52 protein-coding genes (1 of these 52 only partly in view) are annotated in these 56,658 nt (G+C 66.5%); 24 read left to right on the forward strand and 28 right to left on the reverse strand.

Annotated elements, in window-relative coordinates; all coding sequences use genetic code 11:
* Positions 1–110 precede the first annotated feature (110 nt).
* The 9 genes from P24_RS20075 to P24_RS12055 all read right to left on the reverse strand — a co-directional run bounded on the left by P24_RS20075 (position 111) and on the right by P24_RS12055 (position 10,564).
* Positions 111–476: a toxin-antitoxin system YwqK family antitoxin gene (locus P24_RS20075; protein ID WP_156816285.1), complete on the reverse strand. Its 366-nt coding sequence runs from the start codon at positions 474–476 to the stop codon at positions 111–113.
* Positions 473–2,407 carry a type VI secretion system Vgr family protein gene (locus tag P24_RS12020; protein ID WP_008945000.1) on the reverse strand — a complete coding sequence of 645 codons (1,935 nt, stop codon included), beginning with the start codon at positions 2,405–2,407 and terminating at the stop codon, positions 473–475. The genes P24_RS20075 and P24_RS12020 overlap by 4 nt, the downstream gene beginning before the upstream one ends.
* Positions 2,408–3,490 (reverse strand): type VI secretion system baseplate subunit TssG, encoded by a 1,083-nt coding sequence (tssG, locus tag P24_RS12025; protein ID WP_008945001.1) that lies wholly within the window; start codon positions 3,488–3,490, stop codon positions 2,408–2,410.
* A complete protein-coding gene (gene tssF, locus P24_RS12030; protein ID WP_008945002.1) occupies positions 3,454–5,250 on the reverse strand; it encodes a type VI secretion system baseplate subunit TssF in 1,797 nt (598 codons plus the stop codon). The genes tssG and tssF overlap by 37 nt, the downstream gene beginning before the upstream one ends.
* Before the next feature lies 1 nt (position 5,251).
* Positions 5,252–5,695, reverse strand: a complete 444-nt coding sequence (gene tssE, locus P24_RS12035; RefSeq protein ID WP_008945003.1) for a type VI secretion system baseplate subunit TssE — start codon at positions 5,693–5,695, stop codon at positions 5,252–5,254.
* A 20-nt stretch (positions 5,696–5,715) separates the two neighbouring features.
* Entirely contained in the window at positions 5,716–6,213 is a 498-nt protein-coding gene (locus P24_RS12040) for an Hcp family type VI secretion system effector (RefSeq protein WP_008945004.1), read from the reverse strand.
* Positions 6,214–6,269: 56 nt separating this feature from the next.
* Entirely contained in the window at positions 6,270–8,072 is a 1,803-nt protein-coding gene (gene tssC / locus P24_RS12045; RefSeq protein WP_008945005.1) for a type VI secretion system contractile sheath large subunit, read from the reverse strand.
* 77 nt (positions 8,073–8,149) lie between these two features.
* Positions 8,150–8,749: a type VI secretion system contractile sheath small subunit gene (gene tssB, locus P24_RS12050; protein ID WP_008945006.1), complete on the reverse strand. Its 600-nt coding sequence runs from the start codon at positions 8,747–8,749 to the stop codon at positions 8,150–8,152.
* A gap of 435 nt (positions 8,750–9,184) precedes the next feature.
* On the reverse strand, positions 9,185–10,564 hold the full coding sequence (locus P24_RS12055) for a glutamine synthetase family protein (protein ID WP_008945007.1): 1,380 nt from the start codon (positions 10,562–10,564) through the stop codon (positions 9,185–9,187).
* Positions 10,565–10,889: 325 nt separating this feature from the next.
* Between P24_RS12055 and P24_RS12060 the strand changes: the two genes are divergently transcribed.
* Positions 10,890–12,176 (forward strand): NAD(P)/FAD-dependent oxidoreductase, encoded by a 1,287-nt coding sequence (locus P24_RS12060; RefSeq protein ID WP_008945008.1) that lies wholly within the window; start codon positions 10,890–10,892, stop codon positions 12,174–12,176.
* A gap of 130 nt (positions 12,177–12,306) precedes the next feature.
* Here the strand turns inward: P24_RS12060 and pepN are convergent, their stop codons facing one another.
* Genes pepN through P24_RS12080 form a run of 4 tightly spaced genes read right to left on the reverse strand, consistent with a single transcriptional unit; the run spans position 12,307 to position 19,492 of the window.
* Complete coding sequence (pepN, locus tag P24_RS12065) at positions 12,307–14,970, reverse strand: aminopeptidase N (protein ID WP_008945009.1); 2,664 nt, start codon at positions 14,968–14,970, stop codon at positions 12,307–12,309.
* 47 nt (positions 14,971–15,017) lie between these two features.
* The gene (locus P24_RS12070; protein WP_008945010.1) at positions 15,018–15,989 is read right to left on the reverse strand and encodes a CgeB family protein; all 972 of its coding nucleotides are present in this window, start codon (positions 15,987–15,989) and stop codon (positions 15,018–15,020) included.
* Entirely contained in the window at positions 15,986–18,406 is a 2,421-nt protein-coding gene (locus tag P24_RS12075; protein ID WP_008945011.1) for a glycosyltransferase family protein, read from the reverse strand. Before P24_RS12075 ends, P24_RS12070 begins: the two co-directional genes overlap by 4 nt.
* Positions 18,407–18,418: 12 nt before the next feature.
* Complete coding sequence (locus P24_RS12080; protein WP_008945012.1) at positions 18,419–19,492, reverse strand: glycosyltransferase family 2 protein; 1,074 nt, start codon at positions 19,490–19,492, stop codon at positions 18,419–18,421.
* A gap of 136 nt (positions 19,493–19,628) precedes the next feature.
* Here P24_RS12080 and galE point away from each other — a divergent pair, with 136 nt between their 5' ends.
* From galE to P24_RS12105, 5 genes are all read left to right on the forward strand, one after another.
* Positions 19,629–20,627 (forward strand): UDP-glucose 4-epimerase GalE, encoded by a 999-nt coding sequence (gene galE, locus P24_RS12085; RefSeq protein ID WP_040707568.1) that lies wholly within the window; start codon positions 19,629–19,631, stop codon positions 20,625–20,627.
* A 25-nt stretch (positions 20,628–20,652) separates the two neighbouring features.
* Complete coding sequence (locus tag P24_RS12090; protein ID WP_008945014.1) at positions 20,653–22,338, forward strand: alkaline phosphatase family protein; 1,686 nt, start codon at positions 20,653–20,655, stop codon at positions 22,336–22,338.
* Positions 22,339–22,382: 44 nt separating this feature from the next.
* Entirely contained in the window at positions 22,383–23,534 is a 1,152-nt protein-coding gene (locus P24_RS12095) for a GNAT family N-acetyltransferase/peptidase C39 family protein (RefSeq protein WP_237740196.1), read from the forward strand.
* The gene (locus P24_RS12100) at positions 23,531–24,991 is read left to right on the forward strand and encodes a RimK family protein (protein WP_008945016.1); all 1,461 of its coding nucleotides are present in this window, start codon (positions 23,531–23,533) and stop codon (positions 24,989–24,991) included. Before P24_RS12095 ends, P24_RS12100 begins: the two co-directional genes overlap by 4 nt.
* A 117-nt stretch (positions 24,992–25,108) precedes the next feature.
* Positions 25,109–26,110: a KpsF/GutQ family sugar-phosphate isomerase gene (locus P24_RS12105; protein WP_008945017.1), complete on the forward strand. Its 1,002-nt coding sequence runs from the start codon at positions 25,109–25,111 to the stop codon at positions 26,108–26,110.
* Between the two features lie 240 nt (positions 26,111–26,350).
* Here P24_RS12105 and P24_RS12110 read toward each other — a convergent pair whose 3' ends face one another.
* Entirely contained in the window at positions 26,351–26,737 is a 387-nt protein-coding gene (locus P24_RS12110; RefSeq protein ID WP_008945018.1) for an RNA-binding S4 domain-containing protein, read from the reverse strand.
* On the reverse strand, positions 26,734–29,493 hold the full coding sequence (locus tag P24_RS12115) for a helicase-related protein (protein ID WP_008945019.1): 2,760 nt from the start codon (positions 29,491–29,493) through the stop codon (positions 26,734–26,736). Before P24_RS12115 ends, P24_RS12110 begins: the two co-directional genes overlap by 4 nt.
* A gap of 129 nt (positions 29,494–29,622) precedes the next feature.
* Here P24_RS12115 and P24_RS12120 point away from each other — a divergent pair, with 129 nt between their 5' ends.
* From P24_RS12120 to P24_RS12130, 3 genes are all read left to right on the forward strand, one after another.
* Positions 29,623–31,032 carry a DegQ family serine endoprotease gene (locus P24_RS12120; RefSeq protein WP_051013135.1) on the forward strand — a complete coding sequence of 470 codons (1,410 nt, stop codon included), beginning with the start codon at positions 29,623–29,625 and terminating at the stop codon, positions 31,030–31,032.
* Between the two features lie 205 nt (positions 31,033–31,237).
* On the forward strand, positions 31,238–32,536 hold the full coding sequence (locus P24_RS12125) for a replication-associated recombination protein A (RefSeq protein WP_008945021.1): 1,299 nt from the start codon (positions 31,238–31,240) through the stop codon (positions 32,534–32,536).
* Positions 32,537–32,542: 6 nt separating this feature from the next.
* Positions 32,543–33,412: a hypothetical protein gene (locus P24_RS12130; RefSeq protein WP_008945022.1), complete on the forward strand. Its 870-nt coding sequence runs from the start codon at positions 32,543–32,545 to the stop codon at positions 33,410–33,412.
* A 24-nt stretch (positions 33,413–33,436) separates the two neighbouring features.
* Here the strand turns inward: P24_RS12130 and P24_RS12135 are convergent, their stop codons facing one another.
* Together P24_RS12135 and P24_RS12140 are read right to left on the reverse strand one after the other, a co-directional pair.
* Positions 33,437–34,216, reverse strand: a complete 780-nt coding sequence (locus tag P24_RS12135; protein WP_008945023.1) for a sulfotransferase family protein — start codon at positions 34,214–34,216, stop codon at positions 33,437–33,439.
* Positions 34,213–35,028, reverse strand: a complete 816-nt coding sequence (locus tag P24_RS12140) for a sulfotransferase family protein (protein WP_008945024.1) — start codon at positions 35,026–35,028, stop codon at positions 34,213–34,215. Before P24_RS12140 ends, P24_RS12135 begins: the two co-directional genes overlap by 4 nt.
* 191 nt (positions 35,029–35,219) lie before the next feature.
* On the opposite strand from P24_RS12140, the gene P24_RS12145 reads away from it, so the two are divergent.
* The 6 genes from P24_RS12145 (at position 35,220) to P24_RS12170 (ending at position 39,902) form a co-directional block, all read left to right on the forward strand.
* Complete coding sequence (locus P24_RS12145) at positions 35,220–36,092, forward strand: ABC transporter permease (protein ID WP_008945025.1); 873 nt, start codon at positions 35,220–35,222, stop codon at positions 36,090–36,092.
* 8 nt (positions 36,093–36,100) lie between these two features.
* Positions 36,101–36,934, forward strand: a complete 834-nt coding sequence (locus P24_RS20080) for a family 2 glycosyl transferase (protein ID WP_008945026.1) — start codon at positions 36,101–36,103, stop codon at positions 36,932–36,934.
* Positions 36,931–38,232 (forward strand): glycosyltransferase family 4 protein, encoded by a 1,302-nt coding sequence (locus P24_RS19280; RefSeq protein WP_008945027.1) that lies wholly within the window; start codon positions 36,931–36,933, stop codon positions 38,230–38,232. Before P24_RS20080 ends, P24_RS19280 begins: the two co-directional genes overlap by 4 nt.
* Before the next feature lie 72 nt (positions 38,233–38,304).
* Positions 38,305–38,982, forward strand: a complete 678-nt coding sequence (locus P24_RS12160; RefSeq protein ID WP_008945028.1) for a dienelactone hydrolase family protein — start codon at positions 38,305–38,307, stop codon at positions 38,980–38,982.
* 87 nt (positions 38,983–39,069) lie between these two features.
* Entirely contained in the window at positions 39,070–39,423 is a 354-nt protein-coding gene (locus tag P24_RS12165; RefSeq protein ID WP_008945029.1) for a DUF1428 domain-containing protein, read from the forward strand.
* Between the two features lie 2 nt (positions 39,424–39,425).
* Positions 39,426–39,902 (forward strand): VOC family protein, encoded by a 477-nt coding sequence (locus tag P24_RS12170; protein ID WP_040707571.1) that lies wholly within the window; start codon positions 39,426–39,428, stop codon positions 39,900–39,902.
* 4 nt (positions 39,903–39,906) lie between these two features.
* Here the strand turns inward: P24_RS12170 and P24_RS12175 are convergent, their stop codons facing one another.
* The 4 genes from P24_RS12175 to petA form a co-directional block, all read right to left on the reverse strand.
* Entirely contained in the window at positions 39,907–40,791 is an 885-nt protein-coding gene (locus P24_RS12175; RefSeq protein WP_008945031.1) for an S-methyl-5'-thioadenosine phosphorylase, read from the reverse strand.
* A 127-nt stretch (positions 40,792–40,918) separates the two neighbouring features.
* Positions 40,919–41,686, reverse strand: coding sequence for a cytochrome c1 (locus tag P24_RS12180; RefSeq protein WP_008945032.1), 768 nt, complete (start codon positions 41,684–41,686; stop codon positions 40,919–40,921).
* Positions 41,686–42,936, reverse strand: coding sequence for a cytochrome b (locus P24_RS12185; protein ID WP_008945033.1), 1,251 nt, complete (start codon positions 42,934–42,936; stop codon positions 41,686–41,688). The genes P24_RS12180 and P24_RS12185 overlap by 1 nt, the downstream gene beginning before the upstream one ends.
* An 11-nt stretch (positions 42,937–42,947) precedes the next feature.
* Positions 42,948–43,514: a ubiquinol-cytochrome c reductase iron-sulfur subunit gene (gene petA / locus P24_RS12190; protein ID WP_008945034.1), complete on the reverse strand. Its 567-nt coding sequence runs from the start codon at positions 43,512–43,514 to the stop codon at positions 42,948–42,950.
* Positions 43,515–43,696: 182 nt separating this feature from the next.
* Here petA and P24_RS12195 point away from each other — a divergent pair, with 182 nt between their 5' ends.
* From P24_RS12195 to P24_RS12215, 5 genes are all read left to right on the forward strand, one after another.
* Complete coding sequence (locus P24_RS12195; RefSeq protein WP_040707573.1) at positions 43,697–44,179, forward strand: tRNA (cytidine(34)-2'-O)-methyltransferase; 483 nt, start codon at positions 43,697–43,699, stop codon at positions 44,177–44,179.
* Positions 44,180–44,187: 8 nt separating this feature from the next.
* Positions 44,188–45,039 (forward strand): oxygen-dependent coproporphyrinogen oxidase, encoded by an 852-nt coding sequence (gene hemF, locus P24_RS12200; RefSeq protein WP_008945036.1) that lies wholly within the window; start codon positions 44,188–44,190, stop codon positions 45,037–45,039.
* A gap of 87 nt (positions 45,040–45,126) precedes the next feature.
* Positions 45,127–46,338, forward strand: a complete 1,212-nt coding sequence (gene acdA / locus P24_RS12205; protein WP_008945037.1) for a 3-sulfinopropanoyl-CoA desulfinase — start codon at positions 45,127–45,129, stop codon at positions 46,336–46,338.
* 123 nt (positions 46,339–46,461) lie between these two features.
* Positions 46,462–47,883, forward strand: coding sequence for a class II fumarate hydratase (fumC, locus tag P24_RS12210; protein ID WP_008945038.1), 1,422 nt, complete (start codon positions 46,462–46,464; stop codon positions 47,881–47,883).
* A gap of 6 nt (positions 47,884–47,889) precedes the next feature.
* On the forward strand, positions 47,890–48,114 hold the full coding sequence (locus tag P24_RS12215; RefSeq protein WP_008945039.1) for a ribbon-helix-helix domain-containing protein: 225 nt from the start codon (positions 47,890–47,892) through the stop codon (positions 48,112–48,114).
* A gap of 20 nt (positions 48,115–48,134) precedes the next feature.
* On the opposite strand, the gene P24_RS19285 is transcribed toward P24_RS12215, so the two are convergent.
* The 4 genes from P24_RS19285 to P24_RS12235 all read right to left on the reverse strand — a co-directional run bounded on the left by P24_RS19285 (position 48,135) and on the right by P24_RS12235 (position 50,731).
* Positions 48,135–48,827, reverse strand: a complete 693-nt coding sequence (locus P24_RS19285; RefSeq protein ID WP_008945040.1) for a class I SAM-dependent methyltransferase — start codon at positions 48,825–48,827, stop codon at positions 48,135–48,137.
* Positions 48,767–49,009, reverse strand: a complete 243-nt coding sequence (gene purS / locus P24_RS12225; RefSeq protein ID WP_008945041.1) for a phosphoribosylformylglycinamidine synthase subunit PurS — start codon at positions 49,007–49,009, stop codon at positions 48,767–48,769. The genes P24_RS19285 and purS overlap by 61 nt, the downstream gene beginning before the upstream one ends.
* Positions 49,010–49,058: 49 nt before the next feature.
* A complete protein-coding gene (gene purC / locus P24_RS12230; RefSeq protein WP_008945042.1) occupies positions 49,059–49,823 on the reverse strand; it encodes a phosphoribosylaminoimidazolesuccinocarboxamide synthase in 765 nt (254 codons plus the stop codon).
* Between the two features lie 134 nt (positions 49,824–49,957).
* Positions 49,958–50,731 (reverse strand): NRDE family protein, encoded by a 774-nt coding sequence (locus tag P24_RS12235; RefSeq protein WP_008945043.1) that lies wholly within the window; start codon positions 50,729–50,731, stop codon positions 49,958–49,960.
* A 136-nt stretch (positions 50,732–50,867) separates the two neighbouring features.
* Between P24_RS12235 and P24_RS12240 the strand changes: the two genes are divergently transcribed.
* A complete protein-coding gene (locus tag P24_RS12240; protein WP_008945044.1) occupies positions 50,868–51,188 on the forward strand; it encodes a DUF1476 domain-containing protein in 321 nt (106 codons plus the stop codon).
* A gap of 178 nt (positions 51,189–51,366) precedes the next feature.
* Here the strand turns inward: P24_RS12240 and purB are convergent, their stop codons facing one another.
* Positions 51,367–52,668, reverse strand: a complete 1,302-nt coding sequence (gene purB, locus P24_RS12245) for an adenylosuccinate lyase (protein WP_008945045.1) — start codon at positions 52,666–52,668, stop codon at positions 51,367–51,369.
* Between the two features lie 112 nt (positions 52,669–52,780).
* On the opposite strand from purB, the gene mtnA reads away from it, so the two are divergent.
* The 3 genes from mtnA to P24_RS12260 are packed head-to-tail and all read left to right on the forward strand — an operon-like array spanning position 52,781 to position 55,880.
* A complete protein-coding gene (gene mtnA / locus P24_RS12250; RefSeq protein WP_008945046.1) occupies positions 52,781–53,890 on the forward strand; it encodes an S-methyl-5-thioribose-1-phosphate isomerase in 1,110 nt (369 codons plus the stop codon).
* Positions 53,887–54,540 (forward strand): class II aldolase/adducin family protein, encoded by a 654-nt coding sequence (locus tag P24_RS12255; protein WP_008945047.1) that lies wholly within the window; start codon positions 53,887–53,889, stop codon positions 54,538–54,540. Before mtnA ends, P24_RS12255 begins: the two co-directional genes overlap by 4 nt.
* A 17-nt stretch (positions 54,541–54,557) precedes the next feature.
* Complete coding sequence (locus P24_RS12260; RefSeq protein ID WP_008945048.1) at positions 54,558–55,880, forward strand: aspartate aminotransferase family protein; 1,323 nt, start codon at positions 54,558–54,560, stop codon at positions 55,878–55,880.
* Here P24_RS12260 and P24_RS12265 read toward each other — a convergent pair.
* Both P24_RS12265 and P24_RS12270 read right to left on the reverse strand, forming a co-directional pair.
* Positions 55,869–56,060 carry a YqaE/Pmp3 family membrane protein gene (locus P24_RS12265; protein ID WP_008945049.1) on the reverse strand — a complete coding sequence of 64 codons (192 nt, stop codon included), beginning with the start codon at positions 56,058–56,060 and terminating at the stop codon, positions 55,869–55,871. The genes P24_RS12260 and P24_RS12265 overlap by 12 nt on opposite strands.
* An 83-nt stretch (positions 56,061–56,143) precedes the next feature.
* Positions 56,144–56,658: the 3' portion of a glutathione S-transferase family protein gene (locus P24_RS12270; RefSeq protein ID WP_008945050.1), read on the reverse strand. It continues 445 nt past the right edge of the window; the window shows 515 of its 960 coding nt (coding positions 446–960); the start codon falls outside the window, past its right edge — the gene reads right to left on this strand; its stop codon occupies positions 56,144–56,146.

The raw sequence follows: 56,658 nt of genomic DNA on the forward strand, positions 1-56,658 counted from the left end.
CCGGCGGCCCGCCCGCCATAACGCGATTGGTCGGCAGCACCGACAGCGCCGCCGGGGCGACGCCGAAGCTGCACATCAGCATGGCCCCGGCACAGACCTGCATCGCCATATCAGCCTCCTCCTTTCACGGGTTTCAGCTTCATCGCCAGCCATTGCTTCAGCAGCTGGAACAGAGTTGGCGGCTTGGCGGGCGGCGGTACCGGTGCTGGGGCGGGCGGCGGCGGTTCTGGCGCCGGTGGCGGCGTCTCCGATACCTTGTCGCCGTCCCGATAGACCGCCTCTCCCAGCACCGCGCCATCCGCGCCATAGCTCACCATCGGCCCGTCCAGTACCCCGGCCTTGTAGGTTGCCGTCATCGCCAGCCGCCCCTCGGTATAGAAGCGCACTGGCCCATCCAGCTTTCCCTCCAGCGTCTGGCCCTCGACCTCCGGCCGGCCCTTGGCGTCCAGCAGCAAAAGGGGTTCGGGGCCGCTCAATTGATCTTCACCATCGCGCCGTTGATCGTGACCATGCCGCTGCTCTCCAGCGCGGCCTTGCCCTGCGCGGTGTTGGTGATCGACATGCCGCCATCATTGGTCAGGCTGGTCGTCGCCTTGTTGGAGATCGTCATGCCGGAGGTCTGCAGGCTCTGCGCCGCCTTCACCGTGACCCCGCCGGTACTGCTCTCGATGGTGACGGCACCGGTTGCCTTGATGGTGACGGAGCCCTGCACGGTCAGGCTGTAATTGCCCTTCACGGTCAGGCTCATATTGCCGTCCACCGTCTGGTCGAAATCCGCCTTGTTGGTGTGTGTCTCCTTGCCCGTGACGGTCACGTCGCGGGTCTTCTTCACGCTGTGAGTCTCCTTCCCTTCCGAGACCTCCACCGTGCGGTCGCCCTTGGACACGGTCAGCTTCTCGTCCTGCGTCACCGTGGCGGTGCGGTTGTGCAGTACCTCCTCCGTCATGTCCTTCTGGGCATGCAGGTAGATCAGTTCCTTGTCCTTCGCGTCATCGAACAGGATCTGGTTGAAGCCGCCGCCGCCCTTGGAGGAGTTGGTCTTCACCGTGCTCTTGGTCTGGTCGCCGGGCAGGGTGACGGGGACTGTCTGCTCGGCATTGTAGAGTGCCCCAACCACAAGCGGTCGGTCGGGGTCGCCATCGACGAAGGCGACCATCACCTCCATGCCGATGCGCGGCACGAACAGATGCCCCCAGCCCTTGCCGGCCCAGCCCTGCACGACGCGTATCCAGCAGGAGCTGTTCTCGTCAGACCTGCCCTGCCGGTCCCAGGGGAACTGGACCTTGATTCGCCCGTACTTGTCGGTCCAGATTTCCTCGCCCTGCTTGCCGACCACCTTGGCGGTCTGAAGGCCGGCGATGCGCGGGCGCGGCGTTGCCTGCACGGGCCGGATCACCGTATCGGACGGCAGCGCGGTAAAACGGTTGCGGTAGCCATCCTCCGTGAAGACATGGCTGACCGAGATGATGACATATTTCCCGTTCACCTTGGCATCGCCATAGCCTTGGATGCTGACGGTCGCCCCCGGCAACAGGGTCGGACTCGCGCTCTCCCCGGTCAGTTGCACGGCATCGGCGTCCAACGCCTGGATGCTGTGCTTGGCGATGGTCTCGCCCTCATCGCGCTTCTCGTAGCCACCGGGCCAGAGATAGCGGGTCACCTCGCTGCCCTTGCCCTTGGAGGTCACTGTCAGGTCGGTCGAGGGGGTGAGGAAGCTGTAGTCGCCGGTGGAGAAGGTACCGGTCGTCATCCGTGCCGAGCGGCTGAGGAACGACACCGCGTCCGGCTGCAACCCGCTGCCCTGCGCCATCCGGTAATTCAGTGCCGAGGGGCCGGCAATCGGCTGGAAGGCCGAGGAATCGTCGGCCAGCACCAGCGTCTCGCCCGACTCGGCATGAGTGAAAAAATAGAAGATGCCGGCACGTTCCAGCAGCCGGCTGACGAAGGCGAAGTCGCTCTCGTCGAACTGCGCCACATAGTCGAGGCTCGCATAGGTACCCGACAGCTTGTCCGATATCCGCGCCGCGCCATCCGCCTTCAGCACGGTCTTGGCGATGTCGGACAGGCTCTTCTGCTGGAAGATACGGCAGTCGCCGGCCAGCGTCAGAAGCCACAGTGCCGGGCGGATATCGAGCACATAGCTGGCGCCGCGCGGATCGGCATCCAGCTGCCCGGCCTCGGCGACGATGCCGGAGAACAACCTCTTCGCCTTGCCATCGGCGGTCAGCGTGATTGAGGCGACCTTGCCGAGCAGGCTGGCGACATCGGCATCCGCCTTGTCGGCGCGTACCGTCGCCAGATAGCGGAACGGCCGGGACAGGCCCTCCTCAGCCTCCAAAGCCAGCAGCGTGAAGGTAACGCCGGACAGCGTCGTCTTCACCGTGGCAGCAAAGGTGGGGCCGGCCATTTAGCGCACCGCCGGCAGGGCGAAGCGGGCCTCGCACGCATCCGAATCGGCGGCCCGGCCCAGCAGCCAGCTGGTCAACCCGAGCCGCGCGCCTTCCTTTGCTGACAGGCTGGCGCCACTGACGCCCTCGGCATGCAGCACCAGGCGCACCTCCACCGAATATCCATCGCCGAGATAGAGGCCGGCCAGCCGTCGCAGCGTCTCGTAGCCCTGCCCGCCGGGCAGCAGCCCGTCATAAGTGGCGCGGTCCAGCGGCCCGATCCACAGCCGGATTGTCCGCCCGCCATCCGACAGCCGCCCGCCCAGCACAGCGTTCTTGCCCAGTGCCTGGAACCGCCCCAACCGGAGACCGAGGGCGCTGCGCTGGTCCACGGCGACCGTCGCCATGCGCGGCACCGGCGCCTCGATGGCGACCGGCAGCGATAGGGCGCCCGTCAGCAGCTTGCGCAGCCCCTCCATTGGCCGCCGCACCCCGGCCAACAGCCCGGCAAAGGGCAGCAAGCGGCGGCGCAGATCTGCCGGCAGGCTGGCGGCAACCGCCGGCAGGGCGAAGCCCATCACCGCCTGCAGGTAGAGGGCCAGCGCCGAGTCCTCCGGCGGCACCGGATCGAAGGCCGGGCGCTGCGCCTTGCGGGCACGGTAATAGACGGCGATCAGCCGGTTCTCGAACAGCGAGAGGAAATCCGCCATCGCCGGATCGCGCTTCTGCACCGCGCGCAACAGCCTTTCGGTATCGGCCAGAGGCAGCGCGCCGACCGTGCCGGCAAGCCCGAAGAAGCTGACCGCCATATCGGCCTGCGCGACGCTGCTGCCATCCTGGCGCAGAAAACTCTCCATCGCCGAGGTGGTGAGACTTATCAGCGGCGGCGTGACCTGACGTACCGGCGCGCCCTCGAAGCCCAGCGTGGGGGCCGCGCGGAAGCGGATCGGCTCCAGCTTGGGATTACCGGATTCGCCGACCGGCTTCGGCGCGCGTACCAGCGCTTCCAGCAGCCGCACCGCCTGGCAGAACTCGAACCGCCAGGGCTGCGCGAACAGCCGGTCGATCACAGCAGCGGGCGGTCGCCGATCCGGGCCGGCCATGATTTCCACCTTTCCGCCTTGATGAGCAGCCGTGCCGACAGCCGCGTGAAGCTGTTGGCACTGGCGAAGACCGGCAGCACCCGGTCAAGCACCGTGGCCAGGATGTAGAGGCTGCCTTCCGGCCGCATCGTGTCGTCGAAGCCGAGTACGATGTCGCTGCCATGGATCAGGCTGGCGCCGTCCGCCCCGCGCATCATGGCGGGGCTCGCGGTCGCATTCGCCAGCGCATCGATCAGCACATTGCTGGAAACCAGCCCGTCCAGCTCGTAGAGCTGCAACAGCTGCCGCAGCACCGCCCCGTCCCCCGCCACCAGCGAGGCCTGGCCGAGCGCCAGCTGTGTGACCAGCTGCCACAGGGCCGACCCGTCCGTCGCCGGCTCCAGCGGCATGGTGGGGGCGGTCAGCAACGCCTGGGTGCCGGGCACCGCCGCTTCGTCCGGCTGCAGCGACTGGTTCGCCGGCAGGAAGGGGGCGAGCCGCCGGTTGGTGCACAGAAGCTGGGCATAGAGCACCCGGTCCGCCGGGAAGGCCGGGTTGAAGGCGGGATCGACGAAGCTCAGCACCATCTCGTCACCGGGTACGCCAGCCAGCCGCGCCGGGCGGCGACGGGCGACCCAGTACAGCCCGTCCTCCGCCTGCCCGTCGGGTCCGGCAAAGCCGAAATAGGGCTTTACCCAGGCCACCGGCCGGTCGGGGTCGGGCGTGGCCGAGACCTTGCTGATCGAATGCACCTCCACCGAGGCGCGGTCACCGAGATCGGCCAAGACCGGATAATCCAGCTTCTCGCCTGTGAGCCGGATCGGCTGGCTGACGCCGCGGAACAGGTTGACGACCGGCGTGCAGCCCAGCCGGAAGGTGCCGGGGTCGGCGTGAATCTCCGACGGCGGCGCCACGGTGACGGGAAACAGCAGGTCGATCATGCTGGCGTCGCCCGCCGCGTCCAGCCCGGTGAAGTCGAGAAAGCGGAACTTATCGGGGAACTGGAACAGCTCTAGCAGCAGCCGGTAGCCGTCAAGGCCGTAGGGCATGTCCGGCAGCACTGCCTCGTCAGGCCGGAAGCCGACCGGCTGTATGCTGCCGCGCTCCAGCCTCACCCTGCGCGCCACATCGCCATCGGGCAGCAGATAGACGCAGCGGATCTCCGAGGTCAGCATCTGGTACAGCCGGTCGGTCAGCAGCTCGATCCCGGCCAGATAGACGCGCAGCCGCTCCACACCCAGCGCAGCAAGGCCGGGGCCGGTGCTGCGCAAACGAAGGCGGAACAGGCTGCGCGCCCGCTCCGCCTGCACGATGTCGGCGTAGCTGTCGTCGAAGCCGGCATAGGTCGGCTCCAGCGGCCAGACCGTCGCCGGATAGCAGGTGCGGAAGCGCACCACCGGCGCGCCCTTCTCCCCGCTGGCGGCGAAGAACTGCCGGCCGCGCTCCACGGTCAGGCCGGTGGTCAGCTTGCCCGCCTCCTCCGGCGGGCGGAACTGTGCGATGGCCATGGACGGAATCGGCGTCGAGAATTGCGGATAGAGGATATCCAGCAGCGCCGTCGGGATGATCGGGAATTCCTGGTCGATGACATGCTGGATGCGCGCCGTCAGGAAGGCCACGGATTCGATCAGCCGCTCGACATCCGGGTCGGTGACGGTATCGCCCGCGACATCCAGCCGGCGCGCGATCTGCGGATATTGCCGGGCGAAATCCGCCCCCTCCCGGCGCAGGAAGGACAGCTCGCGCTGATAATAGGGCAGCAGCGTCTCGTAGCCGTCCATCTCAGCCCTCCCCCGCCAGCGTCACGTTGCGCCCGTTCAGCAGGAACACCACGGCGCGCTGATAGCCCATCAGCGTCACCGTCGCGGTCAGCCGCGCCTCCAGCGGGCGCAGCCGGTCGCGCGTTGGTTCAATGGCGATGGAGACGTCGGACAGGCGCGGCTCGTAGCTGGCGATCGCCGCCTCCAGGCAGCGCGCCATCAGCTGCCGGTCGGACAGCGAGACGGCGGTGAAATCCACCGTGCCCGGCACGCCATAGGAGGTGACAAGGCGCGGCCCGGCCAGATAGGAGTCGACCGAGCGGTCGGCGCGCGAGCCCAGCAGCCGGACCAGCGCGCCGCGGATCGAGTCCGCCAGCGCCGGCCCGTCCAGCACCAGCGGCGTATCGCGAGCGGACAGCCGCTCGAACAGCGGCGCGCGCTGGCCGTAGAGTTCGCGGGGCGGCATGGCGGATCACGCGACCCGGGCTACTTGCCCTGGCCGGTCGCCTTTTCCAGATCGTACTCGGTCTCGACCTTGCCCTTCTGGTCGCCTTCCTTGGTCTCGAACTGGTAGCTCCAGGTGATCTTGGTGAAGTTGAAGGTGACCGATTCGACGGGCAGCTCGTTGCCGCCGGCATTCAGCGACACGGAGGAGACCATCGCGTTCTCCAGCGTGTAGGTCATCGCCTCGATGGGTTTGTCGCCCGAGGTGCGGATCAGATAGATGTAGATCTTCCCCAGCTCCGTCGCCAGGCAGCAGGCGAGGTTCAGCTTCGGCGTCGCCTGGTCGAGATATTTCGAGACGGTGATGTCCTGCACCTGCGCGCGGCCGGTGGCACGGCCGCCGCCCGAGGAGTCGAAATGCAGCGGCATCGCCACGCCGGTCGAATAGCCCAGGATGTTGATCTCGTCAGTGTGCTTGTCGAGCGTGCATTCGCCCTTGATGGCGTATTTGTCGGCGATCTTGAGGACGATGTAGTCCATGGGGGCCTCCCTGGCCGTCTGGAGCCTGTCGCTTTAGCCCTTGCGGGCTGTCGGGATTACGCGGCGGCGGCCGGCGGCGGCAGCTCGGCCACCAGGCTGATCGTCACCTCCACTCCTTCGAGCTGGAAGAAGGGCTGCAGATAGACCGTCGCGGTGTAGTAGCCGGGCTTGCCGGGCACGGGCTGCACATCGGCCCGCGCGTTGCGCAGCGGATAGCGCGCCTTCACGCTCTGCTGCGCCTCGTCATCCAGCAGCACCAGCGTGCCCAGCCAGTCATTCACCATGTTCTGCAGGGTGGCGGAGGTCTCGAAGCTGCCCACCGTGTCGCGCAGCATCACCTTGATGTACTGCGCGATGCGCGCCGCGTTCAGCATGTAGGGCAGCGTCGCCGACAGCGCCTCGCTGGCGTTCGCGGCCTGGCCGGCGGCGCTGGAATTATCCCATTTCGGCGGGTTGTGAATGGTCCGCCCGCCGAACACCACCGCCTGGTTGGTGAGCTTGCGGTTGCAGATGGCGATGAAGCCGAGGTCGTTCAGCTCCGCCTCGCGGCGGTCCGGGATCATCACCTGGGTCGGAATCTTCATCGCCTGTTCGCCGGCCGCCGTAGTGAAGGTATAGACCGGCAGGTTCTCGATCAGCCCGCCGCCCTGCTCGCCCCGGATCGCGGCCAGCCAGTTGTAGGTGTAGAAGGCGTTGGTGATCAGCGCCCCCTCGTAATAGGCGGGGTTGCCCCACAGGAAATACTTGTCGCTGCGCTGGTCGGCGCCCGCCCCCAGCGTCTCCTCGAAACCCTCGAACCCGTCCGCTGGATTGTTCACCGCGTCATAGGGCGAGCGCAGCAGCACCTGCGGCAGCACCAGCGAGACGTAGCGCGAGTCGGTGAAGGAGCGCAGCGAGTTGTAGTCGAGATAATCCAGCCCGCCGAAAATCTTGCTGAGCGAGTTCGGCTTGTTCAGGTCGGTGAAGCTGGTCAGCCCGAACATGTGCGGCGAGGCCGCGCCCACGAACGGACAGTGCGACGCGGCGGCGATCTGCGCCATGCGCTCCAGCGCATCGACATCCGGCTTGGCGGCGGAGAAGGCGGCGAAATCGCCGATCATCACGCCATAGGGCTTGCCGCCCAGCGTGCCGTATTCCTGCGTATAGACTTTCTTGAACAGCGCCGTCTGATCCCAGTCGGTCGCCTTCTTGAAGTCGGCCTTCACCTCGTCATAGCTGCAGTCCAGCACGCGCAGGATGAGATCCTGGTTGGTGTGGGTGCTCATGACCAGATAGGCGAGGCCGCGCCAGTGCGCCTCCAGCGCCTGGTAGTCCGGGTCGTGCAGGATCTGGTTCACCTGGTCGGAGACCTGGCCGGTCAGCCGGTCGATACTGGCCGCCGCGAAGGCCATCGGCTCGTCCAGCGCGATGGCCGCCTTCTGCCCGGCGACGAATTTCTGCCCCTCGGCATAGATCTGCTGCTTCAGCGCGTATTTCGCCTCGGCCTCGGCCTTTTCCTCCGGCGTCGCCGCGTCAGGGATGGTCGGCGCGGTCGGCGCCTGCGTCATCCCCCAGGCCGCCGCCAGATAGGGGTGCATCTGATAGGTGGCGAGGTCCGCCTGATACTTCTTCAACGCGGTCTGGTAGGTCTCCTTGTCCGCGGCGCTGGCATCGTCGGCAATCGGCGCAGGCGGCGTCGGTTCGGCCGGGGCCGCACCGGGATCGGCGGCGGGCGGATAGACCAGCAGCGCCTGCCCGATCAAGGCGGCCAGCATATCGAGGCCGGTCAGCATCTGGTCGGGCGTCTGGGCCAGCGCCAGATTGCCGGTGGTGAAGGCCGGCTGGAGGTCGGTGGGAAGCGACTGGATCGGTGTCGTCATAGTATCACCTTCAGGCTGGTGGCGGCGTCACAGCGGGACGCTCCTGCACGCATTACGGGTATGAGGAGGACAGCCGTTTAAGACGGCGGCGGCAGCGCCTTCTGGTCGGCAGCAACCTCGGCCTCGTACTGGCTGCGCTGTTGCAGCACCTCGGTCAGCAGCGCGGTCAGGCTGGCGTTGATCTTCGCCGGGTCGGTCTCCGGCTTGTTGTCATCGCCGGCCGGCTGCAGGATCGCCATCACCGTCTGCTGGAAGGCGCTGTTGCCGTCGAGCCGCGCCTGCAACCCCATCAGCGCGCGCCGGTCGGCAAACAGCGGGGCAATGCCCTCGGCGCGCGCAGCGATGGCGCCGGGGCCGAAATCGTCCATTGTCTGGAAGGTCAGCGTATCGCCCGCATCGTCGCCGTTCTGGTCGGTCCAGACCGCCTTCACGCTGGGGCCGATGCGGCCCATGAACTGGGCGAAACTGTCATTGTCGAGCTGGATGAAGTCGCGCTCCGCATAGGGCACGGCGCGTTCCGTCTGCCCGGCGAGGTCGGCCATGATGCCGGCCACGAAGGGCAGCGAGACCGCCAGCGTGGCGCCCTTGGTATAGACCTCGTAGGTGATCTGCACGCGCGGCGGATTGTCTTTGGCGATCAGCTTCTGCGCGCTGGTCTTGGTATCGACGAGAAACATGCGGGCACCCTCCCTGGCATCATATTTCCGGGCGCGCGGAGAAGAGCATCCGCACAGCCATTCACAACCAAAGCGTGTGCGTTCATTAAGCGCATAAGTTTTTTATCATGCAATCTTAAATTGCATGCGTATGCGAAATTTCACGGGAGGGGAGTTTGCCTCTCATCCTTCGTCATGGTCGGACTTGATCCGACCATCTAGCGAACGGTGCCGTCTCTCTGGACCCTCGGGTCAAGCCCGAGGGTGACGAATGGAGAGGTAGAGAAGAAGGCGCGAAAAGCAGCGAAGCCGGCGCAACACACACTGCCCGTCATTCCCGGCCTTGTGCCGGGAATCCAGGGTGCAGCCTACTCGGGCAGGCATCCAGAAAGCGGAAGCCTGGACCCCCGCAATAAATGCGGGGGTGACGGCAGGAGTGGGGGAGAGGCTGTATCCTCACACGTTCAGCAGCAGGAATTCGCGTTCCCACGCGCTGATGACCTGCTGATAAGCGTCGTATTCCCATTCCTTCACGGCGCAGAGCACATCCACGAAGCGGTCGCCGAGCACGGCGCGCAGCTCCTTGGAGCGGTAGAGCCCGCCCAGCGCATCCTGCAGATGGCCGGGCAGCGCGCGGCTCATGCCATAGGCATCGCCCTCCACCGGGGCGGTCGCCTCCAGCCCTTCCTCGATGCCGAGATAGCCCGCCGCCAGCGTCGCCGCGATGGCGAGGTAGGGGTTGGCGTCGGCACCCGCCACGCGGTTCTCCACGCGCCGGGACTTCGGGCCGGTGACCGGCACGCGCAGGCCGGTGGTGCGGTTGTCGCGCCCCCAATGCACATTCTGCGGAGCGGAGAAATGCGGGCCGAAGCGGCGGTAGGAATTCACATAGGGCGCCATCAGCGGCATGGCGCGCGGCAGGTAGCGCTGCAGGCCGGCGATGAAGGCCAGGAAATCCTCGCTGTCCTCGCCATTCGGCTTCGAGAAGATGTTCTGCCCGCTCTTCCCGTCCACCACGCTGACATGCACATGCATGGAGCTGCCGGGCTGGCCCTGCATCGGCTTCGACATGAAGGTGGCGTAGATATTGTGGCGCAGCGCGGTCTGCCGCAGCGTGCGCTTGAACAGGAACACCTGGTCGGCCAGCGCGAGCGGCTCGCCATGGTTGAAGTTGATCTCCATCTGAGCAGCACCCGATTCGTGGCTCAGCGTATCGACGTCGATCTGCTGCTGCTCGCAGAAATCATAGACTTCCTCGAACACCGGATCGAACTCGTTCACCGCGTCGATGCCGAAGGACTGCCGCGCCGTCTCGGCCCGGCCGGAGCGGCCGACCGGCGGCTCCAGCGGATAGTCCGGGTCGGTGTTCGGCTTCACCAGGAAGAACTCGACCTCCGGCGCCACCACCGGCTGCCAGCCCTTATCCTCATAGAGCTTCAGCACCTGCTTCAGCACCTGGCGGCTGGCGATATCGACCGGGCGGCCATCGGCGTAATAGCAGTCATTGATGATCTGAGCCGTCGGCTCGTCATACCAGGGCACGACGCGCAGCGTGCTGACATCGGGCACCAGATAGATGTCGGAATCGGCCGGGTCGATATCGACCTGATCGGGGAAATCCCCGGTGACGGTCTGCACGAAGATCGATTCCGGCAGGCGCAGGCCGCGCTCCCCCCAGCTTTGCAGGAATTTCTCGGCCGGCAGGATCTTGCCGCGCGGGATGCCCGCCATGTCCGGCACCAGGCATTCGACCTCGTCGATATGCCGTTCGGCGATCCATTCCGCCACCTCGGCGGGAAATTCCTTGCCAATATCGAAGGGGTTGTCGTCGCTCATGATGCCCTGAAAAGCTGTTGCGCCTACCTCTATGGCTACAGGGCGGCAGAAGGCTTGGCAAGCGGAGGCGGTTGTGCCGACAGTTTGGCAAGACGCAAGAGCCCCGGTGCTTCCAGGACCGTCATTCCCGGGCTTGTCCCGGGAATCCAGGGTTCAGCTTACCCGATCGACGATCCAGCGAGCGGAAGCCTGGACCCCCGCAATAAATGCGGGGATGACGGGAGGAGCGACGGCGCGGCCAGCAGATTAGATCAAACACTACGACGACCCTGCTGCGACGCCATTCCCCCTTGCCGGGCGGCCAGCGCAAGGGTATCAGCGGCACATGACCCAGCCGGAAACGCCGCCCACCTGGTATGCCGACACCGTCGCGATGCCGTCCGCACGGCCAGCGCTGGCGGGCGATCTTGATACCGATGTCTGCGTCATCGGCGGCGGGCTGACCGGCGTGTCGGCGTCGCTGAACCTGGCGGAGCGCGGCTACAAGGTGGCGGTGATCGAGCAGCAGCGCATCGGCTGGGGGGCGTCGGGCCGCAATGGCGGGCAGATCTGCACCGCCTATTCATCGGGCATGGGCAAGATCGAATCGGCGCTGGGCAGGGACGATGCGCAGCGTGTCTGGGACATGGCGGAGGAAGCCAAGCGCATCATCATCGAGCGCACCCAGCGCCACGGCATTTCCTGCGACCTCAGCTGGGGCTATCTCTATGCCGCGCTCAGCCGCTACCAGATGGACGGGCTGCGCGCCGAACGCACAGATTGGCTGGAGCGCTATAGCTATGACCAGCCGGTGCGCCTGCTGGAGACGGCGGAGATGCGCGCCACCGTCGCCAGCACGCGCTATCTCGGCGGGCTGCTCGACCCTGGTGCGGGGCATCTGCAGGTCTATGCCTATCTGCTGGGCCTCGCCCGCGCGGCGGAGGAAGCCGGTGCGGTGCTCTATGAAGGAACCAGGGCGCTGTCCGTCACGATGGGTGACCACCCCAGCGTGACCACGGAAAGCGGCACCATCCGCTGCCAGCACCTTGTCATCGCCGCCAACGCCTATCTGGGGAAGCTGGTGCCGCGCCTGCGGCCCTATGTGATGCCGGTCGGCAGCTTCGTCTGCGTGACCGAGCCGATGGACCCGGCCCGGCTGGAGGGGCTGGTGAAGGGCGGTCTCGCGGTCGGCGAGTGCAATCACATCCTGAATTATTTCCGCGCCACATCCGACAACCGGCTGATGTTCGGCGGCGGGGCGAATTATTCCGCCATCGACCCGCCCTCTTTGCGCTTCTATCTGCGCCGCAAGCTGGTGCAGGTGTTCCCGCAGCTGGCCGATATCGAGGTCGCACAGGCCTGGAGCGGCCTGATCGGCATCACCACCAGCCGCATCCCGGATTTCGGGCGGCTGGACGGCAATGTCTATTATGCGCAGGGCTTCTCCGGCCAGGGCGTGGCGCTGTCCGGTCTCGCCGGGCGGCTGATCGCCGAAGCGGTCGCCGGACAGGCGGAGCGGCTGGATATCTTCGGCCGTATCCGCCACATGCCCTTCCCCGGCGGCCCCCTGCGCACGCCGGCGCTGGTGCTGGCGATGTTCTATTTCCGCCTGCTGGATATGATCGGGCGTTAATCTCCCAAACCGTCATTCCCGGGCTTGTCCCGGGAATCCAGGGTTCAGCCTACTCGACCGATGATCCAGCAAGCGGAAGCCTGGACCCCCGCAATAAATGCGGGGGTGACGGGCAGAACTATATCCCCTTTTACGCCACGCTCTTCGAGGCGACCTCGTACACATCCTTGGAGAGTTTCGGCGTTGCCAGCACGCGCTCGATCTCGGCCTTCAGCAGCGCCTGACGCGCCTCGTCGAAGCGCCGCCAGCGCGCGAACGGGCTGAACAGCCGCGCCGCAACCTGCGGGTTCATCGGGTCGAGCGCGATCACCTGATCGGCGATGAAGCGGTAGCCCGAGCCGTCGGCGGCGTGGAAGCGCACCGGATTGCCTGCCGCGAAGGCGCCCAGCAGGGAGCGCACCTTGTTCGGATTCTTCACGCTGAAGGACGGATCGCCCATCAGGGCCTTCACCCGCGCCAGCGTATCCGGGCGCTTCGCCATCGCCTGGATGGAGAACCACTTGTCCATGACCAGCGGGTCATGGCGCCAGCGCTGGTGGAAGGTCGCCAGCGCGCGGTCGCCCGCCGCATCAGTGCTGTCGGACAGGCAGACCAGCGCCGCCACACTGTCGGTCATCACCTCCGCACTGTCGAACTGGGCTTCGGCCAGCGCCAGCCCATCCGCATCCAGCCCTGCCAGATAGCCGAGACACAGATTGCGCAGTGCCCGCTTGCCGATGGCGGCGCCATCCAGCTGAACGCCCGGCACGGCCATCGAATCGTAGGTCGCGCGCAGCTCCGCCTTCAGCTTACCGGCCAGATGGCGGCGCAGATGCTCGCGCGCGGCATGGATGCCATCGACATCGATGGTCCGCATCGCCTCGCCGATATCGCCCTCGCTGGGCAGGGCCAGCGCCTGCGCGCGGAAGGCCGGTGCCGCCTCGCCATCGGTCAGCACGCGGCGGAAGGCGGCGACGAAGCTGTCCGGCACCGCCATCGCGCGGCCATCGGCACGGTCCGCAACCATGCCGAGCAGCAGCTTGCGGGCCAGCGCCTGCCCGGCTTCCCAGCGGTTGAACTCGTCGCTGTCATGCGCCATCAGGAAGGCAAGGTCCTCCTCGCCCTGGCCGGCATCCAGCTTCACCGGGGCGGAGAAGCCGCGGAACAGCGAGGGCACCGGCTCCTCATCGACATCGACAAAGGTGAAGACCTGCCGCGCCGCCGTCACACGCAGCACGCGCTCGGTGCCGTGTGTGGCGTTCTCGCCGTCCAGTTGCAGCGGCAGATCGGCCTTCGAACGCTTGCCGACCAGCCCCATCGCCATCGGCAGCAGCAGCGGCTGCTTGTCCGGCTGGCCGGGCGTCGGCGCGGTCGATTGCTCGATGGTCAGCGTGTAGGTACGGGCGTCGGCATCATAGTGGCCGCTGGCCTTCACCTGCGGCGTGCCGGCCTGCTCGTACCAGCGGCGGAACTGCGACAGGTCGGCGCCATTGGCATCCTCCATGGCAAGGCAGAAATCCTCACAGGTGACCGCATCGCCGTCATGCCGCTGGAAATACAGATCCATGCCCTTGCGGAAGCCTTCGGCCCCCAGCAGCGTGTGGTACATGCGCACCACCTCCGCCCCCTTCTCATAGACGGTGGCGGTGTAGAAATTGTTGATCTCGATATAGGAATCGGGCCGTACCGGATGCGCCATCGGCCCCGCATCCTCCGGGAACTGGGCGGCGCGCAGCGCGCGCACATCCTGAATGCGCTTCACCGAGCGCGCATTCATGTCGGCGGAGAATTCCTGGTCGCGGAACACCGTCAGCCCTTCCTTCAGACTGAGCTGGAACCAGTCGCGGCAGGTGACGCGGTTGCCCGTCCAGTTATGGAAGTACTCGTGGGCGATGATGCCCTCGATCAGCTGATAGTCGGTGTCGGTCGCGGTGTCGGGCTTCGCCAGCACATATTTGACGTTGAAGATGTTGAGGCCCTTATTCTCCATCGCGCCCATATTGAAGTCGCCGACCGCGACGATCATGAAGATGTCGAGGTCGTATTCCAGCCCGAACACCTCCTCGTCCCAGCGCATGGACCGCTTCAGCGAGTCCATGGCATGGGCGCATTTGTCCTCGTTGCCCTGCTCGACATAGATGCGAAGGTCCACCGTCCGCCCCGATGCGGTGACGAACTTGTCCGTCACCGGCACCAGATTGCCGGCGACCAGCGCGAACAGATAGGCCGGCTTGCGGAACGGGTCTTCCCATTTCGCCCAGTGGCGCCCGCCGGGAAGGTCGCCCGCTCCCACCGGATTGCCGTTCGACAGCAGCACCGGGCAGGACCCTTTGTCCGCCTCGATGGTGGTGGTGAACAGCGCCATATTGTCCGGCCGGTCCACGAAATAGGTGATGCGGCGGAAACCCTCCGGCTCGCACTGGGTGCAGTACATGGAACCGGAGCGGTAGAGCCCTTCCAGCGCCGTATTGGTTTCCGGGTGGATGCGGGTGCGGATCTCGACCGTGGCACGGTCGCCCACCTCCTCCACGGTCATGCGCTCCTCGCCGACCGTGTATTTGCAGGGCGGCACATCCTCGCCGTCGATCTTCAGATAGATCAGCTCCTGATTCTGCCCGTCCAGCACCAGCGGCGCGTATTTGTCACGCCCAGGCCGGCCGATCACCGACAGCGTCGAGGTCACGATGGTCTCGCCCTCGCGGATATCGACATGCAGGTCGATGCGGTCCACCCGGAAGTCCGGCGGCGTGTAATCCTCGCGGCGGATCACCTGCGGCGCCGAATGCACCGGGGTCTGGTCGAGGCGCTCCATCATGGTCTCCGAGATTCCGGAAAGGGCAAAGAATTCAGATAGGCGTTAATCTAGCCGAATACGAGATCGACGATACGCCGGGCACGGTGTTCATAGCCATGTTCAGCCTCGGCGCGGCGTTGGGCATTGGCGCCAAGCCGCAGGCTGAGGTCACGATCCTTCAGCAACCTGTCCCATTGCGCGGCGAAATCCTCGGCATCGTCAGCCAGCAGGATTTCCGCCTCCGGTTCGAAATAATCGAGGATTTCCAGCCCCTCCACCAGCATGATCTGCGCGGCACCGGCGAAGGCGGCCTCGAAGGTGCGCGGTCCCGGAGTCGAGGGCCGGATGGCGAAGCGCCGGTTGGCGAGGCTCTCGTCGCGCCCGACATTGGCGACCGCCAGCGACGCGGCATAGAGGTCGGGCAGCGCCGCCCCCGGCAGGCGCATGGCTGTCACGCCTGCGATGGCATCACGCTCCCAGCCGCTGCCGACGACGGTCATCGCAGCCCCCAGCACCTGGGCATGATGGGCGAGATCACCGAACAGCCGGGCGCGGTTGGCAAAGCGGTGGCCGCAGAAGAACAGGTCCGGCCCGGCCCGGCGCTCGACCGGCCGCCAGTGCGCGGCGCGACTGCCGGCCAGCGGCAGATGATACACGGCGAGGTTCGGCGGGTAGAAATCGAGGCTCGCCCGGTCATTAGTGAAGATGGCATCCGCCATGCCGTAGATGCGGGCATTCATGTCAAACTCGTAGGGATCGTCATGCAGCCAGAAGGCCAGCTTGCCGCCGGTCCGCCGCATCTCTTCCGCCAGCGGGCCGAAATCGCTGCTGTCCAGCATGATGGAGCCGAAGACCAGCGCCAGATCGGGCTTCAGCGCGCGCGCCTGGCGCAAGCCATCTTCATAGGAGGACACAGTGACCGTCGCCCCGGGAAAGGCCGTGCGGAAGCCGTCGCCGACATGGCTGCGCAAGGTCGCATTGCTGTTCAGCGCGTCCGGCGTGCCGCTGACAATCAGGATTTTCAGGGCGTCGTGCTTCATGCCATGCGCATCCGGTGCAGGATCGCCCGCAGCTTGTGCCGCGCCAGGCGCAGCGCAAGGCCAACCCCGTCGGTGCGGGCGACCACGATGAAGCGGCGGACCAGGAAGCCGATGCCCTGTCCGCTGGTCAGGAAGGAGAGGCCGCCGCGCCGTGTCCAGAACGGGCTGTCGAGGAACTGGCCGAACTCCTGCAGCGACAGCAGCCGGCGGGTATCGAGCGTCGCACCCGGCACCAGCGCCAACCCGGCATAGATGTCCTCCAGCCCGCTGACGAAGCCATACCCATCAATGCCCGGCGTTGCCGGCAGCTGCGCGCACATCCCGTCCAGCCGGCCCCGATCTGCCATCAGCGACAGCAGGATATCGGCAACCGCCTTGCCGTCACCGACCGGCACCAGGAAGCCGTTCTCGCCGTCGCGCACCCGCTCCGCCGGCGCGCCAATAGCGGTGACGATAGGCACAAGGCCGGCGGCCTGCGCCTCCGACAGGGTGATGCCATAGGTCTCCGGCCAGGTGGACAGGAACAGCATCACATCGCATTCGGCCAGCGCCGCCGGCACCGCGCCGCCATTGAACGGACCGTGCAGCACGACATTTTTGCCGGCATGGGTTTCCAGCGGCTTCTGATAGTCTGGATCGATCCGTCCGAAAATGTGGAACTGCACCGGCTGGCCAAGGCAGCGTGCGATGGCGTCCAGGATGGCGTCGCCCCCCTTATGCCGCGCGAAATTGCCGAGATGCGCCACCTTCAGCGGCCCGCCTTCGTTCCGCGCTGCCGGCTCGACCCGGTTGACCGGCGGCAACAGCAGCCGGGTGCGTGCCTCAGTCTCCGGGTAGAGGAGATGCAACAAGCGAGCGCTCGCCTCCGACCCGGCCAGCATGATATCGATGGCCGACAGGCTCTCGCGCCAGAACCGCCGCCGCCGCGCCTGGCTGTCGGGATCGACCCTCTGGGTCAGGGCCAGGCTGATATCCCGGACACCCTCCGGCAGGTTTTCGATGTCGCAATAGCGCCCGCCGGAATCCAGCAGGTTAAAGCGCTCGCACAGAGGGTAGTAATCGTGCAGCGAATAGAGCGTGCTAGCCCCCATCGCCTTCGCCACCAGCGGCAGTGAGGGGACGAAGCCCAGCAGATGATTGAAATGCACGGCGGCGAAGCCGTATTCCGCCAGCAGCTTCTGGAAGGCGATCTCCAACTCCGGGTGGGTCAGCAGATCGGGATGGCTGGGCCGCGCCAGCCGGATCGTCTGGCGCAGGCGCATATCGCCGTCATAGAGCAGGAAGCCGCGCCCGTCCGGCTTGCGCGTATCGGGCACCAATATCCAGGGCTCCACCGCGCCGATGTGCTGGCGGATTGCCTCCAGATAGGTCTCCGCCCCGCCGAAGCGACCATGCTGGACGACATTGTGGGTGACGAACAGCACCCGCGGCTTGCCCTCGCTCACCGGCAGGGGTTTCGCTGGCAGGTCCGCCGCCCGGTCGAGAATCGTCGCCACCCGGTTGGCATAGAGGTGGTTTTCCGCCACATGCGCCTGCGCCGCCCGCGCGATGGCCAGCCGCCTGTCGTCATCCGCCAGCGCCGCGTCGATCTGCGCCAGGCATTCCTCCATCGTGCGGAAGCCGAGATAATGCGCGCCCTCCTCGAACAGGCCGGACGCCGCCTTCGTGGTCTCCGCATCGACGATCTGGCAGGAGCCGGCCAGTGCCACCTCGAAGAAGCGCGGCCCCGGCGTGTCGCTGGCAGCCTCCGGATCGGCGTCGGAGGTGGAGAATTTGCGCGGCAGGGTCAGGGTCAGCTTCGCGGCGTTCGCCAGCCGGCAGAAATCGCGGATCGACACGCCCGGCGTGAAGCTGAACCCGTCACGCAGATCGCCCAGATGCGGGTCCAGCGCGTCATTCGTCACCAGCACGAACTTGCAGCGCAGATCCGGCCGGTGCTGCTTCAGCGCGCGCAGGAATTTCAGCCGGTTCGGCCAGGCCGTGCCGGCGAAGAAGATGTCGTAGCGCGGCGGCGTCCCGCATATCTCGAACCGGTGCCGCACCGGATCGGCGGCCAGCGGCAGATGGATGCCGCGCCCGTCATAGAATTCCGCGCTCGACCCGTCATTGGTAAAGATCAGGTCGAACTTACGGGCCAGCGGCAGATTCACGCCGCGCTCATAGGGGTCCTCGGTGAACCAGACCAGGCTGCGCGGGACCAGCTGCAGCAGCCGGTCAATAACCGGGTTGCGCGCCTCCTCCCCGTCGAAGGCGAACAGCAGGTCGAATGGCGTTGCCTGCGCCAGCGGCACAGCGTCGGCATATTCCGCCCACACCGCCTCAGCGACGCGCGGATCGGCGGCCAGCGCCTCGAACACGGCGCGGGCGATATAGCGGTTGGGATTGAAGGGCTTGGTGTCGATGAACAGGACGCGCATGGTTCTGGCGCTCTATCTCCTGCCGGTCAGACGCTTCGCCATTCGGATGGCCCAGCGCAGCGGCGCCGTTACCTGCCAGCTGGTCGAGCGATGGACAGCTTCGAGACGCTGGTTCAGGTCCTGCGCCAGGGTTTCCATGGTCTGCTGGCGCTGCTGACTCTGCTGCAGGGCGATCTCCGCCGCCTGCGCCTTGTTCCGAGCCTCGTCGATGATCAGCCGCAGCGCCGGGGCGGCACGGGCCTCGATCAGGCTGCCCGGCGCGGACGCATGGATTTCGTCACGCACCGCCGTCCCGAAATTCACCAGAAAGCCAAGGCCAACGCGCCCCTTTTCCAGATCCTCGCGCAGCAGCTGATTGCGGATCGCCGCGTCGTAACTGGCATGGCTCAGTGCGCCGCCAAGCACGCTGTTGGCGTACCCGCCCTCCGCCGCCGCCACGCGATGGTGCCAGAAGGCCAGCTTCTCCGGCAGGACCGCGATATCATGGTCGCGCAGGAAGCGCAGATTGAAGTCCCAGTCGCCCAGCACCGGCAGCTCCTCGCGGAAAGGTCCGGCGGCTTCCAGCGCCGCCCGCTGGAACAGGAACGAGATCGGCGGGAACAGGTTGCGCACCGCCATCTGCGCCAGCGGCACGGCCAGCAAGCTGGCGTTAAAATCCTCCCGGCGCTGTTCCTTGACGCTCTCGCTCTCAATGGCCTCGTGCACGAGCACGCTGTGGCAGATGGCACCGGCGACCGGCGGCTGGCTGGCCTCCAGCAGCGCCGTCATCTTTTCCAGAAAGGCCGGATCCCAGCTGTCGTCATCGTCATGGATCACGAGATAGCGGCTGGCGCTGGCGGCGATCCCCCTGTTGGAGGCCGCCTCCATCCCCAATGACTGCGGATTGTCCACCCGCACCAGCCGCCCGGCATAGCGCTCGGCATGCGGCGCCACCACCTGCTCCACCGCCGCCGGGTCACCACCATCATTCACGATGACATGCACCCAGTCGGCATAGGTCTGGCCCAGCACGCTCTCCACCGCGCGGCGCAGCAGCAGCGGGCGGTCCTTGGTCCGCGTGATGATGGCGACAGCGGTTTCAGGCATGGGCAAAGGTTTCTTCCGGCGCGGCGAAATCGTCTGGCACACTGTTCCGGCGGCCCCTTCCCGTCAAGTCGGCAGGGGTACCGGGCTCCGTGCTGTGCTAAAGGGAAACGCCGAAGAGAACAAGACGGGAGCCATCGTGGCGCACACCAAACAGCGTATCCTGATTGCCGGCGGCGCCGGCTATATCGGCAGCCAGATGGCGCTGATGCTGGCAGAGGCCGGACATGATGTCGTGGTCCTCGACAATCTCGTCAGTGGCCATGCGGATGCAGTCGCGGTCAGCGGCGCGCGGCTGGTCACCGGCGATATCGGCGATGCGGCACTGGTCGGCTGGCTGCTGGATGAGGTGCGGCCCGATGCCGTGCTGCACTTCGCGGCCCTCATCGAAGCCGGCCAGTCTGTGCAAGAGTCGGAGCGCTATCTGGAGAATAATCACCGGCGCACGCTGGTCTTCCTCGACGCGCTGACCGCGCGCAACGTGCCGCCGCCGCTGGTGTTCTCCTCCACCGCCGCCATCTATGGCGAACCGCAGACGGTGCCGATCCCGGAAGATCATCCGGCAAAACCGATCAATCCCTATGGCCAGTCGAAGCTGCTGGTCGAGCAGGCGCTAGCAACACGGGCGGAGAGCCACGGGCTGCGCTGGGCGGCGCTGCGCTATTTCAATGCTGCCGGTGCCGATCCCGAGGCGCGGCTGGGCGAGCGCCACGAGCCGGAGACCCATCTGATCCCGCTGGCGCTGCATACGATTTTAGGTAAGCGCGCGGAGATGCTGGTAAACGGCAAAGACTACGACACGCCGGACGGGACCTGCATCCGCGATTATGTGCATGTGACGGACCTGTGCCGGGCGCATCTGCTGGCGCTGGAACACCTGCGCGAGGGCGGCGAATCGGGCGCCTTCAATCTGGGCGGTGGCGAAGGCCGCTCCGTGCTTGAAGTGCTGCGGACAGTGGAGCGGGTCACCGATAAGGCGCTGCCGGTCCGTCACGGTCCGCGCCGGCCGGGCGACCCGGCCCGGCTGGTCGCCGATATCGGCAAGGCAAAGCGCGTGCTTGGCTGGGAACCGGCGCTGAGCGACCTAGATACCATCGTCGAGCATGCCTGGGCGTGGGAGAAGAAGCGGCCGGGCTGACGTAAGGTCACAAGAAGCCAGCGCCATGCCCGTTCTTCCCATCCTGTCCTATCTGCTGCTGGCCCTCGGCCTCTCCTGGCTGGTGGCACTGCCCTTCCGCCTGCCGACCGAATGGCCAACGCATCTGGTGGCGTTTTCGGTCGAGGCGTTGATCGTGCTGGCTGCCCTCGCCCTGGTGCCGGCACTGCAAAGCCGGCGTGTACGGCATCTTGTGGCCGCGCTGGTGGCGCTGACTGCCATGCTGGCGCTGGGCGACCTGATGATCCGGCTGGCGCTGAACCGCCCCCTGAACCTGACTCTCGACCTGCCGCTGGTCCGCGCGCTCTACGATCTGGCAACCGGTACCTTCGGCCTGTGGGGCGGACTTGCGCTGCTGGCCGGGCTGGGTCTGATCCCACTGGCGGCCTATGGGCTGACAATGCTGGCCACCCGCAGCGTGCAGCGGATGGCCCGGCATCCTGGCGTGCGCGCCGCGGCGCTGCTGCTGGCGCTGACCGGCGGCACCGCACAAATCCTGCAAGCCGAAAAGCCGGAGTATTTCGGCACCTACTGGCCGGCCTCGACCAGCGCCGGCGTGACTCTGGCGAGCCAGTGGACGCAATTCCGGACGTTGCGCACCGTCGAGCCGGCCTTCCGCGCCGCCGAGGCCGAGGACAACCTGCGCGATATTCCGCAGGGCCGGCTGCTGAGCGGGCTGAAAGGCGCGGATATCGTGCTGGCCTTCATCGAATCCTATGGCGAAAGCGCACTGACCGATCCGCTCTACACGCCACGCATCGGTGCAAGGCTGGAGCACTTTGCCGCCACGGCGGAGACCGCCGGCCTGCATACCGCATCCGGCTGGCTGGTCTCCAGCATCACCGGCGGACAATCCTGGCTGGCGCATGCCTCCGTGCTGTCCGGCCTCACCATCGACAGCCAGCAGCGCTACGACCTTTTGACCACCGGCAGCCGCCGCACGCTGGAGCGCTATTTCGCGAAGGCCGGCTATCGCACCGTCGCCTTTGAGCCCGCCATCACCCGGCCCTGGCCGGCCGGCGACTTCTTCGGTTTCGACGCGACGCTGTCCGCCGCCGACATGGGATACCGGGGGCCGGCCTTCGGCTGGAAGACCATGCCGGACCAGTTCACGCTGCACCGGTTCGAGCAGACAGAACGCCGCCTGCCGGCAGGGGAACGACCGCCGGTCTTCGCCAAATTCTCGCTGATCGACAGCCACGCCCCCTTCGCGCCGCTGGCGCCGCTGGTTGCGGGCTGGGAGCGGCTGGGCGACGGCGCGCTGTTCCACGACCTGCCACCGGAGGGCGGGGAGCCGGACTCGCTCTGGCAGGATACCGGCCGCCTGCGCCAGGCCTATGCGGCATCGCTGGACCGCGCGCTGCAGGTGCTGCAATCCTATGCCGCGCGCCATGTCGATGACCGCACACTGCTGATCCTGCTGGGCGACCACCAGCCGCCGGGCATCATCGCCGGCGACACGGAGTCGCAGGCCGTGCCAATCCATGTGCTGAGCGGCGATCCCGCCCTGCTGGCCCCCTTCCTCGACTGGGGGTTCCGGCCAGGCATGACACCCGCCCCCGACCAGCCGCGGCCGCCGATGGCCGCGTTCCGCGATTTCCTGGTGCAGGGCTTCAGCCCGCAGGACGACCGGCGGATCGCCCGCAGCGGCGCGGCGGCGGTCGAACTGGACGGCGCCCGGCAATCCCATTAGAAATAGCAATATTCCTGCAAACTATTGGCGTCGCCGACGACATCGTGTCCGCCGCAAGTGCCCTGCCTCCCCTGCCTGCCTCGCCCGCAATCCGTCCGGCGACGGCGGCGGATATCGACGGTTTGCTGGAGCTTGAAGCGCACAGTTTCGAGACCGACCGGCTGACCCGTCGGAACTTCCAGTATCTGCTGACCCGCGCCCATGCCGCCTGCCTGCTGGCGGAAGACAAACAGGGCAATCTGCTGGGCTATGTGCTGGCGCTGTTCCGGCGCGGCACCTCGCTGGCGCGGATCTATTCTCTGGCGGTGTCGGCAAAGGCACGCGGCCAGGGCATCGGTCAGGCGCTGCTGGCCGCTGCGGAACGCGCCGCCATCGAGGAACATGCCTGGCTGATGCGGCTTGAGGTGCGGCCCGACAACCAGTCGGCGATCCGGCTGTACGAAGCCGCGGGCTACCGCCCCTTCGGGCGCTATCTCGACTATTACGAGGATCACAGCGAGGCTGTGCGCTACCAGAAGCGGCTGCGTCCCGACGTGGTGCCGCCGGAAACCCGCGTGCCCTATTACAGCCAGACCACGGATTTCACCTGCGGGCCGGCGGCGCTGATGATGGCGATGAAGGCGCTGGACCCGGAAACCGAGCTGGGACAGCGGCTGGAAATCCAGCTCTGGCGCGAGGCGACCTCGATCTTCATGTCGTCTGGCCATGGCGGCTGCGGCCCCTATGGCATCGCGCTGGCGGCCTGGCGGCGGGGGTTCGCGGTCGATCTCTATGTCAGCGGCGAGGCGCCCTTCTTCCTGGACACGGTGCGCAGCGCGGAAAAGAAGCGCGTCATCCAGCTGGTCTCCGACGAGTTCACCGAACAGATGGCGGAAACCGACATTGCCGTGCATAACCATGCGCTGACGCTGGACGAGATGACGGTGGCGCTGGAACAGGGCGCGCTGCCCATCGTTCTGATCAGTCTTTACCGCATGTATCGCGAAAATGTGCCGCACTGGATCGTGGTTCATGCGCAGGACGAGCGCTTCGTCTATGCCCACGATCCGCTGGTCGATCCCGACTATCTGGATCTGATGTCCGACAAGGCCAACATGCCGATACCGAAAAGCGAGTTCGAGACAATGGCACGCTACGGCCGCAACAACCTGCGTGCCGCCATCGTGCTGAAGCCACGGGAGCGAACAGGGTCATGAGCGACTGGGTCATTGTCGTTGACCGCCGGGCCGACTTCACCGGCATGGAGGAGGACCGGGCGATCCTGCGCACGCGCGAATATATCGCGCCACCGCAGAACCTGAAGCTGCAGCACCCCAAGATCATCAATTTGTCGCGCAGCTATGCCTATCTCTCCCAGGGCTATTACTGCTCGCTGCTGGCCGAGGCGCGCAGCCACCGCGTGCTGCCCACGGTCGATACCATCCTGCAGCTGCGCCAGCGCAGCCTCTATTCCGGCGAGATCGCCGACCTGGAGGAGGAGCTGAACCGCCGGGTGAAGCGGCTGGTCAGCCCGCCCACCGAATCCTTCCGGCTGCGCATCGCCTTCGGCTATCCCTATGACAGCCGCTTCCAGGCCTTCGCCCGGCATGTGTTCGACCGCTTCCGCTGCCCGCTGCTGGAAGTCACGGTGCGGCATGGCGAATGGCTGAAGATCACCGGCATCAGCGCGCTCGGCATCGACGATCTCGATACGGAAGAACACGTCCTGTTCAACTGGGCGCTGGACCAGTACACCCGCGCCGGCTGGCGCCAGCCGAAGACGCGCGCGCCGGCGAAATACACCATGGCAGTGCTCCATAACCCGAAGGAGGAGCTGCCGCCCTCCGACCCGGCCTCGCTGAAGAAGCTGATCCGCGTCGCCGAGGGCATGGGCGTGGATGTGGAGCTGATCGAGAAAAAGGATTATCTGCGCCTCGCCGAGTACGACGCGCTGTTCATCCGCGAGACCACGACCATCGAGAACCATACCTACCGCTTCGCCAAGAAGGCGGAGCTGGAAGGCATGCCGGCCATCGACGACCCGACCTCCATCCTGCGCTGCACCAACAAGGTCTATCTGGCGGAGCTGCTGAAGGCCAACAAGGTGCCGACGCCGAAGACCGTGGTGGTCAACGCCATGAAGAGCCTGGAGGAACTGGAGGGCGAACTGCCCTACCCGATGGTGCTGAAGATCCCCGACGGGGCCTTCAGCCGGGGCGTGCACAAGGTCGGCGACCGGGCCGAGCTGAAGAAGATGACCCGTGAGTTGCTGGAGGAATCCGACCTCATCCTGGCGCAGGAATTCATGCCGACCGATTATGACTGGCGGGTCGGCGTGCTGGATGGCGAACCGCTGTTCGTCTGCCAGTATCTGATGGCCAAGAAGCATTGGCAGATCGTGAAGCATAATGCCGACGGGCCGGCCACCCATGGCGGCTTCAAGAGCTTCGCCGTGGAGCAGGCGCCGCCGGAAGTGGTGGAGGTCGCGGTGAAGGCCGCGCGCCTCATCGGCAACGGGCTCTATGGCGTGGACCTGAAGCAGAACGAGCGGGGCGTCTTCGTCATCGAGATCAACGACAACCCCAACCTCGACACCGGAGTCGAGGATGCGGCACTGAAGGACGAGCTGTGGAAGCGCCTGGTGCGCTGGTTCCTGAAACGGCTGGAGGCTTAATCTTGCTCCCTCTCCCCTTGCGGGAGAGGGTTAGGAAGACATCTCCACCGCCATTGATCGCGCGGACGGACGGGCGCATATAGTCGCGCAACATTATTCCCCTGACGCAACCGGGACATGGCCATGACCGACACCGCCTCCACCGACAGCCGCGCCGCGGACATCCAGCACGCAAGGCAGGTGCTGGAGACCGAAGCGCAGGCGCTGGAGACGCTGGCGCGCCAGCTCGACGGGCCGTTCGGCGCTTCCTTCTGCCAGGCCGCCGATATCCTGTCGGGCATCAAGGGCCGGGTGATCGTCAGCGGCATGGGCAAATCCGGCCATATCGCGCGCAAGCTGGCGGCCACGCTGGCCTCGACCGGCACCACCGCCTACTACATCCATCCCGGCGAGGCGAGCCATGGCGACCTCGGCATGATCGGCACCGAGGATGCGGTGATCGCCTTCTCGAAATCCGGCGACACCTCGGAGCTGGCGGATATCCTGCATTATGCCGCGCGTTTCCGCATTCCGCTGATCGGCGTGACCGAACGCGCCGGCAGCTCGCTGGCCGAGGCGGCGACCGTGCCGCTGGTGCTGCCAGCCTGCCCGGAGGCCTGCCCGATGGGCCTGGCCCCCACCACCTCCACCACGCTGATGCTGGCGCTGGGCGACGCGCTCGCCGTCACGCTGCTGCAGCGCAAGGGCTTCACCGCCGACGATTTCCGTGTCTTCCACCCCGGCGGCAAGCTGGGCAAGCAGCTGCTGAAGGTGAAGGCGCTGATGCGTGGGCTGGACCGGCTGCCGCTGACCGGCCCCGACGCGCCGATGTCCGATGTGCTGCTGGGCATCAGCGCACACGGCACCGGCTGCGCCGGCGTGGTCGATGCCAAAGGCCAGCTGACCGGCATCATCACCGATGGCGATCTGCGCCGCCACATGGCCCCCAGCCTGCTGGGCGAGACGGCGGGCGCGGTGATGACCCGCGACCCCAAGACCATCCGCCCCGACGCGCTCGCCGCCGAGGCGCTGGCGATCATGAACGAGCGCCGTATCACCGGCCTGTTCGTCGTCGGCGAGGATGGCAAGCCGCAGGGCTTCGTGCATATCCACGATCTGCTGCAGGCCGGCGTGGGGTGATTGGCGGAAAGTTCAGGTAGAAATTTCTTCCCTCTCCCCTTGCGGGAGAGGGTTGCGCAGCCTTAATCGCGAAGCGATTTAGGCGAAGCTGGGTGAGGGGTAACCGCACTGGCGGAGCCACCCCCTCACCCGGTTCGCTGGCGCTCACCACCCTCTCCCGCAAGGGGAGAGGGTTTGGGGCTTAGGTTGGCTTAGGGCAGCAATCTACCCTAAGCAGGGGAGAGGGTTTCCTTACCGCCCCTACTCGAACGGGTCGATGAGCCGGTCGGTGGCGCGGCGTTCGGCCTTGGTCGGGCGGCCGGCCCCGCGCTCGCGCGCGGCGGGGGATTGTTCCTCCGGCGGGGTTGGCGGCTTCGCTTCCGGCGGTGCAAGGTCGGCATAGAGCGTGCGCGCCTCGGTGGCCGGGCCGCGCCTTGTGCCCAGTGCCGCCACCTCGATCACCCGCACATGCGGGCCCAGCGGGAAGGTCAGCACATCGCCGACGCGCAGCATCTGGTTCGCCTTGGCGACCGGCTTGCCGCCCAGCTTCACCTTGCCGGTCTCGCACAGCTTCGCGGCCAGGGTGCGGCTCTTGCAGAAGCGCGCAAACCACAGCCATTTGTCGAGGCGGATGGTCTCGCCGGTCATTTCCGCAACAGATCCTTCAGCACCGCGAAGGGGCTGTCGAAGGCCTGCGGGCGCTTCGCGGCAGCGGACTGCCTGGGTGCGGGCTTCGGTTGACGACGCCGGTCCGGCCTGTCCTGCCGTTCATTTTTCTCCTCTGGAACGCTCTTCTTCTCTGCGCGGCCCCTGCCCTTCCGGGCGCGCTTTTCCTCCGGCTGGCCCTGTTCGGGGCTCGTCGCCTGCTGATTGACCGCTTGTTCCGCCGCCTTCGCGCGCGGCTTGCGCTTCGGCCTATTCTTGGCTCCGCCCTTGGGACGATGTTGCGCCTTGCGGAAGACGACCGTGATCGTACCATCCTCCGCCTTCTGCTCGACCGTGCGATAGCCGAGTGCCGCCAGCAGCGCCGGCAGTTCCTCCGCCGTGCAGCCGGCCAGCGACATGATCTCAGCCGAGGGTAGAAAGCTGCCCTCCCCCGCGCGTAGCAGACGGCGGGCGGTGGCGGCGATGCGTTCGGCCATGTCGAGGCGTAGCAGGCGCGGACCCACGGCGATATAGCCGATGGCCGGCACGAAGCCTTCCGGCGCTTCCAGCTCCTCCGCCGGAACGGAGACACGGCCGGGGGGCGGCGGATGCGGGATCGGCCGCGCCTGTTCATGCACCGACCAGAGCACGGCGCGCAGCGCCACCGCCTTCGGCTTCAACAATGCTGGAAAGAACATCGATTCGGTGCCGAAGCGCACGCCGAGCCGGGCCAGCGCCTTGCGGTCCGCCTCCTGCAGCAGCTTTAGTACCGGCGCCAGCGGTGCTGCAGGCAGGCTGCCCAGCCCCTCGCCCAGCTGGAAGACAATGCCGCGCGCCGTGCCGGACAGGCTGTCCTCCGCCAGCGCCTTGGCCAGCGGGCCCAGCGCGTCGCCGATGGTCGCGGCCAGCCAGGCGGACAGCCGCGCCTCCACCCGGTCACGCAGTGCGGGCGTCAGCAGATCGTCGCCCAGCGCCTCGACGCGCGGCTTCAGCATGGAATCGCCACGCCGCAGCCGGCCAACCGCCGCCTCGTCGCCCTCCTCCCGCTTCCAGCCGATGCGCCCGTCCGGCATCAGGCGGAAGCCGGTATCGGGCGTTTCCTCCAGCTTGCGGACCAGCGCCGGCATCTCGCCAGCCAGCGCCCGGCGCGCAGCGGTGCGCAGCGCCTTTGCCTCATCGCCCACAGCCTTGTCGTCAACGATGAAGCCCAGCCCTTCCAGACGGCCGATGGCATGGCCTTCCACCAGCACCTCGCCATCGGCGCGCACGGCGGCGACCAGATCGTCCTGATCCTTCAGCCGCTTCACCAGCACGGCGCTGCGCCGGTCCACGAAGCGCTGGGTCAGCCGGTCATGCAGCGCGTCGGACAGCTTCTCCTCGATACCGCGCGCGCGCTCCTGCCAGTACGCCGGATCGTCGATCCAGTCGCCGCGATGGGCGATATAGTTCCAGGTACGGATATGGGCGATGCGCTCCACCAGCGTCTCGATATCGCCCAGCGTGGTATCGATCTGTTCCAGCTGCTTCGCCACCCAGTCCTGCGACAGCTTGCCCTTCTCGCCATCGGTCAGCTGCAGGAAGATGCGGGCCAGCAGCGCCGTGTGATGGTCGGTCAGCAGCTTGCGAAAATCGGGAATCTGACAGATTTCCCACAGCAGCCGCACGGTCGCCGGATTCTGCGCGCGGGCCAGCACCTCCTCATTGCACGACAGGATTTCCAGCGCCGCCATGTCGTCGGCATCGCGCTGGCGCATCAGGAAGGGCTGCGGCGGCCGCTCCTCCAGGCTGCGGCGCAGGCTGCCGACGCTGCGATAGTCGAGCCGGCTGGCCCGCCAGGTCAGCGCCTTCAGCGGCTCGAAGGCATGGGTCTCGATCTGCTCGATCAGCTCTTCCTCGATGCCGGTCACCTCGGCAGTGACGCCGAAGGTGCCGTCGCTCATATGCCGGCCGGCGCGACCGGCAATCTGCGCCAGCTCCGGCGCGGTCAGGCGGCGCGGGCCACGCCCGTCGAACTTGCCCAGCCGCGCGAAGGCGACATGGTCAAGGTCCATGTTGAGGCCCATGCCGATGGCATCGGTCGCCACCAGATAATCGACCTCGCCGGCCTGGTACATCTCCACCTGCGCGTTACGCGCGCGCGGGCTGAGCGCGCCCAGCACCACCGCCGTGCCGCCGCGCTGCCGCCGCACCAGCTCGGCAAGCGAATAGACATCGGCGGCGGAGAAGGCGACCACGGCGGAACGACGCGGCAGCCTTGTGACCTTCTTGTAGCCGGTATAGCTCAGCGTCGAGAAGCGCGGCCGGGTGACGAAATGCGCCTCGGGGATCAGCCGCTTCAGCAACGGGCGGATGGTCTCTGCCCCCAGGAACATGGTCTCGTCCAGCCCGCGCGCGTTCAGCAGCCGGTCGGTGAAGACATGGCCGCGCTCGCGGTCGGCGCAGAGCTGGATTTCATCGACGGCGAGGAAGGAAACCCGCCGGTCCAGCGGCATCGATTCGACGGTGCAGACGAAATAGCGCGCATGCGGCGGGACGATCTTTTCCTCGCCGGTGATCAGCGCCACCTGGTTCGCCCCCCGGATGCGCGCGATACGGTCGTAATTCTCCCGCGCCAGCAGGCGCAGCGGAAAGCCGATCATGCCGGTGGAATGGCCCAGCATGCGTTCGATGGCGAGGTAGGTCTTGCCGGTGTTGGTCGGCCCCAGCACGGCGGTAACGCGCGGACCGCCCTGAGCGGGATGGGAGGTATGCAGGGTCATGATCGGGAGTCTCGGCTGTTCCGGCGCGCACGGCAAGGGCAGTATGGCGAGAAGCCGGGCCGCGACCCTCCACATATGGCCTGCAAGCTGTGTCGTGACAATGCCGCAAACGGTACCTACATAGTCGCCATGAACCGGATCAAGCCCTTCCTCGCCGCCTTAATTCTGCTGGTCGCCGCGCTAGCGCCCGGCGCGTCCTCCGCACAGCAGCGCGCGGTACCGCCCGATGCCCAGACGCTGCGCTATTCCTTCGCGCCGCTGGTGAAGGAGGCCGCCCCCGCGGTGGTCAACATCTTCACCCGCAAGGTGGTACAGCAGCGGATGTCGCCGCTGTTCAACGACCCGTTCTTCCGGCGCTTCTTCGGCGACAGTTTCGGCGCCCCGCGCGAGCGCGTGCAGAATTCGCTGGGCTCCGGCGTCATCGTGCGGCCGGACGGGCTGATCCTCACCAACCACCATGTCATCGACGGCGCCGACGAGATTCGCGTCGTGCTGTCCGACCGGCGCGAATTCCCCGCCAAGCTGGTCTATGACGAGGAGCGCACCGACCTCGCCGTCCTGAAGGTCGAAGCCAATGGCGAGGCGCTGCCGCATCTGGAACTCGGCGACAGCGACCGGGTGGAGGTCGGCGATCTGGTGCTGGCCATCGGCAATCCGTTCGGCGTCGGCCAGACGGTGACCAGCGGCATCGTCTCGGCGGTGGCACGCACCCAGGTCGGCATCACCGACTACAGCTTCTTCATCCAGACCGACGCCGCCATCAACCCCGGCAATTCCGGCGGCGCCCTCATCACGCTGGATGGCCGGCTGGTCGGCGTGAACACCGCCATCTATTCGCGCAACAATGCGGGCTCCGTCGGCATCGGCTTCGCGGTGCCGTCGAACATGGTGCGCACTGTTATCCTGGCCGCCGAGACCGGCAGCGCCGCCCGGCCCTGGATCGGTGCCGGCGGGCAGAGCGTGACGGCGGACCTGGCCAGCGCGCTGGGCCTGCCGCGCCCCGTCGGCGTGCTGATCGGCGAGGTGTATCCCGGCGGACCGGCGGACCGCGCGGGGCTGCGCCAGGGCGATGTTGTCACCCATGTGAACGGCATCGAACTGCAGGACGCGCAGGCGCTGCGTTACCGCATCGCCACGCAGCCGATGGGCGGCACCGCGGAACTGACCGTGCTGCGCAAGGGGCGCGAGACGAAACTCACCTTCGATCTGCAGCCGCCGCCGGAGACACCGCCGCGCGACGAGACCGTGCTGGAGGGCACGCACCCCTTCGCCGGCGCACGGGTCGCCAATTTGAACCCCGCCTATGCGGAAGAACTCGGGCTGGACGGCTTCGCCACCGGCGTCATCGTCTCCGGCGTGGCGCGCGGCTCCCCCGCTGAGCGGCTGTCGCTGCGCGCCGGCGACATCGTGCTGCAGGTGAACGGCCGCAAGATCGGGCTGGTGCGGGAGCTGCAACAGGCGCTGTCCGGCCGCGCCCAGCAATGGCAGCTTTCCATCCGCCGCGGCGACCGCGTGCTGGAAACCACCGTACAGGGGTAGTTGTCAGGAAATCTCCCCTCCCCCGCCATCCACTCCATCCGTCACCCCCGCACTTGTTGCGGGGGTCCAGGCTTCCGCTCGCTAGATCGTCGGTCGAGTAAGCTGAATTCTGGATTCCCCGGACGCCCATGGGGGACAAGCCCGGGAATGACAAAGGAGGGAACGCCCATTCCCCCACGCACCGGGCCGCATTAGAGTAGCCGCCATGTCGCTGTTCGAATCCCAGGCTCCGCGTCCGCTGGCCGACCGTCTGCGCCCCGCCCATATCGGCGAGGTGGTCGGGCAGGACCATCTGCTCAGCCCCGATGCGCCGATCGGGCGGATGCTGGCGGCCGGGCGGCTGGCCTCGATGATCCTGTGGGGCCCGCCGGGCTGCGGCAAGACCACAATCGCCCGGCTTCTGGCCGACCGTACCAGCCTCTATTTCGAGCCGCTGTCCGCCGTGTTCTCCGGCGTCGCCGATCTGCGCAAGGTGTTCGAGTCTGCGAAACACCGCCGGCAGGGCGGCGGCCAGGGCACGCTGCTGTTCGTGGACGAAATCCACCGCTTCAACCGGGCGCAGCAGGACGGCTTCCTGCCCTATGTCGAGGATGGCACGGTGACGCTGGTGGGGGCGACCACCGAGAACCCCTCCTTCGAGCTGAACGCCGCGCTGCTGTCGCGCTGCCAGGTGATGGTGCTGCGCCGGCTGGACGATGCCGCGCTGGAGCTGCTGCTGTCCCGCGCAGAGGCGCTGGAAGGCCGCCCGCTGCCGGTGACGCCGGAGGCGCGCGAGGCGCTGCGCGCCATGGCCGATGGCGATGGCCGGTTCCTGCTGAACCTGGCGGAGGAGGTGTTCACCCTGCACGCGCCGGAGCCGCTGGATGCCGCAAGGCTGGCCGCCACGGTGCAGCGCCGCGCGCCGGTCTATGACAAGGACCGGGAGGGGCACTACAACCTTATCAGCGCCTTGCACAAATCCTTGCGCGGCAGCGATGTGGACGCGGCCCTCTACTGGTTCGCGCGCATGCTGGATGGCGGCGAGGACCCGCTCTATATCGCCCGCCGGCTGATCCGCTTCGCCGTGGAGGATATCGGCCTCGCCGACCCGCAGGCCGTGGTGCAGGCGATGGCTGGCACGGAGACCTATGAACGCCTCGGCAGCCCGGAGGGCGAGCTGGCGCTGGCGCAGGTGGTGATCTACCTGGGCACCGCGCCGAAATCCAACGCCGGCTACAAGGCCTATGGCGCGGCGCGGCGCTCGGCCAAGGAGACCGGCTCGCTGATGCCGCCGATGCATATCCTGAACGCGCCGACGCGGATGATGAAGGATATCGGCTATGGCAAGGGCTACCAGTATGACCATGATGCCGAGGAAGGCTTTTCCGGCCAGAATTATTTCCCCGACGGCATGCCGCGGCAGCGCTTCTACAACCCGCCGGAGCGCGGCTTCGAGCGCGAACTGGTGAAGCGCCTGGATTATTGGGCGAAGCTGCGCGCGAAGCGGCAAAGTGGCGATGCGTGAGCGGCGATGCGTGAGCGGTTCGACTGCTATATCGGCATCGACTGGTCAGGGGCGAAGGGCCGCTACAGCGGCATCGCCCTCGCCGAATGCCGCGCCGACGGACCGGGCCCGCGCCTGATCGCGCCGGAGGACAGCCGCTGGACACGCAGCACGGTCGCAGATTATCTGGGCCGACGCATCGCGGCGGGCGAGCGGCTGCTGGCCGGTTTCGACTTCGCCTTCGGCTTCCCCTGGATCGAAGGCGAGGGCTATCTGGCCGGGCGGACAAAGCACATCACCGACGCCTTCGCCCTGTGGGAACTGATCGAGCAGGCCAGCGCCGAGGCACCGGATTTCCATGCCGGCCCGCTGGTGACGCACCCGGCCTTCGCCCCCTCCTACTGGGTCAGTGGCACGCAGAAACCCGGCTGGCGCAACGACAAGCGTGTGACCGAAACCGCCTGCGGCGAGGCAACCTCCACCTACCCTGAGACCGTGTTCAAGTTGATCGGGGCGAAGCAGGTCGGCAAGGCAGCGCTGGCCGGCATCCGCACGCTGCGGGCCATCCGGCGGGCGGCACCGGCACAGGTCGCGGTCTGGCCGTTCGAGGATGCGGACAAGCCCACTGTGCTGGCAGAAATCTACCCCACCCTGTTCCGACGGCAGGCGCTGGGCAGCACGACCAAGATCAAGGACCGCGCCACGCTGGATACGGCCCTCACCGCACTGGAAAGCGCCCCAGCAGCAGGGGCGCCAGAACGGCTCACCGATCATGAGGGCGATGCGCTGATCTCGGCGGCAGGGCTGCGCTGGCTGGACCGTGCCGGGAAGCTGTTCACGCTGCCGGAAGAGGCAGAACCACAGGCCCGCCGCGAAGGCTGGATCGTAGGCGTTTAGTCAGGGGCGTTTAATCGGGGGCGTCTAACGCCCAAGAAGCCGGTCGAGCCAGGATTTCGGCGCCGTTCCCATCGCCCGGTCGTTCGCTTCCAGCCAGGCCGACAGGTCGCGCTTCAGATAATCCTGCAGGGCAAGAATCTGCGGCCGGTACAGCCGTGCCAGATAGGCATGCAGCGAAGGGCGGATCGGCACGCCCGTCCCCTCATTATAGCGGGCGTTCAGCTTCTCTTCCGGCAGGTCGCGGAAGAAGCCGGGATCGACGCCCAGATGGTCGGCGCAGCCCATCAGCACGGCGCGGGGATCTGCCACCACCTCGTCATAGAGGAACCAGCGCAGCCGCTCCCCCTCGAACTGACGCAACCAGGCCTGCATGCAGGATTTGTAGTCGCCCCTACAGCGCGAGCCGGCGGAATTGAAATGGTCGATGAACCACTGGTCGGAGGCTTCCTCGACTGTCATTTCGGCGCGCGGCACGGCCATCAGCGCGCCGGACCAGGCGCGCTCCACCGGGTTGCGCATCAGGTAGAGCAGCCGGATATCGGGAAATTCGCGCCGCACCTCGGCGATCAGCTCATGCGAGAGGATGGCATAGGCCGGGGTGATCTCCCCCGCCTTGGTGCCTGCCGGCGCCGGGGCAAACTGCGCGCGGTACCAGTCGAGTCCGAGCGCCCGGTCGCGGTCCCAGAAATGCAGCTCCTTCACCGGCGGCAGATAGAGGCCGGGATGCTCGCGCAGCATAAAATAGAGCCAGGTGGAACCGCTCTTCTGCGCACCCAGCCCGAGGAAGGAGAGGCTGCCGCTCATGCTGCCCGCCTGGCCTCGAACAAACGCGTCGCATGCTCGTAGAGCGCGATATCCAGCCGGTTGATCTCCTCCAGCCGGTGGATCGTCGCCGCAGAGAGGTCGGCGCGCGACAGGGCATTCGGCTTGCCGGTATCGGGATTGAAGGCGGACACGTTGCGGCGCGGCGCAGGGCCGTCATACGGCACGCCCAGCCACCGCCCCAGCCAGCGCACCGATTCATCAAAGCGCTCGGCCAGCCCGACCATCGCGCAGCGGTCCAGCGTCTGCTTCGCCTGTACCAGCAGCGCCTGCGGATCGGCATCGCGCGCGGCCTCGGCGGTCAGTTCCTGCAGCCCCCGGAAGGGCGGCCCCTGGATCTTCAGCGCCGCCAGGTCGAGCGGCAACCCCAGCGAGCGCGTCTGGTAATCCGCCAGCATATGCGCGATCTCCGGCTCCGCCAGGCAGGCCGTCACATCGCCGCGCCGCGCCACCACCGCCTTGTGCAGCGCCGTGCCGGGATTGCGGAAATGCGCATTGATCTGCGAGATGGTCCGGTCCACAGGGTCGCGCAACAGGGTGAAGATCGTCAGCGACTCCGCCTGGGCGCGCGGCAGCAGCGACAGCAGGCCAAGACCGAAATGCCCGCGGAAATAATCGTAGCTCTTGATCCGTGGCGCCGGCAGCGACAGCAACTCCGGCACCAGCCCCGCCGGGCAGGTTCGCTCCATCGCAAAGGCGCGCTGCGCCACCGTGGCAAAGGAGGTGCCCGCCGTCTTGTTGATGTGCAGGAAATAGACCGGCGGCTGCGGGGCGAGAGCGGCGGCAAGAGGCATGGCGGGCGGCGGTCCCGGCTGTTGGGATAGGGTTACGATACTGCGTCCGGGTTTAACGCGGTCCGGGCATCAGGGGAAGGGGAAGGTCGCTGTGCTGCCGTCCCTCCCGGCTTGCCATACGGCAGCGCACGGCCTATGCATGGCCGCTGACGCGCGCGAAACCGCCTGCAAACGCTTAAGGAACAGCACCGGTGAGTGTCCCTGCCAGATCCGATGAACCGGCGATCCTGCGGTCGCGCCTGTTGCAGGCACCGGCTGGCGTGTTCGGCAGCCTGTTCGGCCACCGCCAGCTGATCGGCCAGATGGCGATGCAGGAGGTGCGGTCGCGCTATCGCGGCTCGGTGCTGGGGCTGTTCTGGTCCTTCGGCAATCCGCTGCTGCAGCTGGCCATCTATACGCTGGTGTTCGGCTATATCTTCGAGGCGCGCTGGGGCATCGCGGCGGACAGCGAGGCCGGCGGCGGCAAGCTGGGCTTTGCCGTCATGCTGTTCAGCGGGCTGGTGCTGCATGGCTTCATCGTCGAATGCCTGACGCGCGGCCCGACGCTGCTGCACCAGCACGCCAATCTGGTGAAGCGCGTGGTGTTCCCGCTGGAGGTGTTGCCCTGGGTGCTGGTGGCCTCCGCCCTGTTCCATCTGGCGGTCGGCCTCGGCGTGCTGGTGCTGGCCGTACTGGCGGTGTTCGGCGGCCTGCCCTGGACGGCAATTCTGGCGCCGCTGACGCTGGTATCGCTGGTGCTGATGGGCGTCGGCGTGGCCTGGTTCCTGGCATCGGTGGGGCTGTATTTCCGCGACATCGTGCAGGCGACCGGCCCGCTGTCGATGATCCTGCTGTTCATCGGCCCGATCCTGTTCCCGGTGGAACGGCTGCCGGGCATCTTCCAGAAGCTGATCCTGCTGAACCCGCTGACCATCCCGGTGGAGCAGCTGCGCGCCGTGCTGGTGCTGGGCCGCCTGCCCGACTGGACCTTGCTGGGCTGGCACCTGCTGGCCGGCCTCATTGTCGCCTGGATCGGCTATTACTGGTTCGCCCGCACCCGCAAGAGCTTCGCCGACATTCTCTGATTCTGCCCATGACCGCGCCCGTCACCTTCATCCTCGGCATGCACAACAGCGGCACCTCGCTGCTGGCGCGACTGGCCGCCCTGCTGGGGCTGGAGCTGGGACCGGAGGTACTGACCCGCGACAGTTTCGAGGCGAAGCCCGCCTATGATTACTGGGAACATGCCGGCATCGTGGAATTGCAGGATGAGGCGCTCCACCTGCTGAACCGGCACTGGAGCACGCCGCAGAGCCACCTGCCGATCCCGCAGGATGCTTGGGACGGGCCGGAGATAACCCGCATCGCCGGGGCGCTGGGCGCCATCCTCGACCGCGAACTGACAGCCGCCGTTGGCAAGCCCTGGGGCTTCAAGGACCCGCGCACTGTCCGACTGCTGCCCCTGTGGCGCCGGCTGCTGGCAAGGCGCGGGCTTGCGGCACGCTATCTCATCAGCCTGCGCGATCCGGCCATCGTCACCGCTTCCTTCGCCGACAAGGGGCGGGTCACCCCGGCCGATGCGGAGGCGCTGTGGCGGCGCAGCTATCTGGAGGCGCTTTCCTACAGCGAAGGCGCGCCCCGGCTTGTCGTCGATTACGATGCCTGGCTGGACCAGCCAGAGCGTCAGGCCGCCGCCCTTGCCGCTTTCCTCGGCCAGCCGCAGGCGGCAGACGACGCGCTGGCTGCCGTGCGCGATGCCATCGACCCATCCCTGCGCCGCACCCGCGCCAGCCAGCTGCGCCTTGCCCCCTTCACCGTGGCGACCGCGGAATGCCTGCGCGCCATGATCGGCGGGCGCGAGCCGGCAGCGCGTATCGCCGCCCTGCTCGACCGGGCGGCTGCTACCGACCGCCGCAGCGCCGCATGACGCGCTATCCGCTGCTGGCCGACGACACGCCCGCCCTTGGGCCGGAGGACGCACAGGGCGCGCCACGGCACCGCATCATCATCGTCACCGCCGAGATCTTGGGGCCGGTCCGCAATGGTGGCATCGCCACGGCGCTGACCGGCCTTGCTGAGGTGCTGGCGGAAGCCGGGCATCATGTCACCGTGCTGTTTATTGATCTGGCCGGCACGATGCAGCAGGAAGACAGGCAGGACCGCTGGGCCGAGCTGTATGGCAGGCGCGGCATCCGCCTGGCCTTCCTGCACGAGGATGCCTACCGGGATCGTAGCCCGCTGGCCCTGTCGCTGCAGGTCACCAGCTGGCTGGCCGGCGAGCGCGCCGACATCGTGCATTTCCACGACTGGATCGGACTGGGGCACGAGACGGTCCGGACCATGCGGATGGGCCAGGGCTTCATCGACACACTGCTGGTGATCGGCGCGCACGGCCCCAGCGCCTGGGCGGCGGAAGGCAACGGCCTGCCGAACGACCCGGAGCAGGAACGGATCGAACGCTACGCCATCGAACAGGCCGATGTGCTGATCGCCCCCAGCCATTACCTGCTGGGTTGGATGGAGGCGCGCGGCTGGCAACTGCCAAAGCGTCATTACGTGCAGCAGAACCTTCTGCCGCGCGGTGAGGGCACCGGGGCGCCGGTACCGCGCCAGGGCCTGCCAGTCAGGGAACTGGTCTTCTTCGGGCGGCTGGAACCGCGCAAGGGCGTGCTGCTGTTCTGCGACGCGCTGGACCGGCTGGCCGCGAATGGAATTTTTGCCCGGCATGACGGGCTGAAAATCACCTTCCTCGGCAAATCGACCCCCATCGAAGGCATGGAGGGACGGGATTATGTCGCCGGCCGCGCCGCCGGCTGGCCGGTCGGGACAGACTTTGTCAGCGATCTCGACAGCACCGATGCGCTGGCCTATCTCGAGGCACCCGGCCGGCTGGCCATCATGCCGTCGCTGATCGAGAATTCGCCCTGCACCGTGCTGGAATGCCTGCTGGGCAACATTCCCTTCCTGGCCGCCGATGTCGGCGGCGTGGCCGAACTGATCGCCCCGGAGGACCGCGACCGGCTGCTGTTCGCGCCCTCCGCCGAGGCCCTGGCGAAAGCGCTGACCGAACGGCTGGCAGCAGGCGCCGCAACCGGTCGTCCGGCGATCCCGCAGGAGGAAGTCCGGCGCGTCTGGACCGGCTGGCATATCCGGCCCAGCCGGCCGCATCAGGCGCTGATTGCCCGGCTGCTGCTCAGCCTGCGCAAACTGTTGCGGCGGAAATAGCCGCCACCTTTCTTCCTTTGCCCGGACCGTTTACCCTGCCGCGAAATCCATTCCGCCGCAGGAGCTGACGCGATGAGCGAGACGATGAAGCAGCAGATCGAACTGACCGCCGCCGATGGCCACAAGTTCGATGCCTACATGGCCGGGCCGGCCGGCAAGCCCAGGGGCGGGCTGGTCGTCATTCAGGAAATCTTCGGTGTGAACCCGCATATCCGCAGCGTCTGCGACGGCTTCGCCGCCGATGGCTATCTGTGCGTGTCGCCTGCCCTGTTCGACCGCACCGAGCGCAAGGTGGAGCTGGGCTACGACCAGGCCGGCATCGCGCGCGGGCGGGAGCTGCGGTCGAAGGTCAGCTGGGACGAGGTGATGCTGGACATGGCCGCCGCCGTCGAAGCCGCGTCCGCCGCCGGCAAGGTCGGCACAGTCGGCTATTGCTGGGGCGGCTCGGTCTCCTTCCTGTGCGCGACACGCCTGCCGGTGCAGGGCGCCGTGGTCTATTACGGCGGGCAGATCGTCCCGTTCAAGGACGAGACGGCCAACGCCCCGCTGCTGATGCATTTCGGCGAGGCCGACAAGGGCATCCCGCTCAGCGATGTGGACCAGATTCGCAAGGCGCAGCCACAGGCCGCGATCCACATCTACCCGGCCGATCACGGCTTCAACTGCGACGCCCGTGGCTCCTTCGAGCCGACCAGCGCCCGCATCGCCCGCGACCGCACGCTGGATTTCTTCAAGCAGCATATCGGCTGATTTTTAGGAGCCTTCTTCTCCCGGTCTTTGACAGGCTTCATATAAGTTGATATCAACTTATTAAGATCGCCTAACCGGAGAATGAAAATGAAATATGTGCAGGGTTTCGTGGCCGCCGTGCCGGCCGCCAACAAGGAGATTTACAAGGCCCATGCCAACGAGGCCGTTGCCCTGTTCAAGGAATTCGGCGTCACCCGCATGGTGGAATGCTGGGAAGACGATGTGCCGGACGGTCAGGTCACCGATTTTCGCCGCGCCGTGCAGGCGAAGCCTGACGAGAAGATCGTCTTCAGCTGGTTCGAATTCCCGTCGAAAGAAGTGCGTGACGAGGCTAACCGCAAGATGATGTCCGACCCGCGCATGCAGCAGATGGGCGAGAAGATGCCATTCGACGGCAAGCGCATGATCTTCGGCGGCTTCGTGCCGATCCTGGACCTCTGACCATGGCCAGGGTCAGCCAACATCTGTGGTTCGAGAAGGATATGGAGGCGGCGCTGCGCCTCTATGTCTCGCTCATCCCCGGCTCGTCGCTGGACTGGCTGTCCGGCCTGCCCGCCGACACGCCCAGCGGCCCGGCAGGCAGCGTGCGCCTTGCAGGGTTCACGCTGGGCGACCAGCGCTACATGGCCATCGAGGCCGGTCCGCTCGACCCGTTCAACCACAGCTTCTCGATCATGCTGGAATGCGCCGACCAGGCGGAGATCGACCGGCTTTGGGCGGCACTGTCCGACGGCGGCAGCACCGAGCAGTGCGGCTGGCTGCGCGACCGCTGGGGGTTGTGTTGGCAGATCGTCCCGAAGCGGCTGGGCGAACTGATGAGCGACCCGGACCCCGACCGGGTGAAACGGGTGACCGAGGCGATGCTGCGCATGACCAAATTCGACATCGCCGGGCTGGAACAGGCCGCCGCCGGCAACTGACGTCTCAACTCCGCAGGGCGCGCCCCGCCACAGCATCCAGCTTCGCCACCAGCGTCGGATCGCGGCTCTCCGGCGCGGTGATGATGGCGTGATCAAGGGCATGGTGGCAGCCCTTCTCGCACGCTGCCTCGCGGTCCTTCAGACGCGGTATGGCCGCCTTCACCAGACTACGGGCCTTGTCCGCATTGGACAGCAGCACCTTCACGACCTGCTCGACCGTCACATGGTCATGGTCGGGGTGCCAGCAGTCGAAATCCGTCACCATGGCGACGCTGGCGTAGCACAGCTCCGCCTCCCGCGCGAGCTTGGCCTCGGGCATGTTGGTCATGCCGATCACGTCGCAGCCCCAGCTGCGATACAGCTTCGATTCCGCCTTGGTGGAGAATTGCAGCCCTTCCATCGCCAGATAGGTGCCGCCCTCGACCAGGCGGATGCCGGTCTCAGTCGCCGCATCCAGCAGATGCCCGCCCAGCCGGCCGCAGACCGGATGCGCGACCGAGACATGGGCGACGCAGCCCTGGCCGAAGAAGCTCTTCTCGCGGGCGAAGGTGCGGTCAATGAACTGGTCCACCAGCACGAAGGTGCCCGGCTCCAGATCCTCCCGCAGGCTGCCAACCGCGCTGACCGACAGGATTTCGGTGACGCCGGCCCGCTTCAGCGCATCGATATTGGCGCGGTAATTGATGCTGGACGGGCTCAGCGGATGCCCCCGCCCATGACGCGGCAGGAACACCACCGGCATACCGTCCAGTGTCGCGAACAGCAGCTGGTCGGACGGCTGGCCCCAGGGCGACTCGACCGTGCGCCATTCCTTGTCTGTCAGCCCGTCCAGATCATAGACGCCGCTGCCGCCGATGATGCCGACCACCGGCCGTGCCGATTCTGCCATTCTCTTGCTCCCCAGATATCGCAAGCGCCGCAGTTTGGTCGCTCGAGACCAGTGGATCAAGTCCGGGCACCACAAACGAAAAGGGCGCCGTCGCCGGCGCCCTCTCCGTCACGCATGAGCGGTGTGCTTACTTCTTCACATCCGCCCAGATCTTGCGCATCGAGCCGTAGGCAAGGCCAGTCAGCACGATCAGGAACAGCATGACGCTGATGCCCATCTGCTTGCGGCGCTCCATCTCCGGCTCGGCGGCCCAGGCCAGGAAGGTCGTGATGTCACGGGCCTGCTGCTCAATGGTCGCCGCGGTGCCGTCGGCATAGGTCACGCCATCGGGGTAGATCGGCTGCGCCATGGCGATCTGATGGCCGGGGAAGTAGGCGTTGTAGTTCATCCCCTCCATCATCGTCACGTCAGCCGGCGCTTCCTGATAGCCGGTCAGCAAGGCATAGAGGTAATCCGCCCCGTTCGGACGGGCCTTCACGATCAGCGACAGGTCCGGCGGATAGGCGCCGCCATTGGCGAAACGCGCTGCCTTCTCGTTGGCGAAGGGCCGGGCGAACTTGTCCGACGGCTCGGCGGGACGCTCGAACATCTCGCCATCGTCGTTCGGGCCGTCCGTCACCGTATAGCCGGCGGCGATCGCCTTCACTTCCGCCTCGTTGAAGCCGAGGTCCGCAAGATTGCGGTAGCTCAGGTGATAGGCGCCGTGGCAGGTCGAGCAGACTTCCTTATAGACCTGGAAACCCCGCTGGGCGGCGGCACGGTCGAAGGTGCCGAAGATGCCCGAGAAGCTCCAGTCCTGCTTGGGAACCGCAACGCCCTCGGCGGCATTGGCCCCGGCCGGCAGGGCCAGCAGCAGCGCGATGGCAGTCAGGCTACGCGATACGAGCTTACGCATTACTGCTTCTCCATCGGGGCTGCGGGCGCGGAGGCGAAACCGGAACCCGTCACCGGCTTGGAAATGCTTGCCGGCAGGGGTTTCGGCCGCTCGATGACGCTGAGCAGCGGCAGGATGATCAGGAAGTGGATGAAGTAGTAGGCGGTGGCGATACGGCCGATGACGATATAGATGCCCTCAGCCGGCATGGCGCCGATATAGCCCAGCACGATGCAGTCCAGCAGCAGAATCCAGAAGAACTGCTTGTACAGCGGCCGGAAGGCGGCGCTGCGCACCGGCGAGCGGTCGAGCCAGGGCAGCACGAACAGCACCGCGATGGCCGCGAACATCAGCAGCACGCCACCCAGCTTGTCCGGCACCGCGCGCAGGATCGCGTAGAACGGCAGGAAGTACCATTCCGGCACGATGTGCGCCGGCGTGACCAGCGGGTTGGCCGGGATGTAGTTGTCCGGATGGCCCATATAGTTTGGCGCGAAGAACACGAAGCCGGCGAACACCAGGAAGAACACGCACAGGCCGAAGAAGTCCTTCACCGTGTAGTACGGGTGGAAGGGGATCGTGTCCTGCGGGCCCTTGGCCTCGATGCCGATCGGGTTGTTCGAGCCAAAGCGGTGCAGCGCCACCAGGTGCAGCACGACCAGCCCGACGATCACGAAGGGCAGCAGGTAGTGCAGCGCGAAGAAGCGGTTGAGCGTCGGGTTATCGACCGAGAAGCCGCCCCACATCCAGGTCACGATGCTCTCGCCGACCAGCGGGATGGCGGAGAACAGGTTGGTGATGACGGTGGCGCCCCAGAAGCTCATCTGGCCCCACGGCAGCACATAGCCCATGAAGGCGGTCGCCATCATCGCCAGCAGGATCAGCACGCCCAGACCCCAGAGGATCTCGCGCGGCGCCTTGTAGGAGCCGTAATAGAGCCCGCGGAAGATGTGGATATACACCACGATGAAGAACATCGAGGCGCCGTTCATGTGGATGTAGCGGATCAGCCAGCCATAATTCACGTCGCGCATGATCCGCTCCACGCTCTCGAAGGCGTAGTCGGTGTGCGCGGTGTAGTGCATCGCCAGCGTGATGCCGGTGATCAGCATGACGACCAGCGTGATGCCGGCCAGCGAACCGAAATTCCAGAAATAGTTCAGGTTCTTCGGCGTCGGGTATTCATGCAGCTCATGGTGCATGAAGGTGAAAACCGGCAGCCGGTGGTCGATCCACCGAATGACCGGGTTCGTCGTCGTGAAACCGCTCATCGAAGGAACTCCTAGCCGATGCGGATGCGGGTGTCGCTCAGGAACTGGTACTCGGGAACCGGCAGGTTCTCCGGAGCCGGCCCCTTGCGGATTCGACCCGACGTATCGTAGTGCGAGCCGTGGCACGGGCAGAACCAGCCACCGAACTCGCCGCGCGGCTGGGTCGAGCTCTGGCCCAGCGGGATGCAGCCCAGATGCGTGCACACGCCAACGACGACCAGCCATTCCGGCTTTTCCGTCCGGGCGGTATCGGCCTGCGGATCAGGCAGGTCGCCCAGAGGAACGGCCGTCGCCTCTTCGATCTCCGTCGCCGTGCGGTGGCGGATGAAGACCGGCTTGCCGCGCCAGCTGACCGTGATCGCCTGACCTTCGGCAATCTTGCTGATATCGACTTCGGTGGAGGCCAGGGCCAGCGTATCCGCCGCCGGGTTCCACTGGTCGATGAACGGCCAAGCGATCGCCGCGGCGCCTACAGCGCCAACACCGACCGTCGCCAGATGCAGGAAATCACGCCGGGTGCCTTCGCCGTGCGCACCCTGTGCGCCGCCTGCGGTGCCCGACTGTGCGGTTTGCGCCATTACTTTCCCCCGTACAGGCCTGTCTTATAGGCTTCACAAAATACTACGGTGCCGCCAGGGGACATCGCGACACTCTGTCGCATCGTGCCAACCGCGATCCCCACCCCTGCCGGGCGCGTCGGGTATAATGCAATCCGACACGATTGCAAAGCACAACACAGCCCAGGCGAAAACCTACTGCCATGCACCTTGCCCTGTTTCAACCGGATATTCCACAAAACGCAGGCGCCATCATGCGTCTGGGCGCCTGCCTCGGCGTCCCGGTGGACCTGATCGAACCCGCCGGTTTCATCCTCGACGACCGGCGGATGCGGCGTGCGGGCATGGATTACATCGACCGGCTGACGCTGATCCGCCATGCCTCATGGGAACGGTTCCTGGCCGACCGCGCGCCGGGACGGCTGGTGCTGCTGACCACGAAGGCGGCCACGCCCTATACCGGCTTCGACTTCCGGCCTGACGACATCCTGATTCTGGGGCGGGAGAGCAGCGGCGTACCCGATCATGTGCATGAGGCCGCCGATGCGCGCCTTGTCATTCCCTTGCTGCCCGGCCTGCGTTCGATCAATGTCGCCCAGGCAGCCGCTATGGTGCTGGGCGAGGCGCTGCGGCAGACTGGTGGCTTTCCCGCCGCCCAAACGCTCGCCAATCAGGCCGGAGGATAAGAAGAAACATGAACGACACCCTGACCGAATCCCGCAAGCAACAGGCCACCGACTGGTTCCGAGAGCTGCGCGACCGCATCTGCGCCGCCTTCGAGGCGCTGGAGGACCGCTATACCGGCGCGCTCTCCGACCTGCCGGCCGGCCGCTTCGAGCGCAAGGAATGGGACCGGCCGGAAGGCGGCGGCGGCGTCATGTCCGTCATGCGCGGCCGGGTGTTCGAGAAGGTGGGGGTGAACATCTCCACCGTGCATGGCGAGTTCTCCGAACAGTTCCGCGCGCAGATACCGGGCGCGGACAAGGACCCGCGCTTCTGGGCCTCGGGCATCTCGCTGGTGGCGCACATGCGCTCGCCGCTGGTGCCGGCGGTGCACATGAACACCCGCCATATCGTGACCACCAAGGCCTGGTTCGGCGGCGGCTCCGACCTGACGCCGATGGTGCCGGACGATGAGGATACCGCCTTCTTCCACGGCACGCTGAAATCCGCCTGCGACCGCCATGGCGCCGACTATTACGAGCGCTTCAAGAAATGGTGCGACGAGTATTTCTTCCTGCCGCACCGGGGCGAGCCGCGCGGCGTCGGCGGCATTTTCTATGACTACCTCGACAAGGACTGGGAGAAGGATTTCGCCTTCACCCGCGATATCGGCCTCGCCTTCCTGGAGGCCTATCCGGCCCTGGTGGGCAAGCATATGGAGAGGCCCTGGACCGAGGAGCAGCGCGAGCACCAGCTGGTGCGGCGCGGCCGCTATGTCGAGTTCAACCTGCTGCATGACCGCGGCACCAAGTTCGGCCTGATGACCGGCGGCAACACCGAGGCGATCCTGATGTCGATGCCGCCCGTGGCGAAGTGGCCGTAAGGCTGCCCTGCATCGAAGGTGCTTTGCCGCCGCCGGCTCATGCCCTAGATTCCCGGCAAAACCAATCAAAGCCCTGAGGAAACGACCATGACCCGCCTGACCGACGCCCAGCTTGCCTTCCGCGCCCGCGCCCGCGAGCTGGCGCAGACCGTGATCGCCCCGCGCGCCGCCGAGGTGGACCGCAGCGAACAGTACCCCTGGGACAATGTGGCCGCGATGCGCGATGCCGGCTTCTTCGGCATGACCATCCCGCAGGCCTATGGCGGCCAGGGGCTGGGCTATCTGGAGACCTGCCTGCTGATCGAGGAAATGGCAAAGGTCTGCGGCGTCACCGGCCGCATCGCGGTGGAAGCCAATATGGGCGCCATCGGCGCGATCATGGCCTATGGCACCGAGGCACAGAAGAAGCTGGCCGCCAGCCTAGTGCTGAAGGGCGACAAGCCGGCCATCTGCATCACCGAGCCGGACGCCGGCAGTGCCGCCACCGAGATGACGACCCGCGCCGAAAAGAAGGGCGACCGCTACACCATCAACGGCAAGAAGCACTGGATCACCGGCGGCGGCATCTCCAAGCTGCACCTGATCTTCGCCCGCGTGTTCGAGGATGGCGTGGAACAGGGCATCGGCGGCTTCATCGCGGTGCGCGACCCAGAAAATGGCATCGAGCCGAAGGGCCTGCGTATCGGCAAGCGCGAGCCGACCATGGGGCTGCGCGGCATCCCCGAGACCGAGGTCATCTTCGAGAATCTGGAAGTCCCCGCCGACATGGCGCTGGTCCCGCCGGAGGGCATCCGGCGCGGCTTCGCCGGGCTGATGAACGCCTATAACAGCCAGCGCGTTGGCGCCGCCACCGTGGCGCTGGGCATCGCGGCCGGCGCCTACGAGACGGCGCTGGAATTCGTGAAGAAGCGCGAGCAGTTCGGCCGGCCGATCTTCGAGTTCCAGGGGCTGCAATTCATGCTGGCCGACATGTCGATCAATGTGGAGGCAGCGCGCGCCCTGATCCACAACGCCGCGATCAGCGACCACCCCTTCCCGGAGCCGACCGCCGCTGCGCAGGCCAAGGTCTTCGCCTCCGAAATGGCGGTCACCGTGACCAACAACGCCCTGCAGCTGCATGGCGCCGCCGGCTATTCGCGCAACAACCCGCTGGAACGCATGGTGCGCGACGCCCGCATGTTCACCATCGGCGGCGGTACCGCACAGGTGCTGCGCACCATGGTCGCCTCGCGCATCCTGGGCAAGAAGCTGCCGCAGACCCGCGACGGCTATCTGAACCAGCCGCGAGCTGCAGAATAGGGCAGCGGAATAGCCGAGTTATGACAACGACGGCATAGCTCCCCCGCCCTACCGGAGGGTGCATTCGTTTTTCTGGCAACCCATATGTCCTTGCAATCGTTTCGCAAGGACCATGAGGATGTCATGACCGAATCCGCCGACCGCGACGCATACCGGGACGAAAGCGATACGATGGGCACCGTGAAGGTACCTGCCGACCGCCTGTGGGGCGCGCAGACCCAGCGTTCCCTGCAGAATTTCCGTATCGGCGGCGAACGCATGCCCGCCCCCCTGATCCACGCCTTCGGCATCCAGAAGCAGGCTGCCGCCCTGGCCAACATGGCGCTGGGCGTGCTGGAGAAGAAGCTGGGGGACGCCATCGTGACCGCCGCCGGCGAGGTGGCGGATGGCACGCTGGCCGACGAGTTCCCCCTGGTGGTCTGGCAGACCGGCAGCGGCACCCAGACCAACATGAACGCCAATGAGGTGATCGCCAACCGCGCGAACGAGCTGCTGGGCGGCCAGCGCGGCACGAAGTCGCCGGTGCACCCGAACGACCATGTGAACCGCAGCCAGTCCTCCAACGACAGTTTCCCGACCGTGATGCATATCGCGGCGGCCAGCGAGATCGTGAATCGCCTGCTGCCCGCGCTGCGCCATCTGCACGCGGCACTGGAGGCGAAGAGCCGTGCCTTCGCGGACATCGTGAAGATCGGCCGCACCCATCTGCAGGACGCCACGCCGCTGACGCTGGGCCAGGAATTTTCCGGCTATGCCACACAGGTCGCCTACGGCATCACGCGCATCGAAGGAACACTGCCCCGGCTGTACGAGTTGGCGCAGGGCGGCACTGCCGTCGGCACCGGCCTGAACGCGCCGGAAGGGTTCGACACCGCCTTCGCCGCCGAGGCCGCGCGCCTGACCGGCCTGCCCTTCGTGACTGCGCCCAACAAGTTCGAGGCGCTGGCCGCGCATGATGCGCTGGTCGAGGCGTCCGGCGCGCTGAACACGCTGGCCGTGTCGCTGATGAAGATTGCCAACGACATCCGCCTGCTGGGTTCCGGCCCGCGTTCCGGCCTTGCCGAGCTGCGCCTGCCGGAGAACGAACCCGGCTCCTCCATCATGCCGGGCAAGGTGAACCCGACCCAGGCCGAGGCGCTGACCATGGTGTGTGCGCAGGTGATGGGCAATCACACCACGATCACCGTCGCCGGCATGAGCGGCCATCTGGAGCTGAACGTGTTCAAACCGGTGATCGCTTACAACGCGCTGCAGTCGATCCGGCTGCTGGCCGACGCCGCGCTCAGCTTCACCGACAATTGCCTCGCCGGCATCGAGGCCGACGGCACCCGCATCTCCGAGCATGTCGAGCGCTCGCTCATGCTGGTCACCGCGCTGGCCCCGCATATCGGCTATGACAAGGCGGCTTCTGTCGCGAAAAAGGCACATTCAGACGGTAAGACATTACGCGAGACGGCACTTGCCCTCGGCTATGTCGATGCCGATTCGTTCGATCGCTGGGTCGATCCGCACCAGATGATCGCCCCGACCCGCAAGGGGGAGTAAGGAACCGTGAGTGCGACAACCATCCGCAAGCGTTCGGTCGTGATTGCCGGCCACCGCACCAGCGTTTCGCTGGAGGATATCTTCTGGGAACAGCTGCAGTCGCTGGCCAAGCGCCAACGCCTGTCCGTGAACGCGCTGGTCGAAAGCATCGACCGTGACCGCGCCGCAAACCTGTCCAGCGCCATCCGCGTGTTCGTGCTGGAACAGCTGCTGGAGCGCGAGGCCAGCTGAGGCTTGGCTAAGCCGCCTGGTTAATTGACGTCCGGCAGATCCCGGTACAGGTAGATCGCGAAATCGCTGTAGAAATATTCGTGCCGTAACAGCAGGCGTGGCGTCAGGCCGCGGCAGAATTCCAGCGTGCGCAGCGGGTCGAGCCGGAGGAACCCCTCTTCATTCTCCGACCGGTCCCAGCTCGATAGCGAGGTAAAGGCGACCCCCCGGCGGCAGGCCCGGAACAGCGCGGCGATGGTCTCCCGCGCCTCCTCCTCGGTCATTTCCACGAAAATGCCGCTGGCGACCACAATGTCCGCCTGCCAGCGTTCCGGCGCATCGCGGATATCGGCACAGTCGAAACTTACATCGAAACCATCGGCGAAGCGGGCGCGGCGCGCACGCTCAACCATCTGCGGCAGCATATCGATGCCGATATACCGGCCCTGAAAATCATGCTCGCCCAGATAGGTCGCGAAATCGCCAAGCCCGCAGCCGGCATCCAGCACCGTATCATCCGGCTTGATGCCGATATCGGCCAGTGCGATGAAGCGGACGGACTGCTCGAAGATATTGGGCCATGCCTGGGCTTCCGGCCCAATGCGGTGGCGGTCCAGCCGGGGCAGGTACAGCGCCTCCAGCCGGCGCCGGTACTCGCTGTCGGCTGGCGCCTTCAGGCCACCACCTCGACGGAATAATTCTCGATCACCGTATTGGCCAGCAGCTTGCGGCACATCTCCTCCGCCGCTGCCTTGGCCTTCGCCGGGTCGCTCTCCGCGAGATCGAGTTCGATATACTTGCCCTGGCGGACATCGCCGATACCGGTGAAGCCCAGCACCTCCAGCGCATGGTGGATCGCCTTGCCCTGCGGGTCGAGAACGCCGTTCTTCAGCGTGATATGTACTTTCGCCTTCACAGATTCCGCTTTCCGTTAGTCGCAGAAAAACACTACAGCAGCCCGGCGGCTACTGCATCACCTTCGGGCCCTTCATGTCGGTCGGGCCGCCCTCAGGCAGGATGCCCAGACGCCGCGCAACCTCCTGATAGGCCTCCTTCACGCCGCCCAGATCCTGACGGAAGCGGTCCTTGTCCATCTTCTCGTTGGTCTTGGCGTCCCACAGCCGCATATTGTCCGGGCTAAGCTCGTCGGCGAGCACGATGCGCATCTCGTCCTCATTGTACAGCCGGCCGAACTCCAGCTTGAAATCGACGAGCCGGAGGCCGATGCCGACAAACAGGCCGGTCAGGAAATCGTTCACCCGCAGCGACAGCGCCAGGATGTCGTCGATCTCCTGCGTCGTCGCCCAGCCGAAGGCGGTGATGTGCTCTTCCGAGATCATCGGGTCGCCCAGCGAATCCGACTTGTAATAATATTCGACGATGGCGCGCGGCAGCAGCTGGCCTTCCGGCACGCCGAAGCGCTTCACCAGCGAGCCGGCGGCGACATTGCGGATCACCACCTCGACCGGAATGATCTCCACCTCGCGGACCAGCTGCTCGCGCATGTTCAGCCGGCGCACGAAATGGGTCGGGATGCCGATTTCGACCAGACGCTGCATCAGGAACTCGGAGATGCGGTTGTTCAGCACCCCCTTGCCGGTGATGACGCCATGCTTCTGGTTGTTGAAGGCGGTGGCGTCGTCCTTGAAGTACTGCACCAGAGTGCCGGGCTCCGGTCCTTCGAACAGGACCTTGGCCTTGCCCTCATAGATGCGTCTGCGTCTGGCCATATGGAGAAACTCCCGAGAAGGAACCCCGTACAGGGGCAGCGCACGCTGCGCGGCCGCGCGCATGTCGCTTTCGCCTCCCTATAGCAGGAAGAAGGGGGCGAAACAATGTGAGTGAATCGGCAGGGCAGCCGCCGTCAGTCGAGCGCTACCGGCTCATAATCCGTCACGTCCGGGGCGCCGGGGGCGAACAGCCAGACCGGCTTTAGGAGCGCCTCGCCCGGTCCGGTCGGGCGCGGCAGCGCGATCAGCGAGGAGGAGACCGTGCCGAAGCCGCCGCCATTTTCGGTACGGATGGTCATGGCGCCGCGTGGACCCGCCTTGAAGTCATGCTCCGTGGCGGCCATCAGGTCGCGCCATGCCGCCCAGTCGCCGGTGACGGGGTCCGGCACGGCAGCCTGCTCGAACAGCGGCAAATAGCGGTCGATACGCGGGCTGGCGCGATCGTCGATATCGCGCGCGGTCAGCATGTGCAGCCCGGGCGGCAGTGGATGCAGCTCGACATGGCCGCCTTCCTCGCCAAGCCCGCGCAGCCAGTAGCCGCCATCGCTGTCGGCCAGCAGCATGTTGAAGGGGCGGTAGGCGGCGGGGTTGAGATCGGCCAGCGCTTCGGCCGCCAGCGCCGCATCGGCATGGTCCAGCGCGTCCAGCACCAGCTCGCCCCGGCTGCGCTTGCCGGGGGCCGGCCCCAGCGTGCCGACCCGGTTCAGGATCGCCGCCGCCACGCCGTGATCGTTGAGGCCGAGCCAGCTTCCGCCCGCCAGCACGTCGAGGCCGGCCACCACATCCGGCCGGTCTTCCCAGTGCCGGGCGGGCATCTGCCAGGGGCGCCCGGACATTTCGTCGCGGTTGGCGGCGATCAGGACCGGCCAGTCATGGCCGGGGCGATGCAGAAGGACGACAGTGCACATGGCGGGTTCCGGAAAACGTCACGAAATTGACTGTTCAGAATCGCTGGGCGATAGCGTAGATAAGGTCGCAACCCTATATGGGGAGTGAGTGGCGCGAATGCGCCGTCGGTACAAGGTAACAGAGCGGAGCAGCAGCATGGCGTCTTTCAGCGAGCGCGAACAGGCCTTCGAGAACAAGTTCAAGCATGATGCGGAACTCCGCTTCAAGATCATCGCGCGGCGCAACAAGCTGGTCGGGCTGTGGGCGGCCGAGCTGCTGGGCCATACCGGCGAAAAGGCCGATGAGTACGCCAAGAGCGTTGTCGCCGCGGACTTCGAGAAGCCCGGTCATGACGATGTCATCGAAAAGCTGATGGGCGATTTCCAGGCCGCCAAGGTCGAGATGAGCGAGCACCGTCTGCTGAAGAAGATGGAAGAGATGCTCGATGAGGCCCAGCGCCAGGTCACGACGGAGTAAGGCAATCCCACTCAACATGTCATTCCCGGGCTTGTCCCGGGAATCCAGGGTTCGGCTTACTCGACCGACGATCCAGTAAGCGGAAGCCTGGACCCCCGCAACAAGTGCGGGGGTGACGGTCCAAGAAAAAATGCCCGGGTCTTGCCCGGGCATTTGCTTTTCGGCTGGCTGTTCTGGCCTATTCCCCGAACACCCGGGCGAAGATCGTATCGACATGCTTGGTGTGGTAGCCCATGTCGAACAGCTCCTCCAGCTTCGCCTCGGACAGTTTCGCGGTCACGTCCTTGTCGGCCTTCAGCAGTTCCAGGAAATTGGCGCCGCGCTCCCAGACCTGCATCGCGTTGCGCTGCACGAGGCGGTAGGAATCCTCGCGGCTGGCGCCAGCCTGGGTGAGAGCCAGCAGCACACGCTGCGAGAACACCAGCCCGCCCAGCTGGTTCAGGTTCTTTTCGATGGCATCGGGATAGACCACCAGCTTGTCGATCACGCCGGTCAGCCGCGCCAGCGCGAAATCCAGCGTCACCGTGGCGTCGGGGGCGATCATCCGTTCCACCGAGGAATGGCTGATGTCGCGCTCGTGCCACAGCGCCACATTCTCCATCGCCGGGATCACCATGCCGCGCACGATGCGGGCAAGGCCGGTCAGGTTCTCGGTCAGCACCGGGTTGCGCTTGTGCGGCATGGCGGAGCTGCCCTTCTGGCCGGGCGAGAAATACTCCTCCGCCTCACGCACCTCGGTGCGCTGCAAATGGCGAACCTCGATGGCCAGATGCTCGATGGAGCTGGCGATAACGCCCAGCGTCGCAAAATACATCGCATGCCGGTCCCGCGGGATGACCTGGGTTGAAATCGGCTCCACTGCCAGACCCAGCTTCCTGGCGACATGGGCCTCGACGCGCGGATCGATATTGGCGAAGGTGCCGACCGCGCCGGAAATCGCGCAGGTGGCAATCTCGTCGCGCGCGGCGGCCAGCCGGTCGCGGTTGCGCTTGAACTCGGCATAGAAGGTGGCCAGCTTCAGCCCGAAGGTCACCGGCTCGGCATGGATGCCGTGGCTGCGGCCCATGCAGACCACATCCTTGTATTCGTAGGCCCGGCGCTTCAGCGCGGCCAGCAGCGCGTCCATATCCTCCAGCAATATGTCCGTCGCCTCGACCAGCTGGACCGACAGGCAGGTATCCAGCACGTCGGACGAGGTCATGCCCTGATGGACGAAGCGCGCTTCCTCGCCGACATGCTCGGCCAGGTTGGTCAGGAAGGCGATGACATCGTGCTTTACCTCACGCTCGATCTCGTCGATGCGCGCCGGATCGACCTTGCCCTGCCCGCGCTCCCACACCGCCTTGGCCGCTTCCTTCGGCACCACGCCCAGCTCGGCCAGCGCGTCGGTAGCGTGCGCCTCGATCTCGAACCAGATGCGGAAACGGTTCTCGGGCGACCAGATGGCGGTCATAGCCGGGCGGGAATAGCGCGGAATCATGGGCTCGTCTTCGTCGTTATGGAACGATGGGTGGAATATCGGGGCCGGAGTATAGCAATCCGGCCGCCGGGGCTATACTGAATTGGGCCACGCAACAGCAAGGAGGCATCGGATGAAGGTGAAGGGCACCCCGATGCGGCCGATCCAGCCGAGCGCGGACGGGCAAGCCGTATCGATCATCGACCAGACGAAGCTACCGCACGAGTTCGTGCTGGCGCGGCTGGAAACATTGGCCGACGCCGCGAACGCCATCCGCGCGATGCTGGTGCGCGGTGCGCCGCTGATCGGCGCCACGGCGGCCTATGGCGTATGGCTGGCGATGCGCGCCGACGCGTCCGACGAGGCGCTGGAGAACGCCATCGACACGCTGGCCGCCACAAGGCCGACCGCGATCAACCTGCGCTGGGCGCTGGAGGATATGCGCGGCACGCTGGCGCCGCTGCCACCCGCAGACCGGCCTGCTGCCGCCTTCGCCCGCGCCGGCGCCATCGCCGACGAAGATGTGGCGATCAACCATGCCATCGGCCGGCACGGTCTGGAGATCATCCGCCGCCTCGTCGCCGGCAAGCGGCCGGGCGAGCCGGTGAATATCCTGACCCACTGCAATGCCGGATGGCTGGCGACGGTGGATTGGGGCACCGCAACCTCGCCGATCTATCAGGCGCATGACGCAGGCATCCCGGTTCATGTCTGGGTGGACGAAACCCGCCCGCGCAACCAGGGGGCCGGGCTGACCGCGTGGGAGCTGGCCAATCACGGCGTGCCGCACAAGGTGATCGTCGATAATGCCGGCGGCCATCTGATGCAGCATGGCCTGGTGGACATGGTCATCGTCGGCACCGACCGCACCACCGCCACCGGCGATGTCTGCAACAAGATCGGCACCTATCTGAAGGCGCTGGCGGCACGCGACAATGGCGTGCCCTTCTATGTGGCGCTGCCCTCCCCCACCATCGACTGGTCGCTGTCCGACGGGCGCGCCATCCCCATCGAGGAGCGCGACGCCGCCGAGGTCACCCATGTCTGGGGCCGAACGGTGGATGGCGAGGTGCTGCCGGTGCGCGTCACGCCGGAGGAAAGCAGCGTGGCGAATTACGGCTTCGACGTCACGCCAGCGCGCCTCGTCACCGGCCTGATCACCGAGCGCGGCATCGCTGAGGCCAGCCGCGAGGGGCTGCTCGCACTGTTCCCGGAGTATCGCGCGCGGGCGGCCGGCGAATGAGCGCTCTGGACCTTCGGCAGGCGCTGATCGCGGCCTGCCGCCGGATGAACGCTCTCGGCATCAACCAGGGCAGCTCGGGCAATGCCAGCATCCGCCTGCCGGACGGGTCCGGCCTGCTGGTCACCCCTTCCAGCCTGCCCTATGAGGCGATGACGCCGGCAGACATCGTGGCGCTGGACTGGGACGGCAATCCCACCGGTCCGCGCCGTCCGTCCAGCGAATGGCGCTTTCATCTGGACATATTGAAGGCGCGGCCCGATGCCGGGGCGGTGCTGCACACCCATTCCATGTTCGCCGCCACCCTGGCCTGCCTCGGCAAGGGCATCCCCGCCTTCCATTACATGGTGGCGGTTGCCGGCGGGGCGGATATCCGCTGCTCCCCCTACGCCACCTTCGGCACGCCGGAATTGTCGGCCCATGCGGTTGCAGCGCTGGAAGACCGCAAGGCCTGCCTGCTGGGCAATCACGGCATGATCTGCCTTGAGGAGAATATCGAAAAGGCGCTGGCGCTTGCCGTCGAGGTGGAAACTCTTGCGGCGCAATACTGCCGCGCCCTGCAGATCGGCGAACCCCTCCTGTTGCCGGAGGAGGAGATGGCGCGGGTGCTGGAACGCTTCCGCCGCATGCGCTACGGTCAATCGCCCGACTAAGCGAAACGGAGACGATCATGGCGCTCGCGGCCGGCAGCAACATCACCCTCGACGCCGCGCTGCGCGAGGCCGAGGAACGCTTCACCGCCGCGAACCCGGAGAGCAGGCGTCTGCATGCCGAGGCGGCGAAGGCGATGCCCGGCGGCAATACCCGTACCGTGCTGTTCTACGAGCCTTTCCCGCTGACGCTGGCCAGCGGCGAGGGCTGCCATGTGCGCGATGCGGACGGGCATCTCTATACCGACTTCCTGGTGGAATATACGGCCGGCCTGTACGGCCATTCGCATCCGGTGATCCGGGGCGCCATCGAAGCGGCACTGTCCGACGGCATCGTGCTGGGCGGACCAAACCTGCTGGAGGCCCGCTTCGCCGCCGCTTTGTGCGACCGTTTCCCGGCGGTGGAGCGCATCCGCTTCTGCAATTCCGGCACCGAATCCAACATGTTCGCCCTGTCGGCGGCACGCGCCGCGACCGACCGCGACAAGGTGATGGCGTTCCGCGGCGGCTATCATGGCGGGGTGCTGTATTTTGCCGGGGCGAACCCGCTGAACGCCCCTTTCCCCATGGTCATGGCGGATTATAACGACGCGGAGAATGCTGCCCGGCAGATCGCGGCGGAGGGCGACCGCCTGGCCGCCGTCATCGTCGAGCCGATGCTGGGCTCCGGCGGCTGCATCCCGGCGGAACCGGCGTTCCTGCAGGCGCTGCGCGACGCCACGGCGAAGACCGGCGCGCTGCTGATCTTTGACGAGGTGATGACCTCTCGCCTCGCCCCCGGCGGGCTGCATGGCGAGCTGGGGATCACGCCTGATCTGGTGACGCTGGGCAAGTATCTGGGCGGCGGCCTGACCTTCGGCGCCTTCGGCGGGCGGGCGGAGATCATGGACCGGTTCGACCCGCGCCGGCCCGGTGCCTGGCCGCATGCCGGCACCTTCAACAACAATGTGCTGACGATGGCGGCGGGGCTGGCCGGGCTGACGCAGATCTACACGCCGGACACCGCCATCGCGCTGAACCGGCGCGGCGATGCGCTGCGCAACCGGCTGAACGGCATTGCCGAGGCAATGGGCCTGCCGATCCGGGCAACCGGGCGCGGCTCCATGATGTGCCTGCATGCCGCCAGCGGCCCGGTGCGCCGGCCCGCCGATGTGGCCGGCATGCCGAAGGCGCTGCGCGACCTGCTGCATCTGGACTTGCTGGAAAAAGGCCAGTACCTCGCCCGGCGCGGCATGATCAATTTGTCGCTGCCGATGGAAGCGCCGGATCTGGACGGGCTGGCCGCCGCCTTCGCGGAAGTGCTGGAAGCCCGCGCCGGCCTGATCGAGGCGTCAGTCGCCTAGCTTCGCCGCCCTGATCTTCTCGTCCGTATTATACTGGGACAGCGCGTAGATCGCCCAGAGAGCGGCCGGAATCCAGCCGATCAGCGTGATCTGCAGGATCAGGCAGATGATGCCGGCAATCGGCCGCCCGATGGTGAAGAACAGCAGGAAGGGCAGGAAGATCGCGATGATAAGGCGCATCGGGCCGGCTCCTTTTTGAGCGATTAAGGCTTTGGCCTCCAGAATAGCCGCAGCCGCCCCGGCAATCTATCCGAATACCGCCCTTACGCTGCCTTCGGCAGCCGGTCGCGCCCGTGCGGCGCGTCATGGTCCAGCACCGGCCCCAGCGGCACGATCCCGCTGCCGTTGATCTTGCGGTGGCTTTCATAATAGTGCCGCTTGATGTGCGTGAAGTTCACCGTCTCGGCCACGCCCGGCACCTGATACAGCTCGCGCGTGTAGCCCCACAGGTTGGGGTAGCTGGCCAGCGTGCGCAGATTGCATTTGAAGTGGCCGACATAGACCGGATCGAAGCGGATCAGGGTGGTGAACAGCCGCCAGTCCGCCTCGGTGATCCGGTTGCCGGCGATATAGCGCTGGCGCGCCAGCCGGTCCTCCAGCATGTCGAGCGCGCCGCACAGGCTGGTGACGGCCTTCTCGTACTTGTCCTGCTCGGTCGCAAAGCCGGCCTTGTACACGCCGTTATTCACCCGGTCATAGACCATCTCGTTGATCGCATCGATCTCGGCGCGCAGCGGCTCCGGGTAGAAATCCAGGCCGGGATTTTCCGCCACATCAT

This window comes from Oceanibaculum indicum P24 (assembly GCF_000299935.1).
Lineage (GTDB): Bacteria > Pseudomonadota > Alphaproteobacteria > Oceanibaculales > Oceanibaculaceae > Oceanibaculum > Oceanibaculum indicum.

Coding starts and splice junctions, on each gene's coding strand:
- P24_RS12235 (WP_008945043.1), bottom strand. CDS start 50,731: ATGTGCACTGTCGTCCTTCTGCATCGCCCCGGCCATGACTGGCCGGTC.
- fumC (WP_008945038.1), top strand. CDS start 46,462: ATGACCGAATCCGCCGACCGCGACGCATACCGGGACGAAAGCGATACG.
- P24_RS19280 (WP_008945027.1), top strand. CDS start 36,931: ATGACGCGCTATCCGCTGCTGGCCGACGACACGCCCGCCCTTGGGCCG.
- P24_RS12110 (WP_008945018.1), bottom strand. CDS start 26,737: ATGACCGGCGAGACCATCCGCCTCGACAAATGGCTGTGGTTTGCGCGC.
- P24_RS12125 (WP_008945021.1), top strand. CDS start 31,238: ATGTCGCTGTTCGAATCCCAGGCTCCGCGTCCGCTGGCCGACCGTCTG.
- P24_RS12165 (WP_008945029.1), top strand. CDS start 39,070: ATGAAATATGTGCAGGGTTTCGTGGCCGCCGTGCCGGCCGCCAACAAG.
- tssG (WP_008945001.1), bottom strand. CDS start 3,490: ATGGCCGGCCCGGATCGGCGACCGCCCGCTGCTGTGATCGACCGGCTG.
- P24_RS12240 (WP_008945044.1), top strand. CDS start 50,868: ATGGCGTCTTTCAGCGAGCGCGAACAGGCCTTCGAGAACAAGTTCAAG.
- P24_RS12120 (WP_051013135.1), top strand. CDS start 29,623: ATGAACCGGATCAAGCCCTTCCTCGCCGCCTTAATTCTGCTGGTCGCC.
- P24_RS12185 (WP_008945033.1), bottom strand. CDS start 42,936: ATGAGCGGTTTCACGACGACGAACCCGGTCATTCGGTGGATCGACCAC.
- P24_RS12170 (WP_040707571.1), top strand. CDS start 39,426: ATGGCCAGGGTCAGCCAACATCTGTGGTTCGAGAAGGATATGGAGGCG.
- tssB (WP_008945006.1), bottom strand. CDS start 8,749: ATGTTTCTCGTCGATACCAAGACCAGCGCGCAGAAGCTGATCGCCAAA.
- tssF (WP_008945002.1), bottom strand. CDS start 5,250: ATGGACGGCTACGAGACGCTGCTGCCCTATTATCAGCGCGAGCTGTCC.
- mtnA (WP_008945046.1), top strand. CDS start 52,781: ATGAAGGTGAAGGGCACCCCGATGCGGCCGATCCAGCCGAGCGCGGAC.
- P24_RS12075 (WP_008945011.1), bottom strand. CDS start 18,406: ATGCGCGTCCTGTTCATCGACACCAAGCCCTTCAATCCCAACCGCTAT.
- tssE (WP_008945003.1), bottom strand. CDS start 5,695: ATGCCGCCCCGCGAACTCTACGGCCAGCGCGCGCCGCTGTTCGAGCGG.
- tssC (WP_008945005.1), bottom strand. CDS start 8,072: ATGACGACACCGATCCAGTCGCTTCCCACCGACCTCCAGCCGGCCTTC.
- P24_RS12040 (WP_008945004.1), bottom strand. CDS start 6,213: ATGGACTACATCGTCCTCAAGATCGCCGACAAATACGCCATCAAGGGC.
- P24_RS12115 (WP_008945019.1), bottom strand. CDS start 29,493: ATGACCCTGCATACCTCCCATCCCGCTCAGGGCGGTCCGCGCGTTACC.
- P24_RS12260 (WP_008945048.1), top strand. CDS start 54,558: ATGGCGCTCGCGGCCGGCAGCAACATCACCCTCGACGCCGCGCTGCGC.
- petA (WP_008945034.1), bottom strand. CDS start 43,514: ATGGCGCAAACCGCACAGTCGGGCACCGCAGGCGGCGCACAGGGTGCG.
- hemF (WP_008945036.1), top strand. CDS start 44,188: ATGAACGACACCCTGACCGAATCCCGCAAGCAACAGGCCACCGACTGG.
- P24_RS12080 (WP_008945012.1), bottom strand. CDS start 19,492: ATGCCTGAAACCGCTGTCGCCATCATCACGCGGACCAAGGACCGCCCG.
- acdA (WP_008945037.1), top strand. CDS start 45,127: ATGACCCGCCTGACCGACGCCCAGCTTGCCTTCCGCGCCCGCGCCCGC.
- purB (WP_008945045.1), bottom strand. CDS start 52,668: ATGATTCCGCGCTATTCCCGCCCGGCTATGACCGCCATCTGGTCGCCC.
- P24_RS12160 (WP_008945028.1), top strand. CDS start 38,305: ATGAGCGAGACGATGAAGCAGCAGATCGAACTGACCGCCGCCGATGGC.
- P24_RS12135 (WP_008945023.1), bottom strand. CDS start 34,216: ATGAGCGGCAGCCTCTCCTTCCTCGGGCTGGGTGCGCAGAAGAGCGGT.
- P24_RS12140 (WP_008945024.1), bottom strand. CDS start 35,028: ATGCCTCTTGCCGCCGCTCTCGCCCCGCAGCCGCCGGTCTATTTCCTG.
- P24_RS12265 (WP_008945049.1), bottom strand. CDS start 56,060: ATGCGCCTTATCATCGCGATCTTCCTGCCCTTCCTGCTGTTCTTCACC.
- P24_RS12175 (WP_008945031.1), bottom strand. CDS start 40,791: ATGGCAGAATCGGCACGGCCGGTGGTCGGCATCATCGGCGGCAGCGGC.
- P24_RS12105 (WP_008945017.1), top strand. CDS start 25,109: ATGGCCATGACCGACACCGCCTCCACCGACAGCCGCGCCGCGGACATC.
- P24_RS12130 (WP_008945022.1), top strand. CDS start 32,543: ATGCGTGAGCGGTTCGACTGCTATATCGGCATCGACTGGTCAGGGGCG.
- purC (WP_008945042.1), bottom strand. CDS start 49,823: ATGGCCAGACGCAGACGCATCTATGAGGGCAAGGCCAAGGTCCTGTTC.
- P24_RS12100 (WP_008945016.1), top strand. CDS start 23,531: ATGAGCGACTGGGTCATTGTCGTTGACCGCCGGGCCGACTTCACCGGC.
- P24_RS12195 (WP_040707573.1), top strand. CDS start 43,697: ATGCACCTTGCCCTGTTTCAACCGGATATTCCACAAAACGCAGGCGCC.
- P24_RS20080 (WP_008945026.1), top strand. CDS start 36,101: ATGACCGCGCCCGTCACCTTCATCCTCGGCATGCACAACAGCGGCACC.
- P24_RS12020 (WP_008945000.1), bottom strand. CDS start 2,407: ATGGCCGGCCCCACCTTTGCTGCCACGGTGAAGACGACGCTGTCCGGC.
- P24_RS12255 (WP_008945047.1), top strand. CDS start 53,887: ATGAGCGCTCTGGACCTTCGGCAGGCGCTGATCGCGGCCTGCCGCCGG.
- P24_RS12055 (WP_008945007.1), bottom strand. CDS start 10,564: ATGAGCGACGACAACCCCTTCGATATTGGCAAGGAATTTCCCGCCGAG.
- P24_RS12070 (WP_008945010.1), bottom strand. CDS start 15,989: ATGAAGCACGACGCCCTGAAAATCCTGATTGTCAGCGGCACGCCGGAC.
- P24_RS12180 (WP_008945032.1), bottom strand. CDS start 41,686: ATGCGTAAGCTCGTATCGCGTAGCCTGACTGCCATCGCGCTGCTGCTG.
- P24_RS12060 (WP_008945008.1), top strand. CDS start 10,890: ATGACCCAGCCGGAAACGCCGCCCACCTGGTATGCCGACACCGTCGCG.
- pepN (WP_008945009.1), bottom strand. CDS start 14,970: ATGATGGAGCGCCTCGACCAGACCCCGGTGCATTCGGCGCCGCAGGTG.
- P24_RS12090 (WP_008945014.1), top strand. CDS start 20,653: ATGCCCGTTCTTCCCATCCTGTCCTATCTGCTGCTGGCCCTCGGCCTC.